The sequence below is a fragment of the Actinomadura rugatobispora genome, assembly GCF_042656285.1.
GTDB lineage: Bacteria > Actinomycetota > Actinomycetes > Streptosporangiales > Streptosporangiaceae > Spirillospora > Spirillospora rugatobispora.
In genome coordinates this window covers 1-55,261 of sequence record NZ_JBHSON010000059.1, presented here as the reverse complement: position 1 = coordinate 55,261, position 55,261 = coordinate 1, and the positions used below count along the sequence as shown (strand labels likewise).

The following is a 55,261-nucleotide window of genomic DNA, read 5'->3' as shown; positions in this document are numbered from 1 at the left end:
AGCAGCGACGCGGTGTCGGCGTCGGTGTAGTGGTCCCCCAGCACGGTCTCGGCCAGCAGGCCGGCGACGGGGACCACCCGTGCCGCCACGCCGGAGAGGCGGTCGCCGTAGCGGGCGGCGACCCTGCGCGCGCGGGGCCAGGGGTCGCCGATGCCGTCGCCGAGCTCGTCCACCCGGCTGAGGACGCCCAGCACGTTGAGCGCGGTGATGTGCTCGTCGGCCCTGCGGCGCAGGGCCTCCAGCGCTTCCAGGTCGTTCTCGCCGGGGTGCGGCGTCACGTAGAGGAGGGCGTCGGCGCGGGCGAGCGCGGCCATCGACAGGTCGTCCAAGCCGGTCAGCGAGTCCAGCCCGGGGGTGTCGACGACCGTGTAGCCGGAGGCGAGACGCTCGTTGGGGGCCTCCACGACGAGTTCGGCGATCTCCTCGTGCGGGATGCCCAGCGCCGCCGGGTCGTCGGGCACCCCGCCGCCGGGCCGGGCCGGCACGTGGCGGACGCCGCCGTCCCGGTGCCGCACCTGGACGCGGTTGACGTGCGCGTCGCGGAACCAGGCCACCAGGAGCGTGCACTCGGTGGCGGCGGTCGCCGCCAGCCGGTGCCCGAGAAGCGCGTTGACCAGGGTGGACTTGCCCGCCTTGAGACGTCCGCCGACGGCCAGCCGCAGGGTCGGCTCGGCGAGCCGCGCGGCGACGGCGGCCAGCCCCTCGGCGGCGGGTGCGGCGGGGTCGAGATGCGGCACGGCCCGCTCGCAGAGGACCCGCAGCCGGGCCGACAGCGGCCCCTCGACGGCCGTCATCGCCTCGTCCACGGCCGGGGCGCCCGGTGCGCGGCGGCGGCGCGCACGTCAGCGCACCCCCAGTTCCCGGCGCATGGCCTCCGCCCGTCCGCCGAGGCCGCGCAGCCGCTCCAGCCCGGCACGCGCCTGCCGGCGGTCCCGGGCCAGCGTCTCCTGCGCGGCGCGCAGATCGCTCTGGTGCGCGGCCAGTTCCGCCTCCAGCCGCGTCCGCTGGGCCGCGATGCGCTCGGAGACCGCGTCCCCCAGCCGGTCGCTCAGCTCCTCCACGGCCGCGGAGATCTTGGGCGGGATCTCGGTGTTGAGCTCCACCACCAGCCGGTTGACGTACTTGGTGGCGTCGCCGCGCGCCCGGCGCAGCTCCTCGCGCCGCTTGCGGCGGCCGCTCAGCAGCGCCATCAGCCCGAACCCGGCGGCCACGGGCAGCAGGATCGACCCGGTGACCGCGCCCAGCGCCGCGATGGTCAGCGCGCCCGCGCCCCAGCCCGGCATGACCCGTTCGATCATCGCCAGCGGGCCGCGGGAGTCGTCGGCGGTGGTCCCGGGCCGCGGCAGCTCCCGGAGCCGGTCCGGCAGCGTCAGCTCCCGGCTCACCTCGACGTCCACATCGGCGAACTCGCGGCCGATGTCGGCGGCCAGGGCCCGCATCCCGGTGCGGACGCCGTTCTGCAGCTCCAGCCAGACGCCCTCGATGCCGGCCTCCAGGTCGCCGGGCAGCTCGCTGAGCAGATCGGAACCGCCGCTCTTGGCGATCTTCTCCTCGGCCAGGGCGCGCAGGTCGTTGACCGAGCGCTGGAAGCCGAGCCGCAGCGTGCGCTCCAGCTCGCGGGTCCGCCGCGCCAGGGTCCGGCGCCACTGGGCGTCGGCGCCCTGCAGCTCGCGCAGCCGCTCGCGCCGCTCCACGACCTCCCGCTCCAGCTCCGGATCGCCCTCCAGCGACCGCACCCGCCGTTCCAGGGCGGCCGCGAGCGGCTCGATCTGCGCGGCCGCCAGATGCAGCGCGTTGTCCAGCCGGATCTGCCAGGCGCGGGACGCGACCCGCTCGGTGAGCGCCGCGCTCAGCTCGCCGATGCCGGACGACGCCGCCAGCCGTTCCGCCTTCGCCGCGTCCCCGGACTCGCGGGCGGCGACCGCCTCCAGCTCGGCGCGGCCGCTCACCGGGAACCACGGCGCGGACGCGTACCGGGGCGCGTGCTCGGCCAGCAGCGCGCGGTTGCGCTCCAGGACCTCCCGCCAGCCGCGGTACTTGTCGGTCTGCGCGAGCACGAACAGGACGGTCCCGATCCGCTCGGTGGCCCGGGTGAGGAAGGTCAGCTCGGACCGGGTGAGCTCGACCGACCCGTTCACCACGAACACCAGCGCGTCGGCCCCGGTCAGCGCCGCCAGCGTGATCCGGGCGTGCCCGGAGACCAGGCCGCCGACGCCCGGCGTGTCGATGAGCACCAGGCCTGCGCGCAGCAGCGGGGACGGCACGCCCACACGGACGTGCCGCACGTCGTCCCGGACCTCCGCGCCGCTCTCGGGGTCGAGGGCCGCGTAGGCGGGGATCTCGTGGAGTCCGATCGGGACCGGATCCGGCTTTCCGTTCAGCACGGCCTCGGCCTGCGGCTCGGGCGCGTACCCGACCGCCAGGTGGACGCTGGTGGCCACGTCCACCTCGACCGGCAGCAGCCCCGGCCGCCCGACCAGCGCGTTGATGAGCGAGCTCTTGCCGCGCTTCTTCTCCCCCACCACGATGGCCCCGGCGGCGCCGGTCTCGGCCCGGCCCGCCTCGGCCCGGATCGCCGCGGCGGTCGCGTCCCGGTCGGCCGGATCACCGAGGGCCATCACGGCGTCGGCGACCTCCTGGCAGAGCGCCCGCACCTGCGGCGCGAGCCGGCTCGCAAGCCGGCTCTCGTCCTCGTTCACCGGTCCCTCCCCCACGTGTCGCCGAAGAAGTCACCGGTGTGACCCGGCCGTTCGGGCAGTTCGACATCGGGCGGCGGCTCCGTCCGCCGGACCGGCCGGACGGAACCGCCGCCGTGCGGATCGGACGGCGCACCGGGACCCGCGCCACCGAGCAGTTCCTCGATGTGCGCGAGCTCCCCCTCGGCGGCCTCGGCCTCCTTCAGGGCGGCCTCGTAGCGCAGCTTCGCACGGTGCCACGCCGCGATGAGCTCCTGGCGTTTGCGCTCGGGGAGGCCCCGCGCCTGATCGGTGCGCTTGCGCGCTCTCGCCGCGTCGCCGCCGAACGAGTGGGGCGTGTGATGCTCCTCTTCGGGCCCCAGGAAGGCGCGTGCGATGTCCCGGGCGACCCCGCGCAGACCGCGGCCGCCCCGGTCCTCCTCAAGGACCTGCTCGTGCTGGAAGCGGTCCCAGTCGGACCGTTTCGGAGCTCCGGCGGACTTGGGACGCACGGGTTCCGTCCGCGGCTCGGGCTTCGGCCTGGGGATCGTCCTGGGCTCTCTGACTCCTTCGACGCACAGGTGGGTGAGGTGTTCGGCGCGACGGTCCGCCATCGTCCACCAGCCCGTGGCCAGGGCGAAGTCAGCCCCGGTCAGGACGGCTCTGTCCCAGTACTCGGCAGCCTGGTCCGCGGGAAGGACGTGCACCACGTCCGGCTGGACGGAGAGCCGCCGCCCACCCTCGCCCTCGGTTTCCTTGACGGAGGTCGACGCCCAGGGGGCCGGTTCGGGCAGGGTCCGCTCCAGGACGATCTGGTCCTCGTGCAACTCCCACACCGGCTTCATGAACCGCTCGTACACGCGTCCCGCCCACTCCTGGCAACGCGCGGCCAGGTCCGCCAGGGGCGGCAGGTCGGCGACGGAGCCGCCCGCGCCGAACCAGCCGACGAAGCAGTAGAGTTCGCGGCCGCCCTGCAGGTCGGTGTGCATGGCGTCGCTCAGCATCCGGGCCCGGCAGGCGACGCCGACCAGCACCCCGTCCGCGCCGCGCGCCAGCAGGAAGCGCGGGGCGTGGCTCTCCTCGCCGGCGTCCGGGCGGACCAGGTCCTCGCCCCCGTTGATCACGTCGAGCATCGCCTTCTCGGGCCGGCCGCCGAGGGGCACCCCGGCGGGCCAGGCCCGCCGCCACCGGTCGACCCACCGGGTGCGGCCGTACACGACCGGCGACCACTCGGTCATCGGACCACCCCGTCCTTGATGATCGGGAGCCCGTCGAGCTCGCCCATGAGCTGGGCGGCGCGCTGCTGCGCGGTGTCCAGCTCCTTCTGCAGGTCGGCCGCCCGCTGGGCGGCGAACTCGATCTCGCCGCTCTTCCGCCTGATCTCGCCGCCGCGGAAGAAGCCCGCGCCGAAACCGCTGCGCAGCTGCTCCAGCTCGGTGCGGGCGTCGGCGCGGCGGCTCTCGACCTCCTTCAGGTCGCGCCGGTCGAAGGCGGCCTGCTCGGTCAGGTAGTGCATCAGGGAGAAGATCAGCGGCTTGTGCACGAAGATCGGGTCGACCTGGCCCGGCTTCACCGTGCCGCCCGGCTCGACCCCGAACCGCCCCAGCTGCACCGGGCAGATCATCGCGGTGACGCCCGGGTAGTAGGCGAAGGGCACCAGCTTCTTCAAGTTCTTCACCATCACCCTCAGGGCGTCCTGGCGCGGCATCCCGCTCCGCTCCTCCAGCACGTCGCACTTGGTGACGATCACGACCAGGGACGGCCGGGCCCGCCCCTCCTCCTTGAACTGCTGGAAGAGCCGCATGATGGTCTGGGTGAAGATGCTCAGGCCCATCGCCCCGGTCACCTGCATGCCGGCGCACTCCTCCCTGATCCAGTCGCCGACGTGGTGGCCGTCCAGGACGAGGTAGATGCTGTTGGACTCGGCCAGCCGCTCGCGCAGCGTCGGGATGTCGGCGGCGGTGTCGGCGTCCCTGGTCGACGCGGTCCCGGCGCCCCCGCGGAAGTCCACGAAGTCCAGGTGCAGCATGGTCTCCAGACCGTGGTTGAAGATCATCTGGTAGGCCGTCGGGACCTCGTCGGTCGGCGGCGGCAGCTCGCCCCGCGTGTACAGCGTGTCCCACCGCCGGGTGAGGTCGATGTGGTCGTCGGGGTCCCGGGTGAACAGGTGGTAGCCGTGCACGCCGGTCGCGAGCATCGCGTACATGCCCAGCATCAGGGTCGTCTTCCCGGAGCCGGTGGCCCCGAGGATGGTCAGCTTGATCTCCGGAGTCCTCATCGCGCTTCCTCCCCGCGGCTCAGCCGGCCGCGTCGAGTACCTGATCGAGAAGTTCCTGCAACCGCTCGGCCGGTTCGACCAGCGGTTCCAGGCGGGACAGCTCCGCCAGCGCGGACCGGCGGCGCTCCTCGGCGAGCTGGGCGTACGACGACTCGCCCTTCCACCAGCTGGTGAAGCGGTCGACGACGGTGTCCTGGGCGGCCAGCCTGTCGGCGGACTCGGCGTGCTCCTGGACCAGGGCGGTCAGGGTGTTGATCCGGCTCAGCAGGCCGACCCACAGGCACGCCAGGACGGGCACCGCCACGTTGACGGGCTCGGGACCGCAGGCCACCGGGACCGCGAGGCCGATCGCCGACTCCGACCGGTCGATCGCCTCGATGAGCTGCCGGAAGGGGGCGGCGATCCGCTCCTGCGCCTCCTCGCCGAGGTGCGCCACCAGGTCCCACTTGGTGAAGACCACCAGCACCGGCAGCACCGCGCCGTCCCGGTCGGCCAGCGCCCGCATGACGTGGGTCACCAGGGTGGCGTTCTCCAGGGCCGCGCCGCGCCGGGTCGCCAGGCGCTGGGCATCGGCGAAGACCACGATGGCGTCGGACTCGCGCAGATCCTCGTACAGTTCCTTGGCCTGCTCGCTGTCGACGCTCCTCTCCGACAGCGCGCCGCCCCGGTAGTCGCGCCAGGTGAAGGGGAACACGTCCGATCCGTTGTGCTGCAGCACCAGGTTGAAGCTGCTGCGCTGGTTGCTGGGGTCGGGATACCTGCCCTTGCGGATCGCGCGGGCGGCCTTCTTCAGGACGCGGTGGTCGTACGCTTCGGCCGCGCGGAGCGAGAAGCCCTCCATTCCGACGCGCATCGTGTCGTACATGAGCGATACGTAGGTGGTCTTTCCGGCCGAAGAGTGACCGATCATGACGATCTTCATGAGATGTCCGGCATCCAGTCCTCGGGGTCGGGGTCGAGCGGGGGGCGGCGCCTTCGCGGCACAGGGTCCGCCGACGGTGCGGGGTCCGCCGACGGCGCGGCGGTCCCGGCCGTGGATGAGAGCAGGGCTCCGTGGACGACGGCCGATTTCGGATCGGGTGCCGTCAGCGGGAGGGCGCCGAAGTGCTCGGCGATGAGCTCCGCCACGCGGGGCACCTGGCTGGAGCCTCCCGCCAGCGCCACGGCGGCGAGGCCGGCCGGGTCCAGGCCGGCGCCGGCCACCGTGGCCGTGAGCGTGTCCAGGCTGCGCCGGAGGTCGCCGTCGACGATCCCGGTGAACTCGTCCCGGGTCACCCGGAACGTCGCCGGATAGCCGGGCACCGCCAGGTCCACGGTGTACAGCCGCGACAGCACGTGCTTGGCGTCGACGACCTCGCGGCGCAGCACCGCGCGGGCATGCTGCGCGGCGGGGCCCGCGGCCGGCTCCGCCCAGGCGGCCGGGTCGCGGTCGACGGCGCGCGCCTCCAGCATCTCGAGGAAGCGCTCGTCGAGGTCCTCGCCGCCCAGCGAGGCGTCCCCGCCGGGCTCGCCGACCAGGACGAACCCGGCGCCGTCGCGGCGCACTACGGCGGTGTCGAAGGTGCCTCCGCCCAGGTCGTACACCGCCAGGCACCCGCCGTCGGGCAGGTCGATCCGGGAGGCGTCCGCGCACCCGGTCGCCGTGCAGCCGACCGCGTAGTGGACGGCGGCCGCGATCGGCTCGGCGACCAGCCGCGGCGTGCCCAGCCCCGCCGTGGCGGCGGCCTTCCGCAGCGCCGCGAGCTCCTGGTCGCCCCAGGCCGCCGGATGGGTGAGGACGACCTCCCCGGGCTCGTCGCCGCCCTGGACGGAGCGCGCCTCGGCGGCGGCCCGCTCCAGCACCGCCGCGACGAGATCGGTGGTGGCGACCGTGCGCCCGTTCAGCCTGACCTTGGGCCCGGCGACCAGCGCCCGCTTGGGCAGCCGCACCGCGCTCGCCGGTTCATGGCGTCCGCGCTGCACCGCCTCCGGGCCGGTGAGCAGCGTCCCCTCGGCGTCCATGGCGACCGCCGAGGGCAGGTAGCGGCTGTTGGCGATCTCCAGCGGGACGATCCGGCCGTCCACCGACATGGCGACGGTGGTGAAGCTCGTCCCGAAGTCGATCGCCAGCGCCCACTGCCCCATCCGGGCCTCCCCGTCCGTTCGCCTGTCCTCTTGGACGGCACGGGCGGGCGGATTTCATGCAGCGAAAGCAGAGAAAGTAAAAGAATCTTCAAATGTCCTGGTCGAAGCCCGAGTCGTCGACCTGGTCATCGCCGTAGTCCTGGTCGGCGAGATCGGGCTCGGGGGCAGGCTCCAGCGCGCCGTAGGACGCCGGCAGGCCGTGCGGCACCTCGTGCCAGCCCCGCATCGGGTCGTACTCCCAGCCCCGCACCGGATCGTGCTGCCAGTCGGGCGTCGGGTCGACGGGATCGCGCGGGTCGACGTGGTCGGGGTGCGCCCGGTGCCCGCCCTGATCTGCGGGATCGTCCTCGTGGCCGAGCCACCACCAGACGCCGACACCGGCCGCGGCCAGGGGGATCATGGCGAGCCAGGGCGCGCCGGACCTGTCCTCGTAGGCCCCGGTGAAGTCCGGGACCAGGCCGGCGACGGGCCGCACGGCCGGGACGTGCAGCCAGGCGTCGGCCTGGTAGCCCTTGGCGCTCATGACCACCTGGACGGGCTGGAAGTCGCGGGCGGCGAGCCGGACGTCGTAGCCCTGCGAGAACACCTGGCGGTACAGGTCGTCGGACACGATCGCGGCCATGTCGGCGTCCCGGTGCCGCTTGAGGGCCTGGCGGGGCGGCGCCGAGTCGACCATGCGGCAGGCGGCGACCACTCCGGCGCCGACGTAGCCGATCGAGGCGAGCTGCACCGGCCCCTGCGCCATCCCCATCCGCAGCCGCAGCCGGCCCGCCTCGCCGGGCAGGGAGTTGACCCGGCTCATGGCGGCGTTCAGGGCGAGGATGACGGTCGGCAGGACGCGGGCCTCGTTGATGCCGGGCGGCAGCGTGATCAGCTGCCCGTCCCCCTGGTCCTGGCGCGCGCAGGAGTCGGGCGCGATCCCCGCGGCCTTCAGCGCGTGGACCATGCTCCACAGCAGCCGCCCCTGGGCGTCGACCTGCCCTGGCGCGCTGCGCTTGGAGTATCCCTCGAGATCGACCACGAGGCTGGTCCGGCGCACCGCCGGGAGGTTGTCGCTACCCATTCGACGGCCCCTCGGAGTGGTGGCGTCCTTGACTGGCGGGCTTCACGCGGAGCTTACCGATTCGGCACCCCGGGCATCCGGCCGGAATGGGACGGGCAGCGGGACGACGGTGCCGAGCGCCTCGTCCGCCCTCGCACCGGTGCCCGCCCGGATGAAACCCCGGTACCTGATCCCCTTCGCCGAGATCCTGATGGGCTGGAAGCCGGCCGGGTCGAGCCTGCAGAAGCCGGTGCTCACGACATCGGCGTAGAGCGAGTCGGACACGGCCAGGACCAGGTCGTGCTCGGGCCGCCGGTCGAGCAGGGCGCGCAGGGGCGCGGAGTCCAGGAGGCGGCTCACCACGATCGGCGCGGCGCCGGCGGGACCGAACGGGCCCGGGGCCAGCGTCCCGTGGTGGAAGGCGAGGCGGATCCGGAGCCGGTCCCCGGCGGCGCGGCGCTCGTTGATCTCGGCGAGCGCCGTGTCGAGCTCCGCCGACAGGGCGCCCACCGCGTGCGAGATGTCGACGTCCCCGGGGAGCACGGCCAGTTCCCCGTCCCCGGCGAACTGCCGGTACCAGAGCTCCCGGTCGAGCCCGGCCCCCGCCGCCGCGCGTTCGAGCGCGTGCCGCAGGTCGTCCTGCGCCATGAACTGGCGCAGCGCGTCCCGCGCGCTGTAGCGCTCGACGTCGACGGCCACCAGGAGCCGGTACTGCAGGCGGGACCGCGCGGCCATCGGCGGTCACTCCGCCCCGCCGGCCGGCCTCGCCTGGGCGCGCAGGGCGTCCAGGTCGAGGATGGCGGTCCGGCGGTATCCGGTCGCGATCAGTCCGCGCGACTTCAGCTTGCGGAGCTCCCGGCCCGCGGTGTCGGCGTCGGCCCCGGCCATGGCGCCCAGTTCGTCCTGGGTCAGCTCGACGTCGAAGACGATGCCCTCGTCCTGCGGATGGCCGTAGGTTCCGGCGAGGTCGACCAGGATGCGGGCGAGCCGGACGCGGGTCGGGTAGCCGTAGAAGTCGACCCGCCGGCGGTTGGCCCAGCGGAGCCGCCGGCTGATCACGCCCGACACCTTGATGCCGACCTCCGGGACGTCCTGCAGCAGGCCGAGGAACTCGTCCCGCGAGATGATCTTCACCAGCACCCGGCCGCACGCCATCACGCTCGCCGACCGCGGCGAGCCGTCGAGCGCGGCCATCTCGCCCACGGTGTCGCCGGCCATCCGGATGCCCAGCAGGGCCACGCGGCCGTCGCCGAGGTTGGAGGTGACCTTGGCGAAGCCCCCGAGCAGCAGGACCACGTGCGTCGAGCGCTCCTGCTCCCGCAGCAGCACCTCACCGTGCTCGTAGCGGCGGCGGGACCCCAGGTCCATCAGCCGCGCCCGGCTCGCGGCCGACAGCTCGGCCAGCAGCGTGCCGCGCGGCCACGGCCGTTCGGGCGCGGACCCGGCCGGCCGCGGAATCGCGGAGTGAGTCATGGCAGCCTCCCCGAGAGCGGCCTTCATCGGCCGCCGTACGGCAAGGATGACCGACATCGCCGGGAAGGAATACGTCCATTACCGGAATGGCACCGGTTCGCCATCCAAAGGAACGATACAAAGGCCGCCGCCCCTTCCGGCCGCGGCTCTCGTCACCGCGCGGGAGAAATGACGGTGGCGGGTGGTAGGTCTCGGGGCATGGACGAGTGGCCCGGAGCGGACGCCTTCGAATGGGTCGGCGGCACGTGGCGCAGCGAGGCGGCGTGCGTCACCTTCGTCGAGGACGATGACGTGGAGCGGGTCGCCGCTTCGTTCGGTGGGCGCGTGGACCACGCCGTTCGCGTGCGCGGCGAGCGGCCGCCGGAGGAGGCGCCGGCAGTCGTCGGCGATCAGGTCCCCGGGGCCCGCCGGTTCGGTGAGGGCCTGCCGGTGGCGCTGTTCGCCCGCCGGGGCGGCTGGGTGATGGCGTTCGAGGACAACGGCGGCGAGGGTGTGCGCGCCGAGGTACTGCAGCGGGTGGCGCGGGTCGTGGAGTCGGAGGCGATGCGCCGCCTGCGCGGGTATCCCGATGGCGTGTCCTACACGGCGCCCGGTCATGCCCTTGCCGTCCAGGCGCTCATGCGGGCGACGGAGCCGGGCCCGCCCGCGAACACGGCGTACCGGACGATCAGGTGCGCCGATGAGGTCAGGCAGGACCTCGAACAGGACGTGGCGGGCCTGCGCGAGGTCGTGATGCGAGCCTTCGCCGCTCCCTAGAGTGCGCTCACGGACGACTCGAAGGCGGCTTCGAGGCGGCCGTTCGCGGGTGCGAGACTGGGCCCCGTGTTCGTACAGTTCCTTGCGGCGGCCGGCGTACTGGCCGTACTGACGATGGTTCCCGGTCCGGACATGGCCGTGGTGACCAAACGGGCCCTCGCCTCCAGCACGCGGGACGGCCTGCGGACCGTCGGCGGCATCGCCGCGGGCCTGCTGGTGTGGGCGTGCTCACCGTGGCAGGGCTGGCGGCCGTCCTCGCCGCGTCCGCCACGGCCTACACCACCGTCAAGCTGTTCGGGGCGCTCTACCTGGTCTTTCTCGGCGTCCAGTCACTGCGGCACAGCCGTTCGGGGGCCGGCGCGGTGAGCGCACCGTCTCCGAACGGCAGCCCGTGGCGGACCGGGTTCGTCAGCAACATGGTGAACCCGAAGATCGCCGTCTTCTACACCGGCCTGCTGCCCTCGCTCGCCCCGTCCGGGCTCCCCCCGCAGGCCGGGATGGCGCTGCTGGTACTCCTGCACGCGGCCCTCACCCTCGGCTGGCTCGGAGGCTACGTGATGCTGCTGTCCAAGGCCCGCGCGCTCTTCGAGAAGCCCTCCGTGCGCCGGGCCATGGACCGCGCCACCGGCGTCGTCCTGATCGGGTTCGGCGTGCAGGTCGCCACCGCCCGCCCCTGATCGGGTCGGCGGGCATGGCCGGGCACCGGCGGTCCTTCGACCGGCCGGTGCCCGGGGGCGTTCTCAGGTCGTCGCGACGCCGTCCTCGTGCGCCATCCAGTGCACGAAACGGTGCAGCGGGTACATGGCGTCGTGCGGGTTGCCGATCGTGCTGGGTCCCGCCTCGCCCAGCCGGACGACGCGCTGCACGCCGCCGCTGGCGAGCCGGTCGCGGTAGTCCGGCATCCGCTCGAAGGGGTAGAAGCCGACCGTCTGCGTCGCCACGTTGACGTGCCGCACGGCCTGGTCGAGGGAGTCGACGCGGACCACGTTGGCGGTCTTGTTGATCGGGTGGAAGTCCACCGGCTCGTCGGACCGGATCACCAGGCCCTTGCCGTCGGTCCTGCCCCAGACGCCGAACTCGTCGTCGAGCATCATCAGCGTGTCGATCTGCTCGCGCAGGTCCCTGTCCAGCGGCCGGGCATCGCCCGAGGCGGCCGCCTTGGCGGCGATCCGGGCGTGCAGCCGCTCGCAGAAGCGGTCGGCGTCGGCCTGGTCGCCCTCCAGGTAGACGAAGCGGCTCGCGACGCACGCCTCCTGGTTGAGCACCATGACGTCGGACGCGGCCAGCTCGGCGGCGAGGTCGAGCGTCTCGTCCGAGGCGAACGCCTCCCTGCCGACCATCGAGATCGAGGTCTTGGGGTCGAACGACACCAGCTGGAAGCCGGGGCCGAGATACTTGATCACGTTGTTGATCGCGTCGCCGCCGCCCCACGCGACGATCTTGTCGAAGTACTGCGGCCGGTACAGGACGCGCTCCACCGCGTCGTCACCGCCGCGCCAGTAGACCGCCGTCATCGACCTCACGATGGGGTGGTCGGGATCGATGTCGGCCATGATCCGCAGGATCGCGACCGTCGTGAACGGGTCGCTGGACGACATCTTGAAGAGGTTGACGGCCTTGACCATCGCGCCCTGGGCGATGGACTTCACCGCGACGCCGGGAGAGTTGCCGGGCAGCACGTGGATCAGACGGGGAGCGAACGCCCGCACGAAGCTCTTTCGGCCGGTGAAGTCCTGCTTGGGGATCCACTCGTCCAGCGCCCTGGGATCGGGGAAGTTCTGCTCGACCACCGTCTCCAGCAGCCGCCGGTCGAGATAGGCGGCCGCCCCGGTGACCTGCGACTGCAGCACCGGGCGCGGGAGGACGTGGGTGGACGACATGCGCTCGACGCAGTCCTGCACGAACGGGTTGTGCGGGTCGCGGATCCGCTCGCCGGTCTCGACGAGGAAGTCGATGATCTCCTTGAGCGGGACGTTCAGCAGCGGCGGCACCTCGCCGCGCGGGTGCACCGCCCGGTCCATGGCGATCGCCGGCGTGGTGAAGCCGGCGCCCAGGTCGCGGGACCGGTGCGTGACGTCGTCGCCCTCGACCAGTTCGCCGCGCAGGAAGAACGGCGCGGAGACGGTGGTGGCCTCGTTGTGGACGGCGGTCATGACAGGCCCCTCACGTAGGCGTCCACGGTGCCGGCGCAGCCGATCTTGTCGTCACCGGCGGCCAGGTCGGCGTACCGGGCGATGTCGTTGCGCACCGACGGGCCCGTGCTGCCGCAGGCGCAGGGGTCGAGGTCGAGCGAGATCTTGTCGCCGGTGATGATGCCGCCCCAGCGCCCGTCGAGCGAGAGGTCGAAGAAGGCGGCGCGGCCCTCGATCTCGCCGCTCTCGTGCGGCAGCAGGTTGTCGCCCGTCTCGTCGAGGATGAACGGCACGATCCACGGCGGCACGTGGTAGCGGTCGCCCTTCTGGCACTTGGGCATGCCGGAGTTGAGCTCCTGCATGGAGTAGTTCTGGAAGTCCCGGTCGGGCGGGATGTTGAACGTCTGGTGGACGAACTCCTGGTAGTCCGGCGGCAGCTTGGCGCGCTTGAGCCCGCCGCCGACGTAGAGGCAGTTGTCGGGGTGGAAGTGCTCGGCCGCGTAGCCCATCTCGCGAACGATCTTGGCCACCTGGTAGAGCGAGTTCCACATCCCCGCGATGTAGAGCTTGTCGGCGCGGTACCGCACGAGCGCCTCGGCCGTCGCGGTCACCGAGGCCTTCATCACGGCCTCCCGCTCCCGGGAGGTCTTCTCGAAGTCGGCGAGCTCGTCGGGGCGGGCGGTGCCGTCGGCGATCTTCTTGCGGAGCACGACCATCTTGGTCAGCGAGCCGACGGTGATCGGGGGCACCGGCGGGCGGAAGCCCTCCTTGGCCGGGTCGCCGAAGGCGTTCTTCTGCGCCTCGGCGATGACCAGGTTCTTCGGGACGGCGGCGGTGGCGCCCGTGCCCATGATCCGCCGGTCCCCCTCCGGCTTGACCCCCGAGCCCCAGGAGAACACGTTGACGGTGTCCTTGCGCGACCAGTCCATGTCCCGGTCCGAGGCGAGCAGCATCGCCGACTTGCCGGTCGTCCCGCTGGAGCAGGACACGTAGTGCCCCCTGGCCTGGAGCCGGTCGATCCATTCGTCGATGTCGGAGATGTCGGACGTCTCGATCGGGCTGATCGGGTACGGCGAGACGGTGCCCAGCCACTTGCCGAGCCGGTCCCACCTCTCCTCGATGAGGAAGCTCTCCGGGTAGCTCTTGTAGGCGGTGTGCGGGAACAGCAGCGGCACCGCGTCCGCACGGTCGCGGATCCGGGTGATCCCGGCCTCCCGGGCCCGGTGGCCCAGCAGTTTGATGCGGTCCCTGCGTTCCTGGAACCGCTCGTCGAGCGCCGCCAGCTGCGTCTCGCGCAGCTCGGCGTGCGAGTGGTCGAAGCGGTCCGGGGCGTCGACCAGCCGCGTCAGTCTTTCGAGGGCAGAGCTCACCGGGCATCCTTCCCTGTGTCGTTGCCGGGCAGAAAATGGCAACTCATGCGTATCATTATGGGCGAGTGGAGTGAGGATGCAAGTGGCGGTACCGAGGAGGCCGGCATGACGAACGTCAGCCCGCCGGCCCGTCCCAGGGCCGGACGGCCCACCCGCGCGCAGGCCGAGGCGCGGCACGAGGAGCTGCTGGACACCGCGCTGGACCTGTTCCTGGAGCACGGCTACCAGCTGGCGACCATCGAGATGATCGCCTCCCGCGTCAGCATGACCAAGCGCACCGTCTACGCCCGCTACCCCGACAAGGCCGCGCTGTTCCTCGCCGCGGTCCGGCGCGCCATCGAGCGCCAGGTCGTCCCCCGGGAGGTGTTGGAGAACGTCGACGACGGCGACCTCGCCGAAACGCTGGAAGCGGTCGCCCGGCTGCGGATCGGCCAGGTGATGACGCCCAACGGCCTGCGCCTGCAGCGCGTCATCAACACCGAGAGCTACCGCTTCCCCGAGATCTTCGTGACCCACAACGAGCTGAGCACCGCGCCGGTGTTCGACTTCGTCTCCGGCCTCCTCGACCGCGCCGCGGCCGAGGGGACGATCGCCCCCATCGACTCCGGGCAGGCCGCCCGCGCCTTCATGAGCATGGTCGTCGGCGGCCAGGTGCGCGCCATCGTGGCCGGCCGGCCGCCGACGCCCGAGCAGATCGACGAGCGGGTCGGGTTCACCGTCCGCCTGCTGCTGGACGGGCTCCGTCCACGCTGAACCGATTGAGAGGCAGTACGTTGACGTTCGATGCGAACCGGCCCGTCGCGGTCGTGACCGGGGCCAGCTCGGGGATCGGCCGATCGACCGCCCGCAAGCTCGTGGAACACGGCTGGCAGGTGATCGGCGTCGGCCGCGATCCGCGACGCTGCGCCGAGGCCGAGGCGGAGATCTCGGCCTCGCCCGGCGGCGGCGCCTTCCGCGTGCTGCGCGGCGACTTCACCCTGATGGCCGAGGTCAAGCGGGTGGCCGACGCGATCGGGGGCTGGACGCCGCGGCTCGACGTCCTCGTCAACAACGCGGGCGGCGTACGGGACCGGCAGATCGTCACCGCGGAGGGCACCGAGGCGACCTTCGCCGCCAACCACCTCGCCCCGTTCCTGCTCACGCGGGAGCTGCTGCCGCTGCTGCGGACCGGCGCGGCGAGCCCGCCGCCCGGACCGGCACGGGTGATCGCCGTGTCGTCGAGCGCCCACCGGATCAGCAAGGGCCTGCGCTGGGACGACCTGCAGAGCCTCGGCCGTTTCCAGACCGCCGCCGCCTACGGCCAGGCCAAGCTCGCCAACATCCTGTTCACGCGCGAACTGGCCCGGCGGGCGGCCCCGGACGGGATCGTCGCGCAGGCCATGCACCCCGGAGTGGTCGCCACCAACTTCGCCTCGCACGGTGACCCGGTGATGCGGGCGCACATGGCCGCCGCCGACACCGTGTCGCCCGACGAACCGGCCGAGACGCTGGTCTGGCTGGCCACCGAGCCCGAAGGCGGTCGCGACGGCGGGCGCTACTTCCACCGGAAGGCGGAGGAGGCTCCCAGCGAGCTCGCCCGCGACGATGCCGCCGCCGCCCGCCTCTGGAGTGAAAGCGAGAAGCTACTGGCCGAACTCGGCTTCTAGCGCACGAGCCTCCGCGCTCCCACCCGTCGCCCGCGATCCTTGGCGGCATCGGTACCGTCCGGTCTGGTGAACGACCGGATTCGGGGTAGGCGTGGATCCATGGACAGCGTGACACGGGGGCTGGTCGCCGGGGCCGCGGGCACCAGCGCGCTCAATGCCGTCAGTTATCTCGACATGGCCGTACGGGGCAGGCCGGCCAGCAGCACTCCGGAAAAGAGCGTGGAGAAGCTCGCGGAGGCCGGCGGCATCGGGCTCGGGGACGACACCGACAAGGCCGAGAACCGCAAGGCGGGCCTGGGCCCCCTGCTCGGGTACGGGACGGGGCTGGGCGCGGCGATGGTCTACGGCCTGCTGGCGCGGCACCGCCGCGTCCCGCGCCCGGCCGCGGGCCTCGCGCTGACCGGGCTGGCGATGCTGGGGTCGAACGCTCCGCTGACCGCGCTCGGCCTGACCGACCCGCGCCAGTGGACGTTCAAGGATTGGGTGAGCGACATCCTGCCCCACCTGGCCTACGGAGTCGTCGCCGCCGGCGTGTACGAAGCCCTGCGGTAGCGCCGCCAGGTCGTCCGCCGGGGTGGGACGCCCCCGGCCGTCGAGGCCGGGGGCTTCTCGCTATTCGAACATGCCGGGCTCGTAGTCGCCGGCGGGCTGCTGGACGATGACGTTCATCCGGTTGAAGGTGTTGATGGCGGCGATGAGGGACACCAGGGCGGCGAGCTGGTCCTCGTCGTAGTGCTTGGCGGCGTTCGCCCAGACCTCGTCCGCGACACCGCCGGCGGCGTCGGCGATGCGGGTGCCCTCCTCGGTGAGCTCCAGGGCGGCCCGCTCGGCCTCGGTGAAGACCTTCGCCTCCCGCCAGGCCGCGACCATGTTGAGGCGCAGCGAGGTCTCCCCCGCGTGCGCGGCCTCCTTGGTGTGCATGTCGAGGCAGACGCCGCAGCCGTTGATCTGGCTGGCGCGGATCTTCACCAGCTCCTGCGTCGCGGCCGGCAGCGTCGAGTCCCGCACGGCCTGGTTCGCCGTGACGATGTACTTCAGGAACTTGGCCCCGACCGGGTTGCCGTAGTAGTTGAAACGGGCTTCCATCGCGAGCTCCTTTGCCCTTGCCGGTGCTTACACCCCGTTGACGGAACAGCCCGGCCGAATGCGACACGGGCGGATGTGACGTGCGCCTCCCGCCCGTCGCGGCCGCCGCCCGGCCCGATCTCCAAGCGACCGCCAACCAGCACCAAAACCCCAGGTCAGGCCGTTCCTCTGAGAACGCGCGGGGCACCTGGACCATGTGCCGCGCTACGACCGGTTCCGGGACGAGGTCGCCAGGGTGCAGGCGGCGCACCCCGACGTCGAGCTCTACGTGGTCTGGAGCGGGCCCGGCGAGCCGGTGATCCTGCACTTCATCCGCACCCGTCCGGCGATGCGCGGCCAGGGGCTGGCCGAGGCCGCGCTCCGCGACGTGCTCGCGCTGGCCGACGAGTGGCGGGTGCCGGTCCGCCTGACCGCCGAGCCGGTCACCGGCGACACCGACACCGACCTCGCGCGGCTCATCGCGTGGTACGAGCGCCACGGGTTCGCGCTCCGCGGCCCGGCCCGTCCGGGCGAAGACGCCGTGATCATGCAGCGCCCCGCCCCCGAGGACGACCCCCCTCCCGAACGACCCGAGCGGCACGGGCGACGCCTCCGGTAGCGCGCGCCGGAACCCTTCGACGCCATTCCCGCCAGAGTCAAGATCAACATATTCCGCCGCCGGCGGGAACGCTCCGCAACGGCGCCAGAGCCCGCGGGCGAACGGCCGGGCCGTGCCGTCGCGAGGGCGGCGGGACGCGTCAAGATCGAGAAAAGGAAGCGCACCGGGAATTTCGCAATACGTTTCGAATTCTGCGGGTCTGGCGCGGGGAGGCCCGCTGAGAGTAACGTTCTCCCAACCAGAAGGAACGCTCTTGCAAAATGGTAAGCCGATAAGTACAGCCGGTGACCGATCGCGAGTTCCCGTTCCGGCGGATACGCACCAGTGACGGCATTCCCTGCACCGCAAAGGAGACATCGTCGTGAAAGTCAGGGTCGATCCAACGCGCTGCCAGGGCCACACGCTCTGCGCGATGCAGGCTCCGGACGCCTTCGAACTGGACGACGTCGACGGCCACGCGTCGCCGGCCAGTGAGAACGTCCGGGCCGGCCAGGAGCCCCAAGTGATCAATGCCGTCAGGAGCTGCCCCGAGCAGGCGATCTCTGTGGAGGACGCGTGAGCACCGAAGATATCGTCAGCGACGAGGACCGCAAGAAAATCAAATATCTCTTCGACCGGCACGCCCCCGACTACCGCGAACGGTTCGAAGAGATAACCCGGGAGATGCATTCCAAGTGCCCCCTCGCGTGGTCGGAGTCCTACGGCGGCCATTGGGTCGCCGCCGGCAACCGCGAGGTCTTCGAACTCGCCCGCTCCGCCGAGTACGTCTCCAACGACCATGACGTCACCGGGGAGAAGCGCGGCTACCAGGGGATCTCCATCCCCGCCCCGCAGCGCGGCCGGGGCAATCGGGGCGGCTTCCTCGAAATGGACCCGCCCGAGCAGCGCCACTACCGGCAGGCGCTCAATCCCTACCTGTCCCCGGCCGCCGTCCAGCGCTGGACACCGTGGATCGACGAACTGGTGCGCGCCTGCCTGGACGAGAAGATCGAGGAAGGCCGGATCGACTTCGTCGAGGACCTCGCCAACATCGTGCCGGCCGCCTTCACGCTGGCGATGATGGGCATTCCCGTCAAGGACTGGCGGACCTACAGCGAACCGGCGCACGCGGTCATCTACACCCCGCTGACCTCACCCGACATCCAGCGGGTCGGGCGACTGCACCTGGCCATGCAGCAGGAGCTCGCCCGGCGGCTCGCCGAGATCCGCGCGCATCCCCGGCCCGGGCTGGTGAACGGGCTGATCACCGCCGAGATCAACGGCGAGAACCCGTCCGACCAGGAGCTGCAGGGCGTGCTCGGCCTGCTCATCGGCGGCGGCTTCGACACCACGACGGCGCTCACCGCGCACGCCATCGAATGGCTCTCGCAGAACCCGGGCGAGCGCGACCGCCTCGTCCGCGAGCGGGCCACGCTGCTGGACCCCGCCACCGAGGAGTTCCTGCGCTTCTACAGCCCGGTCGTGGGCAACGGACGGACGATCTCCGCCGACTGCGAGCTCGCCGGGACCCGGTTCAGGGAGGGCGACCGCGTCTGGGTGTCCTTCGCGATGGCCAACCGGGACCCCGCCGCCTTCCCCGACCCCGACAGCATCGACCTGGCGCGCGAGGGCAACCGGCACAACAGCTTCGGGCTCGGCATCCACCGCTGCATCGGCTCGAACGTCGCGCGCACGGTGTTCAAGCGCATGCTCGTCCAGGTCCTCGACCGGATGCCCGACTACGCCTGCGATCCCGAGGGCACCGTGCACTACGACACGATCTCCGTCATCAACGGCATGCGCTACCTCCCCGCGACCTTCACCCCCGGCCCCCGGCTCGGCGCCGGTCTGGAGGAGACCCTGGAGAACCTCCAGAAGGCCTGCGACGAGCAGCGGCTCGCCGAGCCCGTCACCGCCCGCAAGGCGAAGGCGAAGGTCACCGGCTCAGAGGGGGCGTAAGGGGGCACGCACACGGCGGCGGCCGCCTCGACCCACCGGCACGAGAACGAGAGCACGTCCTTCAGCCCGGCACGATCAGCGGGCGGGACGCGGCCGTGCGGCCTCCCGGCGATCAGCGGGGCCGGCGGCCTTCGACCGCCGGTCGAACTTTGTCCACCCTTGACATCCGCTGAGATCACCGGCCGCGTCCGGGGGCATCACCCGATTCGGGGGATGCCCCGCGCCGGGCCGGCGGGGTAGGTCGGGAGGGACGGCGAGAGGAGATGCCCTCATGGAAGCCAGCACGTTCCTCCTGCTGTTGGCGCTGGCACTGGGCCTCGCGACACAGCCGTGGTCCATCCTGGCGGCCGTTCTCCTCTCCGCCGCGAAGGGCGGCACGAGCAAGGCGACCGCCTTCGTGGCCGGCTGGATCGTGGCACTGGCGGTGGTCGCGACGGCGGGTGTCATCCTGCTGCCGTCGCGGGGCGCCTCGGCCTCGAAGGCGGCGTCGCCCGGCCACGCCGGCGCCGACGTGGCCCTGGGCGTGCTGCTCGGCGCGGTCCTGATCTGGCACTGGCGGACCCACCGCTCCGCGTCGACGAACACGGTTCCCGGCTGGGTCGGGCGGATCGACAAGATGTCCCCGGTGCTGGCCCTGGGGCTCGGCGCCTTCCTGCCCAGCTACATCCTCGTCGCCGCCGCCGTCAACCAGCTGCTCGAGGCGGGCTGGAAGGGCGGCGGCCTCGCGGGCGTCATGGTCGCCTTCGTCGTGCTGGCGTCCGCCGGCGTGGCACTGCCGCTGGCGATCACGCTGGCCAGGCCCGACCGGGCATCGGGCGTCCTCAAGCGATGGCGGGAGTGGCTGATCGTGAACCGCCGCCCGATAACGTACGCGACCTCCGGCCTCTTCGCCGTCCTTCTCGTGATCAAAGGGGTGGCGGGGCTGCTGCTCAGCTGACGCTCAGCCGCCGCCGTACGGCCGGCGGCGGCCGCGGGCCCAGCGGTGGTCGGAGGAGTATCCGGTGACGGCCTGGAGCCAGCCGGTCAGTTCGTGCTCCCAGGCCATGTAACGCGCCTGCCCGTGGGTGACCTGGAAGCGGCCGAAGGGTTCACCGCCCTCGGAGAGCAGGTCGCCCCGCCTGTCGGCCTCCACGGCCACGCCCAGCCCGTCCGGGCTCGCCAGGAAGGTCAGCTCCACGCCGCGGACGTGCCCGCCGTACTGCTGCGGAGGATGAAACTCGATCTTCTGGTGGAAGGGCAGTTCCTGGTGCAGGCCCGTGACGCGGCCGCGTTCGGCATGGGCGCTCTTGACCTGCGAGCCCAGCTCGGCGAAGGCGTCCAGGACCCGCTGCTGCGACGGCAGCGGGCCCACCGCGAGCATGACCGGATCTCCCCGGCCGGCCGCGTCCACGTCGGTGCGCAGGCCGACGGCCATGCCGCGCAGATGCCGCCCGCGCGCCTCGGTCAGCGGCGTCTCCCAGGGCAGCGGGAGCCGGAACGGGATGGTGTGCGGCCCTCCCGCCGCGAGGTCGAGACCGCCCGCGATCACCGTGCGATGGAACTCCAGCCCGGCCTCGCCCTCGCCGCGGAGCCGGGCGACCAGGCTCAGCGCGATCTCGCCGACGCGGACGTCCCGGTCGCCGCCCCGCAGGCGCACCTCGCCGGCCAGGTGATCGCCCGGCCGGCAGTGCGCGGAGGCCGGCACCGTCTCCACGGAAGCAACACCGGTGCCGGACGAGTCCGGCGACTGCCTGAAGCCCATCGCTCCCCCAACGGATATGCGGTTGTGATCGCGCCCGCGCCCGCCACCGGGACGAACCGGGCCGCCTCCCAGAGAACCATCTCCCGCGTCCAGGCCACGGGCGATATCCACTACGACACTTGTAGCAGATCAGTTAGGCTTCGGTCAGGCCGACCGACGACCGGAGGCGATCCGATGGCCCTGTGGAACCGGCTGCGCGAGTCCGCCCACGCCACCCGGTCCCGGTTCACGGCAGGGAGGAACGCGTTGCGGAGCGCCGTGTTCCGGGACGCCGCCATGGCGATGTGCGCGCTGGTGGCCGCCGCGGACGGCACCGCCGCGGCCGCCGGGCGGCAGCGCGCCGCCGCCCTCATCTCCACCAGCGAGCTGCTCGCGAACTTCGAGGCCGGCGACCTGCACTGGCGCTTCGACGACTACCTCGCCAAGCTCACCGCCGACTTCCCCTTCGGCAAGATCGGCGTGCTGCACGACATCGGACGGGTGAGGGGCAGGCCGGCCGAGGCGCGCGCCGTGATCCGGCTCGGCGTCGCCGTCGGCTGGGCGGACGGCCGCCTCGACGGCGGCGAGAAGGCCGTCATCCGTGAAGCCTGCCGGGCCGTCGGGCTGTCCCCCGCCGACTTCGACCTGTGAGCGGGTGCGGGTCAGGCGCTCCCCGACGAGCGGAGCACCGCCCCGCTGCGGAACACCTCGGCGGCCTCGCTCGTGCCGGAGGGCACGGCGGCGGCCGCCAGTGCCTGGGCCTTGAACGCCCGCGCGGCAAAGCTCAGCCTGTGCAGCACCGGTCCGGCCTCATCGCCGAGGTCCGCCGCGGCGTCCTCGCCCCAGAGCCTGACGTCGACCCTGCCCTCGTCGAGCGCTCTGAGCACGATCCGCCGGACCCGCGCGTCCGAGCCGTACAGATCCGCGCCCACCGCGATCGCCTGCGGCGGCCACGACTCCTGCACGGGCGAGGAGAGCGCGCACTCGAAATCGATGGGCCGGGCGCCGAGGATGCTCAGCGGTCGCGGATCCGCGTGGTCGGCGGTGAGCACCAGCGCGTCCCAGCCGGCCATCGCCCGGTCGAACAGCCAGCCGCCCGCGTGGCGCACCGCGTCGACCGGGTCGGGCGCGAGCACGATCACGCGGTGCCGCAGGGTCCTGGCGCGAGAGCGGGTCGACAGCCGGGGCATCCGATGCAGGCCGCGCGCGCACGGATCGGCGGGGTTGAAGGGTTGGACGGTCATCGGGTCTCCTTGCCCGTGAGAGGGATCGCAACGGTCCAGGAGACGGTCGGCGCCGAGCCCGGCGGCGGGCCGCTGCGCGGCGGCCCGCCGCCGTCGACCGCCTCCTTACTTGAAGTCGCTCATGCTCTTGCCCACATCGGCGAGCTTGACCGGCTTGGTGTAGCCGCCGGTGAACCTGTGGGCGGGGGCGTTGCAGCGGTAGGCGCCCTTGTCGGGCTTGAAGTCGGCCGGCTTCCAGCCCTGCGGGGTCGCCTTCTCGACGTTGAAGCAGGACAGCGGCGCGTCGTTCTTGGAGAGGTCGACCGGGGCCTGCAGGCCGCCGCCCGTCCACGCGGTCTCCTTGACGGCCGTCTCGAAGAGGCACTTGCGGGTGAGGTTCTCACCGCAACTGGAGGCGGCCTTGGCGAACAGCAGCCAGGTCGAGAACGCCCGCACCCCCGGCAGCGTCACCTGCGCCTTGGGGGCGTGCTTCTTGAACAGGTCGACGAGCTGCCGGGTCGCGGGGTTGGCGGCGGCGGTCTCCAGCGGATGGATTCCGCTGAGGTCGGCCAGGGTGTTCTGGGTGCCGAGCGAGGGGGCCGCGAGCTGGATGAAGGCGGGGTTGTAGGCGTTGCTGTTGGCGTCGATCCAGTCGGGCTTGTAGCCGATGCCGGTGAGGGCCTGCTGCAGCTTGGGCAGGTCCTTGAAGTCGCCGAGGTACATCAGGCCCTTGACGCCCTTGCTCTTGATGGCGTGGGCGTACGGCGTCCAGTCGGTGACGCCCTGCGGCGGGAACAGATCGGTGTAGGTGATCTTGGCGCCGACGGCGGCGAACGTCTCCTTGGCCTGTTCCAGCAGGGTCTTGGTGGCCGGGGAGTCCCCCGTGAGGATGCCGACCGAGCCGGCGCTGGCCGGGTAGGCCTCCTTGACCAGCCAGGTGATGTAGCCGGTGTAGCGGTTGTAGGACGGTCCGCCGGTCTGGCCGATCTGCAGGTCCGATCCGTTGTTCTCCAGCTGGACGACCTGGGCGGGGAAGGCCGGCAGCAGGCAGGACAGCCGGTCCTTGACGCCGAGGCCGTCCAGCCCGGAGCTGCCGCCGACCAGGGCGAAGTCCTCGCGGCACGACTCCAGCATCCGCTGGCGGACCTCCATGAACCTGGCGTCGCGGATGTTGGCGACGACCTTGCGGCCGTTGATGCCGCCCGCCGCGTTGCACCACTGCGTGAACACCTTGGCGGTGTCGAGGTACTCGGAGTTCTTGGTGAAGCCCACGTCACTGAAGACCCCGATGTCGATCTCTTTCGCGGTGACGCCCTGGGCCGACGAACCGGTCGCCTTACCGGGCTTGCAGATGCCCTTGAGGTCGCCGAAGTCGGCGGGGGCGGCGGCCTGAGCTGCCCCGGGCGTTTCCTCGGTACTGGTGCCGCCGCGGGCGCACCCGGCTGCGAGCAGGGTGAGCGCCACCAGGGCGGCGAGGGGGCGATGCGGTCTCACGGATCCTCCTCGTGCTGTCCCCGACTGAATCGAACGGTGAATCAGGTGTTCGGCCCGCCTGCCGCGAGCACGGCGGACGGGACCTAGGGAGCGAGCAGGACCTGTGGGTTCACGCGACGAATCCGCGGTGGGGTGGGATGCGGAGCTTCGCCCACAAGCCTTGAGCCGGGCCGACGAACGGGCGGCCTCTCGCGAGACCGCCTGGCCCGTGCGACACCCTCTCGTAATGAGTGAACACTAACTTCTCCTTGAAGGCGCCGCAAGCACCACCTCGAAGGCGACGACGACCCGCCGCGACCTGCCCTTCCACCACCGCACCGGCGTACCGTCGGCCCGCCCGTCACATAGAGTGAACACTTGCTTTTCATAGTGCGGAGAGATACAAAACTCGGGACCGTACGCCGGGTCCGCGCCCGTGGCGCGGGGAGACGAGGGCAGATGGCGAAGCCGGCCGACGAGGCGCGCATGATCGACGCGACCGACGAGGTGTTCCATCCGGCCGGCGAGGACCCGCACTGGAGCGAGAGCGCATGGTTCGGCTTCGCCGTCCCGGAGCTGGACCTGAACGGCTTCGTCTACTTCTTCCACGACGTCCGGACGGGCGTCTCCGGAGGCGGCCCGGCGCTCTGGGACCCCAGCGGCGAGGAGGTCTACGACTGCCGGTACTACGACTGGCGGTGGCACCAGCCCCCCACCGGCCCGCTGGAGTTCAAGGACTTCCGGCTGCCCAACGGCCTCCGGCACCAGGTGCTGGAGCCGATGCGGCGCTACCGGCTCACCTACTCCCAACCCGGGCTGGAGCTCGATCTGGAGTGGACGGCGCTGATGGCGCCGCACGAGATCCGCTACGACAACCTGTCAACGATGATCGGCGCCCGCCACTTCGACCAGCCGGGGCGGGCCGTCGGCACGGCGGTGCTGGACGGCGAACGCCTGGAGGTCGACTGCTTCTCCCTGCGGGACCGCACCTGGGGCCCGCACCGGCCGGGCGCGTCCCGGTCCGGCGACTACCTGTGGGCCATCGCCTCGCCGCGGTCGCACTGGCACGTCATCACCCATTCCACTGACGAACCCGGCGTGGACGCGGTCATGAACGGCTACCTCGTCCGGGACGGCGAGGCGGGCGACCTGGTCCGCGGCGAGCGGCGCGTGCTGGAGCGGCGGCGGGGCGCACCGGTGCGGGTCGTCCTCGACGCCGAGGACGACCGCGGACGCACCCTCCACGCCGAGGGCCGGGTGCGCACCGCCCTCCGCTGGCTGGGCTGGCCCGGCCGGCTGGCATTCTGGACCCTGACCGACTGGCGCTGGGACGGCCTCCAGGGCTGGGGCGAAGACCAGGAGTTCTTCCCACGCGACCAGGTCCGCTCGCTCATACACCCCTGAGCGAGAATCAAGCAAGTGCTCACTCATTACCCCTCCCGCCATCGGTCGCCCTTCACCCCCGGCGGTTGAAGGTGATGTCCAGGCGTTTTGGTTTGCGGGACATGCCTGAGGTGAAGGAGACGTCGGTGCCCGGGGCGAGTCTGATGTCGCTCACCCGGGCCAGGAGTTCCTCGAAGACCACGGTGATCTGCAGCCGGGCGAGGTTGGAGCCCACGCAGCGGTGGCGGCCGAGGCCGAAGGCGAGGTGACGGTTCGACTCCCGGTCGAAGGTGAGGCGGTCGGCGGGGGTGAACTGGTCCTCGTCGCGGTTGGCCGAGCCCAGGTGGGCCACCACCCAGTCGCCGGGGCACAGCTTCCGGCCGCCCACTTCGGTGTCCTTGGTGACGTAGCGGGCCGTGTACTGGACGGGGCTGTCCATCCGGAGGAACTCGTCGAGGCCCCTGCTGACCCACGCCGGGTCGCGCAGCCTGTCTTCCAGGCCGGGCGTGGTCGCGACGTGGTACACGATGTTGGCGATCGCGTTGGTGGTGGTGTCCAGGCCGCCCAGCAGCAGGATCATCAGCGTGCCGATGCGTTCCTGGTCGGTCAGCGGGCGGCCCTCGACGGTGCCGTTCAGCAGTGCGGCCAGCACGTCGTCCCGGGGTGGCGCGGTGCCGCGTTCGACGGCGGCGATCCGGGCGTCCAGGACGTTGCGCGCGACCCGCTGCAGCGCCACGAACCCCTCCCCCGCGTTCTCGCTGCCGATCAGCATCGTGGCCTTCTGCAGCTCGCGGATCTCGTCCTCGTCGTCGGCGGCGAGGATGATCCGGGCCAGGCCCAGCGCCGGGACCGGCATCGCGAGCTCGGTGAGCAGCTCGCAGCGGCCGCGGTCGGCGAACGCCTCGATGAGCTCGACGGTCGCCCGCCGCAGCGTGCCGACGTGCGGGGCGAGCGCCGACGGCGTCAGGAACGGGTTCAGCAGTTGCCGGTAGTCGCGGTGGATCGGCGCGTCCACGTGCAGCGGCGGCATGGGGGGTTCTTCGGGACGGTGCGGCACCGTGATGCCGTGCGCGCTGGAGAAGGTCTCGGCGTCCTTCAGCACGGACCTGACGCCGGCGTAGTCGGTGACGAGCCAGTAGCCGCCGTGGCTGGAGCTGTGGGTCACCGGGCATTGGGAACGGGCGTGCGCGAGAACCCCGTGCAGGTGCTCGGGCAGCGTCGGGTCGTACAGGTCGATGTCCCGCAGGATCGCGGACGGCTCCGTGGGGGTGGTTCCGGCGGTCATGGTGCCGAGGATGGAGGGCAGGCATTACAGGAGGCGTTAGACCGGGGGTAACGGTGGGGCTAACGGCGCGGTCCGAGCGTCGCGAAGGTGGAGAAGCTGTACATGAGCGGGCGCGCGGACATCGTCGGCGCCCATGAGAACCGATTCAGGTTCGCCGAGCTGATCGTCGACCACGGCCGGCGGGAGGCCGCGGCCGGCGGGCCCCTGCAGCAGATCGGGACCTGGATCCTGATCGGCATGACCGGCCGGTGGCAGCGCGTCATGGCGCTGTGGGAGTTCACCGACGGCTGGGACGGCTTCAGCGCGCTCGTCGAGAAGACCATGGTCCGCCCGGATCCGGCGCTCGCCGCCCTGTACGACGGCATCGAGGGGCTGCGCAGCGGTGGCGAGGACTTCCTCATGCTCCCCGGTGCGGGGTGCCCCGATCGCGACGGCCTGGCGGCACGGGGCGTCGCGGGCTCGCTGATGTCCTACGAGACCGTGCGGGTGGAGCCGGGGGCGGAAGAGGCGTACATGGAGGCCGTCCGGGACCGCTGGGCACCGGTCGCCGAGGGCTGCGGCCACCGCCTGATCGGCAACTACCGGGCCGCCAAGACCGACGGGCTCGTGTTCACCGCCTGGGCGCTGGAGCGCGGCGACCACGCCCGCCTGGCCCGTTCCGCCGAGGCGCGCGCGTGGCGGGAGTCGGCCCGGACCTGGGCCAGGTCGTGGCAGGAGGAGCTGTGGATCGCCGCGCCCGGTTCGCCGCTGGCGGGCCCGGAGACGGCCCGGCGGTTCTGAGTGATCCGCCGGGGTTAACGACGCGGGTAACGAGGCGGCGTGACCGTCGTCACCTGCCGATCCGTACCGCGGCACTCGCCGCCGACATCGCGTGGAGCGGGCATGGAGATCACCGCCGGAGTCACCACCGCCCCGGGCTCGGGGTTCGCGTTGCGCACGCTGGAGCTGGACGGTCCGGGCCGCGGTGAGGTGCTCGTCGGCGTGCGGGCGGCCGGTGTCTGCCACACCGATCTGCTGTGCGCCGACGGCGTCCATCCCGCGCCGTTGCCGGGGGTGTTCGGGCACGAGGGCGCCGGGGTCGTCGAGGAGGTCGGGGACGGCGTGGAGGGCTACGCCCCCGGTGACCGGGTCCTCATGTCGTTCGACTCGTGCGGGGCCTGCGCGCGGTGCGGGCGCGGGTTCCCCTTCTACTGCGAGGAGTTCCAGACGCTGAACTTCGGCGGCGGCCGGCGGGACGGCGGCACGGCGCTCAGCCTGGACGGGCGGCGCGTGCACTCGCACTTCTTCGGCCAGTCGTCGCTGGCCACGCACGCGGTCGCGCGGGCGCGGACGCTGGTGAGGATCCCGGACGACATCCCGTTCGAGGTCGCGGCGCCGCTGGGCTGCGGGGTGCAGACGGGGGCCGGCGCGATCCTGAACGTGCTGCGCACCCGGGCCGGCGGGACGGTCGCCGTGGCGGGCGCCGGCGGCGTGGGGCTCGGCGCGGTCATGGCGGCCCGGCTGTGCGGCGCGGGGCTGGTGGTGGCGATCGACCCGATCGCGTCGCGGCGGGCGCTCAGCCTGGAACTCGGCGCCGACGTCGCGCTCGATCCGCACGGCACCGACGTCGCGCGGCGGCTGGCGGAGCTCGGCGGCGTGGACTCGGCGGTGGACACCTCCGGGCGGCCCGCCGTGATCACCGCCTGCTTCGAGGCGCTGCGGCCCAAGGGCGGGCTGGCGCTCATCGGCGGCCCGGCCGAGCCCACCTTCGAGTTCGAGGCCTACAAGTTCTTCGACGGCCGTTACGTCTGCGGGCTGAGCATGGGCGAGTCGGTGCCGCGGGAGTTCGTGCCGGTGCTCGTCGACCACTGGCGGGGCGGCCGCTTCCCGGTGGACCGGCTCGTGACCGCCTTCCCGCTGGCCGATCTCGGCAGGGCGGTCGAGGCGATGCGGAGCCACGAGGTCATCAAGCCCGTCCTGATCCCCTGACAGCACGAAGGAACGAGGACGACCATGCCCAAGCCCGCCGAGGAACTGGCCCAGGAGTTCGACTACACCGATCCGGAGACCGTCGAGCGGCTCTACGAGGTGTACGCCGCGTTGCGCGCCCGCTCGGGCGCCGTCCACAGCCCCAGGTTCGACGGCCACTGGGCCGTCACCCGCTACGAGGACGTCGTCGAGATCTGCAAGGACACCACCGGGTACACCAGTACGCGGGGCGCCACGATCCCCGACGTCGGCAACGTCGTCCGGTCGATCCCGCTGGAGGTGGACCCGCCCGAGCACACCCGGTACCGCCGGTTCCTGGGGCCGCGGTTCCGCAAGGCCGAGACCGACCGGATGGAGCCGAGCGTCCGCCGGATCGTCCGCGGCCGTCTCGACCGGTTCCGCGGCGACGGCGAGGCCGACCTGGTGCCGGCGCTGACCGAGCAGGTCCCGGCGATCGTGATCGCCGACCTGCTCGGCCTGCCCGAGCAGGACTGGGACGCCTTCCGCGCCTGGACCACCACGATGCAGCGGACGGCCTACTCCGGCGACAAGGAGGCCAATTCGCGGGCGTCGCAGGCGCTGGCCGGCTATCTCGGGGACGCGATCGAGGCGCGCCGGGGCAGCGGCGAGGACGACGGCGGCGTGCTCTACCAGCTCGCCAACGGCCGGGTCGGCGACGAGCCGATCCCGCACGACCGCGCCCTGGGCATGGCGCTGCTCATCCTGATGGCGGGGCACGAGACCACCGCGAACGCCGCCGCGAGCGCGCTGTACTACCTGGCCGACAAGCCGTGCCTGCGCGACCGGCTGCGCGACGACCCCGCCCTGACCGCCCGGTTCGTCAACGAGCTGCTGCGCTACGAGGCGCCGGTGACCGGGATGGCGCGCACCGCGACCTGCCCGCACGTGATCGACGGCAACGAGATCTCCCCCGGCGACAAGATGCTGCTGCTGTTCACCTCCGCCAACCACGACGAGCGCGTGTACAGCGATCCCGACGCCTTCGACCTCGACCGCGAGGAGCGGTCGCATCTGGCGTTCGGGTACGGCGCGCACCGCTGCCTGGGCGAGCAGCTGGCGATCCTGGAGCTGAAGGTGATCGTGTCGGAGGTGCTGCGGGTGCTCCCCGACTACGCGCTGAGGCCGGGCACCGAGATCACGCACACCCCGTGGGTGGCGCGCGGCCCGGCGTCGCTGCCGGTCGTCTTCACCCCGAGCACGGCCGGCGAGGAGGTGCCCGCGTGACCGGCGGACCCGTCCAGACGATCAACGGCGCGTCCGCGCCGGGCGGCGGATCGTTCGCGGTGGTCGACCCGGCCACCGGCGAGCCGTTCACCCGGGTGCCCGAGTGCACGCCGGCGCAGGTCGAGGAGGTGATGGCGGCGGCCGAGGCGGCGTTCCGCACCGGCTGGCGCACCTCCCGGGAGCGGCGGCGCCGGGCGCTGCACGCCGCCGCGGACGTGCTCGCCGCGCACGAGGACGAGCTGGCCGCGCTGGTGGTCCGCGAGCAGGGCAAGCCCCTCGCGGACGCCCGCATGGAGGCGATGGCGGGCGCGCTGGTCTTCCGCTACTACGCCGACCTGGAGGTCCCGCCGGAGATCATCCAGGACGACGGGTCCGCCCGCGTCGCGGTGACGCACCGGCCGCTCGGGCCGGTGGTGGCGATCACCGCGTGGAACATTCCGCTGATCATGGCGTGCTGCAAGGTCGCGCCGGTCCTGGCCGCGGGGAACACGGTGGTGGTGAAGCCGTCGCCGTTCACCCCGGTGACCACGCTGCGGCTGGGCGAGCTGCTGCGCGAGGCGTTCCCGCCGGGGGTGCTGAACGTGGTGAGCGGCGGCGGGCCCGAGCTCGGCGCGCTGCTGACCCGCCATCCGCTCACCCGCAAGATCACCATGACCGGGTCGGTCGCCACCGGCAAGAAGGTCGCCGCCGCGGCGGCGCCCGACCTCAAGCGGGTGACGCTGGAGCTCGGCGGCAACGACGCGGCGATCGTGCTCGACGACGCCGATCCGGCCGCCATCGCCGAGCGGCTCTTCTGGGGCGCGTTCGGCAACTGCGGGCAGCTGTGCATCGCGGCCAAGCGAATCTACGTGCACGAGGACCTGCTGGACGGGGTCACCGAGGCGCTGGTCGCGCGGGCGGAGCGGACCGTCGTCGGCGACGGCGCGGCCGAGGGCACCGAGCTCGGGCCGCTGCAGAACGCGCCGCAGCTGGCCCGGGTCACCGGACTCGTCGAGGAGGCGCGGGCCAAGGGCGCCAGGGTGCTGACCGGCGGGCGCCGCCTCGACCGGCCCGGGTACTTCTACGCGCCGACCGTGCTGGGCGGCGCCGGGCACGGGATGCGGATCGTGGACGAGGAGCAGTTCGGCCCGGTCATGCCGATCCTGGCCTACCGCGACCTCGACGAGGCCGTCCGGCTGGCCAACGACACCGCCTTCGGCCTCGGCGGCTCGGTCTGGAGCGGCGACCCGGCGCGGGCGGCGGAGGTCGCGGCCCGGATCGACGCGGGCATGGTGTGGATCAACACGCACGGCGACAACGCCTTCCCCCGCCAGCCGTTCGGCGGCGTGAAGTGGAGCGGGCTCGGCTCGGAGCTCGGCCCGTGGGGGTTCCTGGCCGCCACCGACACCCAGGTCGTCTACGAGTCGCGGGCGACCGGCGAGCCGCCCTCGCTCATCCAGACCCAAGAGGCCTGAACGGCCCGAGCCGAGGAGGGGACCGCCGATGCGCGCGCCCGGTGAAGACGATCTGCGGCCGATCGCAGAGGGGCTCGGCCTCGGGCTGTCCGAGGCCGAGCTCCGGGCCGTGACCGGCCTGATCGGCGGCGATCGAGCATCTGTGGCCGATGGCGCGGACGGTCGCCGACGTGGCGCTGCTGCTGGAGGTGATGGCCGGGCCCGACGGCGTCGACCAGCGCCGGTGGCAGGAGCCTGAACGGCCGGGCGTACACGTCTCCATCCCCGAGCACCGCCTCGCCGCGGCCATCCTGCCCGCGTCGATGCTCATCGGGACGACGCACCAGCTGCTGTACGGCGACGGCGCCGGGCTGAACCACCGCGGCCCCGCCGACCTGCCGCTGATGCGGGCCGTGCTCGACGGCCGCCGCTCCCGGGCCGCGGCCCTCTCCCCCGGCATCACGATGGCGCTGCTCGGCGGCGGCTACCTGCTCGCCCAGGACGGCGGCATGGGCTACGCCATGGCGCGGCAGGCCGCGCCGTGGCTGCGGGCCGGCTACGACAGGGCGCTCGCGCGCCACGACCTCCTCGCCATGCCCCGGGCATCCGGCGATCTCGGTTCCGGCCGGGCTCGTCGACGGGCTGCCGAAGGGCCTGATGCTGGTCGGCGCGCACGGCGACGACGCGGCCGTGCTCCGCGCGGCGAACGCCTGGGAGGAGCTCACCGGCGGCTTCCCGCGGCCCGCCGGGGCGCCCCGCGGCAGGTAACGCGGCAGGTAATGGCGCCTCCGGAGGATCGCATCGACACCGATGCGAAGGAGAGGCCATGACCGGGCCACACGAAGGACGAATCGCGGTCGTCACCGGAGCCGGGCGCGGCATCGGCCGGGAGTACGCCGCCGCGCTCGCCGCCGACGGTGCCACCGTCGTGGTCGCCGACCTCGACGAGGGGCTGGCCGACGAGACGGTCAAGCTGATCACCGCCGACGGCGGCAGGGCGGTGGCCCGGCGGGTGGACGTCGGCGACCCGCGTTCGGCCGCCGATCTCGGCACGTGGCTGCGCGGCGAGTTCGGCGCGGCGCACATCCTGGTCAACAACGCCGCGATCTACCACTCGATGCGCAACGACACCCAGATGGACGTCGACATCGACTACTGGCGCAGGGTCTTCGCGGTGAACCTGGACGGCGCGCTGCTGGTCACCCAAGCCGTCGCGCCGCTGATGGCCGAGGCGGGCTGGGGCCGGATCGTCAACCAGGCGTCGACCGGCGCCTACTCCGGTCTCGGCGGCGCCTACTGCGTGTCCAAGCTCGCGATCATCGGCCTCACCCAGGGTTTCGCCAGGGAGCTGGGGCCGCACGGCATCACCGTCAACGCGATCGCGCCCGGCCTGATCTACACCGAGGCCACCATGGTCACCGTGCCGCCCGAGAGCAGGGCCGCGCTCACCGCCGCGCAGGCGGTGAAGAAGGAGGGCCAGCCGGCCGACCTCGTGGCCGCGCTGCGGTTCTTCTGTGGCGAGGACTCCGGCTGGGTGAGCGGGCAGGTCACCGTCGTCGACGGCTTCAAGACCCTGCGCATCTGACCCGCACGCTGAAGGGCCCCTGGCGGAATCCCGCCAGGGGCCTTGCGCTTGCCGGCGCCGCCGCTAACGGCCGCGGCGGCGGAACGTGACGGGCAGGGACGTCCAGCCGGAGCCGGTGCCGGCCTCCCGTTCGAGGACGGCGCCCTCCGCGAGCCTGATGTCCTCGATCCGGGCGAGCAGTTCGGCGGCGCCGATCTGGATCTGCATCCGGCCCAGGTTGGAGCCGATGCAGCGGTGGTAGCCGAGGCCGAAGCTCAGGTGCGGGTTCTTCTCCCGGTCCAGCCGCAGCTCGTCGGGGTCGTCGAACACGGTCTCGTCGCGGTTGGCCGCCGCGAAGTGCAGCAGCACGACGTCGCCCCGCTTCAGCTCCCGGCCGCCGAGGACGGTGTCCTTCATGACGGTCCGCGAGAGCGAGCTGACCGGGGGCTCGAAGCGCAGGAACTCGTCCAGTTCCTGCCGGGTCCAGTCCTCGGCGCGCAGGTGCTCCTCCAGGCCGGGCGTCTCGGCGGCGTGCCGGAAGACGCCCGTCAGGGCTGCGTTGGTGGTGCTGAGGCCGCCCATGACCAGGATCATCAGCGTGCCGACCCGCTCGTCGCGGGTGAGCGGGCGGCCGTCGACCTCGCCGTACAGCAGCGCGTCGATCGCGTCCTCGTGCCGCACCCCGGACCCGAGCCGCTGCTCCAGGATCTCCTCGACGATCTCCTCCAGGCGGGCGCGCTTGTCGCCCTCCTGCGCGGGGTCGTTGCGGGAGATCTGCGCGGCGACCTCGCGGGCCCGGCCGAACAGGTCGTCGTCGTCGACGTGCAGGATCACCCGGGCCAGCACCTCGGCGGTGAACGGCGCCGCGAAGTCGGCGTGCAGGTCGGCGGCGCCGCGGCCGGCGAACGACTCGACGGTCTCGATCGCGATCCGCCGGATGGCGTCCTCGTACCTGGTGATGCCCGCGCGGGAGAAGTGCCGGTTCAGCAGCCTGCGGAAGTCCTTCTGCAGCGGCGGATCGAGGTCGATCGGCGGCATCATCAGCGACTGGTGGTGCGGGAAGGCCACGCCGTGGCTGGAGGAGTAGGTCGCCGGGTCGCCGAGCGCCTCCCGCACCTCCGCGTAGCTGGTGACCAGCCAGTATCCGCCGTGGGCGGTGCTGCGCGAGACGGGGCAGCGGGATCGGGCGTGGTCGGTGACCTCGAACAGGTGCTGCGCCGTCTCGTGGTCGTAGGCGTCGAAACCGTCGACCAGGCGGTCGAGGTCGGGGCCCGCCGGGGCCGGTCGTGTCTCGGTCATGGGTCGCTCCGTTGGTGTTCAGCCCGCGTTGAAGGAGATGGTCTGGGCCAGGGTGAATTCGAGGGCGCCCTGCACGCCGTGCTCGACGCCGATGCCGGAGCGCTTCCACCCGCCCATCGGCGAGTGGACGCTCATCACCCCGTTGCCGCCGTTGATGCGGACCCGGCCGGTGTCCATCCGCTCGGCCATCCGGTAGGCCGCGCCGGTGTCGCGGGTGATGATGCCGCCGGCCAGGCCGTAGTCGGAGTCGTTGGCGATCGCGACCGCCTCGTCGTCGGTGTCGAAGTCGATGACCACGCCGACCGGACCGAAGATCTCCCTGCGCGCGACCTCCCAGCGGTTGTCGACGCCGGCCAGGATCGTCGGCTCGTAGAAGAAGCCGGGCGTGACGTCGGGACGCCGGCCGCCGGTGACCAGCGTCGCGCCGTCCCGCAGCCCGCCCGCCACGAAGCCCTCGACCCGCTCGCGCTGCGCGGCGGAGATCAGCGGGCCGAGGGTGGCGGACGGGTCGGCGCCGCCGCCGATCCGGACCTTGCCGGCCAGGTCGGTCACCGCGGCCAGGTAGTCGTCGCGGAGTGAGCGGTGCACCAGGTGCCGGGTGGTGAGCTCGCAGCCCTGGCCGCAGTGCGCCATGTTGAGGCCGAACACGGCGGCGGCCGCGGCCGCGGCGTCGGCGTCCGCCCGGACGATCGCGGCGGACTTGCCGCCCAGCTCCAGCACCAGCCGTTTCAGGGTGGGCGCGGCGGCGGCCATGATCGCGGCGCCGACGGCGTCCGAGCCGGTGAAGCTGATCAGGTCGACGCCGCGGTGCTCGACCATCGCCATGCCGCCGTCGGCGCCCGCGTTGACGATGTTGAGCACGCCGGGCGGCAGGCCGATCTCGTCGGCCAGGTCGCCGAACAGCAGCGCCTCCAGCGGGGTGAGCGGCGACGGCTTGAGCACCGCGGTGTTGCCCATGGCCAGCGCCGGCGCGATCTTGCAGAGGTTCAGATAGAACGGGAAGTTGTAGGGGGTGATGGCGCCGACCACGCCGACCGGGCGCCGCTTCACCACCTCGGTGCCGAGCATCGGCGCCCGTCCCGGACGGGGCGCGAGCGACAGCGGCATGGTCTCGTCGAGGTCGCGGGCGGCCAGGTCGGCGCAGAACTCCAGGTGGCCCATGCCGCCCACCCAGTGCACGGCCTCGGCGTTGGCGGGCAGCGCGCCCGACTCGGCGACGATCTGCGCGATGATCGCGTCCTTGCGGGCGGTCAGCGCGTCGGCGAGGCGGACCAGGTACCGGGCCCGCTCCTTGCGCGCCATGCGCGGCCAGGGGCCCTCGTCGAAGGCCGTCCGGGCCGCGGCGACGGCGGCCCGCATGTCGTCGGCGGTGCCCGCGGGCACCGCGCCGATCTCCCGCTCGGTGGCGGGATCGATCACCGGGAGCGTCTCGTCCGAGGTCGACGGCCGCCACCGCCCGCCGATGTACTGCGCGTCGAAGCCGTACCGGATCTCACCCACGTTCCCCCTCGCCATGCGCCATCCCTGCCCTTCTCGGTGAACGGTCGAGGTGGCAGCGTCCCGCGGGGCCCGTTACCTGACCCGTCACCGGGCGGCCGGGACGCGCGCACGGTAACGACGCGGGTAACTGGGGCCGGTTTTCCTGTTCACCGTGCGCTCTGAGAACGAAGGCATGGCCGTGCGGGTCCTGGAGGGGGTCAGGGTCGTCGAGATCGGCGGCATGGGGCCCGGGCCGTTCGCCGGGATGGTGCTGGCCGACCACGGCGCCGAGGTGGTCACGCTGGTCCGGCCCGGCCGCGTCCGGCGGATGTACGAGGGCCGGACGATCTTCGAGCGGGGCAAGCGGTCCGAGGTGGCCGACCTCAAGTCCGGCCCGGGACGCGCGCGGGCGCTGGAGCTGATCGCGGACGCCGACGTCGCCGTGGAGGGCTTCCGGCCCGGGACGGCCGAACGCCTCGGCCTGGGCCCGGACGACTGCCGCGCCGCCAACCCCCGCCTGGTGTACGCGCGGATGACGGGCTGGGGCCAGGACGGGCCGCTCGCCCGGCACGGCGGCCACGACATCAACTACATCGGGCTCGCCGGGTACCTGCACCAGGTGGGGCGGAAGGGCGGTCCGCCCGTGCCGCCGCTCAACATCGTGGGCGACTTCGGCGGCGGCGGGCTGCTGCTGGCGTTCGGGATCGTCGCCGCGCTGCTGGACGCGCGCCGCACCGGCCGGGGCCGGGTGGTCGACACCGCCATGGTCGACGGCGTCGCGCTGATGATGGGCCACTACTACATGCCGGGGGCGCGCCTCGGCCCCCGCGGCACCAACCAGTTCGACTCGGGCGTGCCGTTCTACGACGTCTACCGCACCGCCGACGGCGGCTACATGGCGGTCGGGGCGACCGGCGCGGACCTGTACGCGCGGATGACCGAGACCCTCGGCGTCGACGTCTCCGACCTGCCAGGACAGCACGATCCGGCGGGCTGGCCGGAGCTGCGCGAGCGCCTCACCGCGGCGTTCGCCACCAGGACCCGGGCCGAGTGGACGGAGGTCTTCGCCGCCGTCGACGCGGCCGTGACGCCCGTCCTGGACCCGTACGAGGCCCTGGACCATCCGCACCACCGCGCCCGCGGCACGTTCGTCGACGCGGGCGGGCACCGCGAGCCCGGCCCCGCGCCGCGCTTCCGCGAACTCGGCCCCGGCAGGGAGCACGCATGACCGGACCGCTGGAGGGCGTCGCCGTCCTCGACTTCACCACCTCGCTGTCCGGGCCGCTGGCCGCCGGGATCCTCGCCGACCTCGGCGCCCGCGTGATCAAGGTGGAGCACCCGGCGAGGCCCGACCGGGCCCGGTTCGTCGGGACGCGGCGCGGCGGCATCTCCGCGATGTACCAGATGGCCAACCGGGGCAAGCTGTCGATCGCGCTCGACCTGCGCGAACCGGACGGCGCCGCCACCGCGCTGGCCCTCGCACGCGAGGCCGACGTCGTCGTGGAGAACTTCCGCCCCGGAGTGACCGAGCGCCTCGGCATCGGCTACGCCCGCCTGAGGGACCTCAACGACCGGCTCGTCTACGTGTCGATCAACGGGTTCGGCTCGTCCGGGCCGTACGCGCGGCGGCCGGCGTTCGACAGCCTGCTGCAGGCGTACGGCGGCCTGGCGGCGCTCCAGGGCGGGGCCGGCGGCGAGCCGGGGCCGATCGGGCACGCGGTGGTCGACAAGCTGGCCGGGATGATCGGCGCCCAGGCCGCCCTCGCTGCGCTGCTGGCGCGCGGGCGCGGCGCCGGCGGGCAGCACGTCGAGGTGTCGATGCTGGAGGTCGCGGCCTGGTTCGTCCACCTCGACGCCGCCGGGCCGAGCACGCTGCCCGACGCGCCGAAGGACCAGGGGGACGACGCCACCACGGGACAGCGGACGGCGCTGCGGTTCGCCGACGGCTGGGGCATGGTGTCGCTGGGCCACGACGGCGGCCTCCGCGCCCTCTGCGAGGTCCTCGGCGTCGCCCTGCCGCCGGAACTGGCGACCATGGCGGGTCGCCAGGCGCGCCCGGAGGCGTTCCGCGCGGTGCTCGACGCGATCAGGGGCAGGGCCGCGGGCCTGCCGCGCGCGGCGACCGGGGCCCGTCTGGTGGCGGCGGGCGCGCTGTACGCCGACGTCCTCGAACCGGCGGAGATCCCGGCCAACGAGCAGGCCGTCGCCCGGCGGCTGTTCGTCGAGTCGACGCACCCGGTGGCGGGCCGCGTCGTCGAACCGCGCCTGCCCGCGGTGTTCTCCGCGACACCGCCCGCCGACCCGGGCCCCAGCCCGGCGCTGGACGAGCACGGCGACCTGATCCGCGCGGAACTGGAGGGACGGACCCATGCCTGACGTCGACATCGTGATCGTCGGGGCCGGCGGCGCCGGTCTGGCCGCGGCGGTCAGCGCCGCGGACGAGGGCGCCTCGGTGCTGGTGGTGGAGGCCGCCGACCGGGTGGGCGGCGCCACCGCGCTGGCCGGGGGCAGCTTCATGGCGGCGGGCACCGCGCAGCAGGCCGCGGCGGGCCATCCCGGCGACTCCGCGGACGAGTTCTACGACTACTACATGACGTTCAACCGCTGGGACGCCGACCCGGCCGTGGTGCGCCGCTTCTGCGACCGCGCCGAGCCGACGCTGCGCTGGCTGGAGGGCCTCGGTGTCGAGTTCGCCCCGGAGAACCTCTACCGGGCCGGGCTGGAGCGGTCGCCGCGCAGCCACCGCCCGACCGGCGCCGGGCGGGCGATCGTGCGGGCGCTGGGCGCGGCCTGCGCCGAACGCGGCATCGAGATCGCGCTCGGCAACCGGGTCGACGGCCTGACCGCCGAGGACGGCCGCGTGACCGGCGTGCGGGCCCGCGGCGAGGACCTGACGGCCGCCGCGGTCGTGCTCACCACCGGCGGCTTCGGCGCGAACCCCGACATGGTCGCCGCGCACTACCCCGACGCGGCCCGGGGCGGCGGCGAGGTCTGGTCGCCCGCCCCCGCCACCTGCGCCGGCGACGGGATCGCGCTGGCGGAGGGCGCCGGGGCGGGCACCACCGGGCGCAACCACGGCGAGCTGCTGCTCACCCCGGGCTTCGGCCGCGACCTCGAACCGTTCGTCCCCGGCTGGCTGGTCTACGTGACCGAGGACGGCCGCCGGTTCGTCAACGAGCTGGCGCCGCACACGGTGATCACGCCGCTGGCGCTGACCCACGGCGACGCGTGCTGGGCGGTGTTCGACGACGCGGCGTGCCGGTCGGCGGCGGCCGCCCCCGACGCCCCGTTCGGCGCGGGCAGCTGGGTCGCCGGGACGCTGCTGGCCGAGGCGGAACGCGGCCGCGTGCGTACCGCCCCCACGATCGCCGGGCTGGCCGCGCGCACCGGCATGGACCCGGTCACGCTGGCCGCGACGGTCGCCCGGTACAACGCCGACTGCGCGGCGGGCGCCGACTCCCGGTTCTTCAAGGACCCGGCCGTGATGAAGCCGATCGCCGCACCGCCGTTCTACGCCGTGCGGATGGTCCCGTCCGTCGTCGCCGTCACCGGCTACGGGCTGCGCACCGACCCGGACGCGCGCGTCCTGCGCGCCGCCGACGGCGAGCCCGTCCCCGGCCTGTACGCGGCGGGCGAGGTCAGCGGCAGCGTGCTCGGGGCCCAGTACGTCGGCGGCGGCAACGCGGTCGGCAGCGCCCTGATCTTCGGCCGGATCGCCGGGCGCGCCGCCGCCGCCGGCCCCCGCTGACGTCAGTCCGCCAGGAAGGCGGGCAGCACCTTCTCCACCAGCAGGTCGAACTGCTCGCGCGGCCGCCATGACGCCAGCCGCAGGGAGATGTGGGAGGCGCCCTCGTCCCGGACGGCCCGCAGCTGCTCCGCGCACTCCTCCGGCGACCCGACCGCCGTCATGGCCAGGGCGCCGTCCCGGTCGAACACGCCCTCGCCGTAGTAGTTGTCGAAGAAGCGCCGCGCCTCGGCCAGGCACTCCTCCCGGTCGGGGCCGATGTTGACGCTGTGGTAGACCCCGATCGGGAACGGGCCGGGGTCCCTGCCCGCGGCGCGGAGCTCGGCGTCCAGCCCGGCCCTGAGGGCGGCGACGTACCCGGGCGCGCCCCGGCTGGTGAGCAGGCCGTCGGCCCTGGTCGCGACGCGGCGCAGCACCCGCGCGGCGTGCGGTCCGGCGGGCGGGTTGGCGCTGATCCAGATCGGGCAGGGGTCCTGGACGGGCGCGGGCAGGATCCGGATGCCGTCGTAGCGGGCGAACCGCCCCTCGAAGTCGACCGGGTCGCCGGTCCAGAGCCGCCGCACGAGGCCGATGTACTCCTCCAGCCGGGCGACGCGCTCCCTGTCCGGCACGCCGCCGAAGTGGCGGCCCTCCTCCTCCGACGCCCCGCCCTTCTTCTGCAGGCCGTTGCACACGGCCAGCAGCGTCCGCCCTTCGGAGACGACGTCCAGGCTCGCCCACTGGTAGGCGAACAGCGCCGGATCGCGCACCGCGAAGCTGGCCATGCAGCCGGCCCCGAGCCGCAGCGCCGAGGTGGTGCCGGCGAGCACGCCCAGGCAGGCGAGCGCGTCCGGGCGGGCCTTGGACGTCAGGCTGTCGCCCACCCACGCCGTGTCGAACAGGCCGGTCTCCTCCGCCAGCGGCGCCAGCCCGAGCAGCTCCCGGACGGTCCCGACGCCGAACAGCGACGCGCGCTGCGGAATGGTGATGCCGATCGACGTCACGATGACGACGCTCCCTCAACAAGGTCGAAGTCCACCGTCACGGCCTCCCACGACAGCTCCGGCGCGGACGGCGTGCGGACCAGCCGGGCGCCCGGCGCCGGCCGGACGTCCCGCACCCGCGCCAGCAGCGCGTCGACGGCCGAGACGATCTCCATGCGGGCCAGGTTGCTGCCGATGCAGCGGTGCGCGCCGAGCCCGAAGCTCAGGTGCGGGTTCCGGCGCCGGTCGACGTCCAGCTCGGCGGCGTCCGGGAAGACGGACTCGTCCCGGTTCGCCGAGCCGAGCATCACCGCGACCATCTCGCCGGCGCGCACCCGCCGGCCTCCGACCAGCACGTCCCGGGTCGCCGACCGGGCGATCATCTTGACCGGCGGCTCCAGCCGCAGGAACTCGTCCAGCGGCCCGCGCGACCAGCCCGGTTCGCGCAGCCGCTCCTCGATCCCGTCGCGCGCGGCGAGGTGCGCGACGATGTGGCCGATGGCGGCGACCGTGGTCTTCAGCCCGCCGAGCAGCAGCTGCATGACCGTGCCGACCCGCTCGTCGCGGGTCAGCGGACGGCCGCCGTCCACGGTGCCGCGCAGCACCGCGTCGAGGACGTCGTCGCGCTCCTCCCGGCCGGCCAGGTCGTCCAGCATCTCCTCGACGACCGCCTGCAGCCGCCGGAAGGCCCGCGCGTTCTGCTCCGCGCTGCCGTAGCCGACGCCCTCGACGATCCCGCGGACCTCGGCGAACCGCACCGGGTCGCGCAGGTCGAGGATGACGGTGCTGAGCACCGCCGCGGTGAGCGGCTTGGCGAAGTCGCCGATGACGTCGCAGCCCGGCCCGCCGCGGGCCCGGTCGCCGAGCGGCAGCACCGCCTCGACGTGCTCCTCGGCCAGCCGGTGGACGCGGTCGGCGTGCCGGGCCAGGCCGTGCCGGGAGAAGTACCGGTTGAGCAGCCGCCGGAAGTCGGTCTGCAGCGGCGGGTCGAGGTCCTGCGGCGGCTTGCGCAGCCGGTCCTCCACCGGGATCATGATCCCCCGCGCGTTCGAGAACGTCTCCGGGTCCGACAGGACCCGCCTGATGTCCTCGTGCGCGCTGACGATCCAGTAGCCGCCGTGGGCGTCGCTGCGCGCGACCGGGCACCGGCCGCGCGCCGCCCCGACGATGTCGAAGTACCGCTGCGCGGTGCCGTGGTCGTAGCCGTCGTAGTGCTCGATCGCCGTGCCCGTCTCGTTCCGGGTCCCGCCGCCTGTCGTGGCCACCTGCCATCACCTCACGCGTGGTCCGGCCGCCGCCGCGGCCCTGGCGAGCCCGAGCCTGGCCCCCGCTCGTTACCGGCCGCGTTAACCGCTCACCCCCCGCACACCCGCTCCGACCACGGGTAACGAGGCCGGTAACACGGCCGGGCCAGCATCGGGCCAACGTTCACGAGGCGGAGGAGGCTACGGGATGGGGAAGCGGCGGACCGTGCGCGTCGGCTGCGGAAGCGCCTACGACGGTGATCGCCTCGACTGGTCCGTGGACCTGGCGAGGAGCGGTCTGGTGTCGTACCTGGGCTTCGACTGCCTGGCGGAGGCGACGATGACCTTCGCGCAGCTGCGCCGGGTGCTCGACCCGTCGGCCGGGTACGCGCACAACCTGGAGCCGGTGGTCCGGGACTTCGGCGGCTTCGTCGCCGACGGCCTGAAGATCGTCGGGAACTTCGGGGGCAGCAACACCCGCGCCGCGGTCGACACCGCCGTGCGGCTGTTCCGCGAGCAGGGCCGGAGGGGCGTCCGGGTCGGCGGCGTCCACGGCGACGACATCCGCGACCGCGCGTTCGGTCTGGACCTGGAGCTGCCCGACCTGGGCTGCCGGATCTCCCAGGTCAAGGAGCCGGTCGTCTCGGTCAACGTCTACTCCGGCGCGGCCGAGGTCATGGAGCTGCTGGACCGCGGCGCCGACTTCGTCATCGGCGGCCGCACCGCCGACCCGTCGCTGTACGTGGCGCCGATCTGCCACGAGCTCGGCTGGGACCTGACCGACCTGCAGCGGGTGGCCGAGGCGACCACGGTCGGGCACCTGCTGGAGTGCGGGATCCTGGTCAGCGGCGGCCGGCTGGCCAACGCGCCGCACCAGCTGCCCGCCGACGCGGTCCGGATCGGCATGCCCTACGCCGAGGTGGGCGACGACCGGATCGTGATCTCCAAGACGCCGGAGTCGGGCGGCGTGGTGGACGAGCGGACCGTCAAGCTCCAGCTCGGCTACGAGATCCAGGACCCGGCCAACTACCTCACCCCCGACGTGACCCTCGACGTCAGCCGGACCGCCGTCGCGGTCGTCGGCGAGAACCGGGTCGAGGTGACCGGGATGACCGGCAAGGCGCGTCCCGAGACGCTGAAGGTGCTGGTCGGGCTGGACCTGGGCTGGAAGGTCGGCGCCGAGATGTCCTTCGGCGGGCCCGGCTGCCTGGAGCGCGCCGAGTACGCCAAGGAGCTGCTCGCGGCCCGCTGCGCGGAGTTCAGCGCCGGGATCGTCGACTCGCGGGCTGACCTGATCGGCGTGGACTCCCTGTTCGGCGACCGGGTCGCCGCCGGGTACCCGGCCGAGGTCCGGCTCCGCTTCGCCGCCCGCTGCCCGGACGAGGACGTGGCCCGCGCCTACATGTTCGAGGCCAAGCACCTGTCCTTTTCCCTGGCCGGTGCGACCGCGAGCACGCCCTCGATCGAGCGGTTCATCGGGGTGACCCGCGCCTACGTGCCGCGATCCGCGGTCTCCCTGGAAACGGAGCTGGTGACCGTATGAAGCTGCACGACATCGCCTACAGCCGGGCCGGGGACAAGGGCGACGTCTCCAACGTCTGCGTGTTCGTCGAGGACGACGCGCACTGGCCGCTGCTGCTGGAGAAGGTGACCGCCGGCAGGGTCCGCGAGAAGTTCGGCTCGCTGGTCAAGGGCGAGGTCACCCGCTACGTCTACCCGAACCTGCACGGGCTCAACTTCGTGCTCGAAGGCGCGCTGGACGGCGGCTGCAATTTCGGGCTCCGCCTGGACGTCTACGGCAAGTCGTACTCGTCCCTGATCCTCGACATCGACCTGTGAAGGAGGGTTCCGGTCACCATGGACCGCACGAACCTCGACTGGATGATCTCGGTTGACGACCACGTGCTGGAACCGCCGGACGTGTGGCAGGGGCGCGTCGCCGCCAGGTACCGCGACCGCGCGCCCAGGCTGGTCTCCGACGGCGACGGCGAGCGCTGGGTGTACGACGGCCGCGACGTCCCGACCTCGGGACTGTCGGCGGTCGTCGGCAGGGACAGCACCGAGTTCAGCCCGGAGGCGATGAGCTACCGCGACATGCGCCCCGGCTGCTACGACCCGGTCGCCCGCGCCGAGGACATGAACCTGGACGGCGTCATCGCCTCGCTGTGCTTCCCCTCGTTCCCGCGCTTCTGCGGGCAGATCTTCTACGAGGCCGAGGACAAGGAGCTCGCGCTGGAGTGCGTGCGGGCCTACAACGACTGGATGATCGAGGACTGGTGCGGCGCGGTGCCGGGCCGGTTCATCCCGATGGCGATCATGCCGCTGTGGGACCCGGCGCTGGCGGTCGGGGAGATCGAGCGCACCGCCGCCAAGGGCGCCCGCGCGGTCGCGTTCTCGGAGAACCCGGCGCCGCTGGGGCTGCCCACGATCCACGACCCGTCCCGCTACTGGGACCCGGTGCTGAAGGCCGCCGCCGACAACGAGCTGGTGGTGTGCATGCACGTCGGCTCGTCCTCGCAGCTGCCCCGGATCTCGCCGGACGCGCCGGTGCTGGCGAACATGTCGTGGGGCTCGGTGCGGACCGCCGGGGCGATGCTGGAGTGGCTGTTCAGCGGCAAGTTCCAGGAGATCCCGCGGCTGAAGATCGCGCTGTCGGAGGGCAGCATCGGCTGGATCCCCTACTTCCTGCAGCGCGCCGAGCAGGTGCTCACCACCCAGAAGTACTGGGCGGGACGCGGCGTCCGGTTCGACCCCGCCGGGGGGACGGCCGGCATGGGCTCCAACCCGGCGGTCGACCTCGACGCGATCGACATCTGGCGGGACTACCGCGAGCACATCTTCGGCTGCTTCATCGACGACGCCGCGGGCATCGGGCTGCTCGACATGGTGGGCGAGGACAACATCATGATCGAGACCGACTACCCGCACTCCGACTCCACCTGGCCGGGCAGCCTGAAGCTGGCCGGGCAGCGGCTCGGCCACCTGCCCGCCGAGACCCAGTACAAGATCATGCGGGGCAACGCCGAGAGGCTCTTCCGCTTCACCCCGGCCGAGCCGCCCGCGACCGCCTGACCCGCGTCGGCCACCACGGGCCCACGGCTGCGCGCCGTGGGCCCGTCTCCCTTTTCTCGCTGTCAAAGGGCCGGTGAGCTGGTGCGTTACCGCGTGGATGTAACGCATGTCATAACGACCCGCGCCTTGGCTGGAGGCCCACAGGCATCCGCCTGACCCACCTCAGCCACAGGGGACAGCCGTGCGAAACAAGGACAGGCGCCGCAGCAAGCACGCCATCGCGCTGGCAGCAGCGTCCACGCTGATCTGCCTGCTGGCCGCGGCGTGTTCCAGCGCCGATGGCGACAGCACCGCCGGGGAGGGCGCTCTGGGGACGATTCCCCCGGACTCGCCGTCCCCGGCCAAATCCACCCTGACCTTCGGCAGCATCTCCGCCGACACCGGCCCGGTCATCCTGTCGTCGATCGCCGACGGGACCGAGGCGTGGGCCCGCTACGTCAACACCCACGGCGGCATCGGCGGCCACCCGGTCAAGATCGTCCGCTGTGACGACGGGCTGGACGCCACCAAGAACCAGGACTGCGCCCGCCGGCTGATCCAGGACACGTCGGTCCTCGCCGTGATCGGCGGCGAGACCGTGGTGACGCCGCTGGTGGCCGCGCCGCTGCTGAACCAGGCCGGGCTCAGCTACCTGTCGACCGAGACGACCGGCGAGGGCGAGATGAAGGGCCCGGCGATGTTCGCCATCACCGGCGGCGCCATCACCCAGTTCGCCGCGCTCGCCAAGCACTTCCCGGCCAACGGGGCCAAGAAGGTCGCGCTGGTGAACGCCGCGTCCACCTCCTCCAGCAAGGCGGCGGCGCGGACGACCGAGGAGGTGAAGGCCGCGGGCGGCAGCGTGGTCGCCACCGTGTTCGCCAAGCCGGGCACGCCCGACTACTCCCCCGTCGCCACCCAGCTGCTGTCGGCGAACCCCGACGTGATCTTCACCGGGGTCACCCCGACCGACCTGCCGGCGCTGGTCCGCGCGATCCGCCAGCAGAACCCCACCGTCAAGATCGCCACGCTGGCCAGCCAGTGGCCCGCCACCACGGTCAAGACGCTCGGCGACACCAAGGACGGCCTCTACATGGCCACCGACTGGGCCGCCTTCCCCGACGACTCGGCCGACCCCGACATCACCGCGATGCGGGTGATGCTGCACCGGATGGGCAGGCAGGCCAGCTTCGGGCAGGGCTCGATGTCGGGCTGGCTCGGCGGGCGCGCAATGGAGGCCGCGATCGCCGGCATGAAGGACGACAAGATCACCCGCGCGGGCCTGACCGCCCACCTGCGCGCGGCGACGCTCACGGTGAAGGGCGTCCCGGTGCCGCTCACCCTGCCCAAGGGCTCGGCGCCCGGCGGCTACGACGGCCTGGCCAACCCGTCCGCGTACATCAACCAGTGGAAGGGCGACGACCTGAAGCAGGTCGCCCTGGTGCGGGACGTCTTCGCCCCGGCCGGGGGCTGAGGCCCCATGCACGCCAACATCCAGCTGCTCATCCTGGGCGCCGCGGCGGGAACGCTCTACGCCCTGCTGGCCTCGGGCCTGCTCATCGTGTTCCGGAGCTCGCGCGTCCTGAACTTCGCGCACGGCGCCATCGCCACCGTCGGCGCCTACAGCTATCTCTTCTTGATCCACGAGCTGGGCTGGCCGAAGATCCCGGCCGTGGTGGGCGGGGTGCTCGCCTCGACGGCCGTCGGCGTCGCGTTCGACCTGCTGTTCATGCGCAGGCTGCGGCACGCCGACCCGCTCGCCCGGCTGGTCTGCACGCTGGGCCTGATGGTGCTGATCCACGCGCTGATCCACCCGGTCTTCGGCAAGGAGGACCCGGTCCCGGTGCAGCTGTTCCCGACCGACACGCTGCGGCTGCCGTTCGGCGAACCCGCCTTCATCATCGGCCTGGACCGGGTCATCCTGATCGTGATCACCGTGGTGATCTGCGCGCTGCTGTGGGCGCTGTACGCCTTCACCCCGTTCGGCCGCGCCACCCGCGCGGCGGCCGACAACGAGCGCGCGGCGCAGCTGCTCGGCGTCCCGCCGCAGCGGCTGGAGATGCTGAACTGGGCGCTGGGTTCCGCGCTGGCGGGGCTGGCCGGGATCTTCCTGTCCACGCTGCAGCAGCCCAGCCTGAACGCCTACACCCAGGTGCTGGTCACCGCGATCGCGATCTCGCTGGTCGCCGGGTTCCGCTCGTTCGGGCTGCTGGTGGTGGTCGGCACGGTGCTCGGCAGCTGCTCGGCGCTGCTGCTGCGCTACAGCCAGCGGCTGGCCGAGGCCACCGGCGTGCCCGGCTGGGACCAGGCGCTGCCGCTGCTGGTGATCATCGGCGCGGTGGTGATCGGCGGCCGGAGCGTGGTGCCCAAGGGCGCCGAGACCAGCCGCAGCCTGCCGCCGGCGCGGCTGCCCGAACGGCCCTGGCGGTGGGCGGCGGTCGCCGCCGCCGCGGGCGTGCCGTGGTTCCTGCTGGCGCCGATCGGCCTGGTCGACCCGACCACGGTCAGCCTGATCATCGCGGTGGCGCTGATGTCGCTGGTGGTGCTGACCGGCTACTGCGGCCAGATCTCGCTCGGCCAGATGACGGTGGCGGCGGTCGGCGCGCTCGGCGCCGGCCGGGTGCTGGAGCACGTCGGGCTGACACCGCCGCTGGCGCTGCTGGCCGGCGGCCTGCTCGCGGTGCCCGTCGGGTTCCTGGTCGGGCTGCCCGCGGTGCGGGTGCGCGGCGTCAACCTGGCCGTCGTCGGTCTCAGCGTCGCGATCGTGATGGACGCGACGGTGTTCTCCTCGGAGCGGCTGACCGGGGCCGGGCTGGGCCTGAAGTACCCGACCGCGTCGGTGTTCGGCATCGACATGAACGGCATCACCCAGCAGCGCGCGTTCGGAATTTTCACGCTGGTGATCACCGTGCTGGCGGGGGCGTTCGTGCTGTACGTGCGGCGCAGCCCGCTCGGCGCCCGGTTCCTGGCGGTGCGCGCCAACGAGCGGGGCGCGGCGGCGCAGGGCCTGTCGGTGGGGGCCACCAAGCTGCAGGCGTTCGCGATCGCCGCGTTCATCGCGGGCGTCGCGGGCGCGCTGCTCGGCTACCGCAGCCAGCAGATCGCCTGGGCGTCGTTCGAGTTCTTCACCTCGATCACGCTGGTCTCGGTGCTGTACCTGGGCGGGATCACCTCGGTCGGCGGCTGCGTCCTGGGCGGGCTGCTGCTGGCCAACGGCGGGCTGATGGCGCACGTGTTCAGTTTCAGCGGGCACGCGCACACGATCGTCAACGTGCTGTCCGGGCTCGGCGTGATGAGCATCGTCATCATGCATCCCGAGGGCCTGGCGGGCGTGCCCCGGCAGATCGCCGAGGCGCTGCGCGGGCGCCGGAGACCCGGCCCGGACACCGGCGGCGGCGGTCCCGGCGGCGCGCACCGGCCCGCGGTGAAGGCGGCGGCCGGGCCCGCCCTGGCAGAGGAGCGGGCGCGATGACACGGCTACTCCGGATCCGGGACGTGGACGTCGAGTTCGGCGGCGTCAAGGCCCTCGACGGCGTCTCGGTCGACGTCACCGCCGGCCACGTGCACGGCCTGATCGGGCCCAACGGCAGCGGCAAGTCCACGCTGATGGACGTGGCCGGGGGCTTCCTGCGGCCCGCGCGCGGCACGGTGGAGCTGGCCGGGAGGCGCGTCGAGCGCCGCCCGGCGCACCGCCGGGCGCGGGACGGGATCGGCCGCACCTTCCAGGGGCTGGAGCTGTTCGACGACCTGTCGGTGGCCGAGAACCTCTCGGTCGGCCTGGTCGGCGGCGCCCGGCCCGCCCGCGCGGACGTGGAGTGGGCCGCCGGCCTGCTCGGCGTCGCGGACGAGCTCGACCGGCTGGTGGTGGAGCTGCCGCACGGCCGCCGCCGGCTGGTGAGCGTGGCGCGGGCGATCGCCGGGCGGCCCAGGGTGCTGCTGCTGGACGAGCCCGCCGCGGGCCTGGAGACCGGCGAGACGGCCGAGCTGGGCCGCGCGCTGCGCGAGATCGTCGCGCCGGAGACCGCGATCCTGCTGGTCGAGCACGACATGCAGCTGGTGATGGGGGTCTGCGACCGGGTCACGGTGCTGCAGCTCGGCGGCGTGATCGCCGAGGGGAGCCCGGCGGAGATCCGCACCGATCCGCGCGTCCGCGCCGCCTACCTCGGGGAGGGCTGACCATGCTGCTGGAGATCTCGAAGGTCACCACCGGCTACGGGCGGATGCCCGTCGTGTGGGACCTCGACCTCACCGTGGCCGAGGGCGAGATCGTCGCCCTGCTGGGCCCGAACGGCGCCGGGAAGACCACGGCGCTGCTGACCGCCGGCGGGTTCCTGCGGCCGATGTCGGGCACGATCACGCTGGACGGCGCGTCCATCACCGCCGTGCCGCCCTACCGGCTCAGCCGGCACGGCCTGGCGGCGGTCACCGACGACCGGGCCCTGCTGCCGTCCCTGACCGTGCAGGAGAACCTCGCGCTCGTCCGGAACCGGAGGTCGGACCCGCTGGCGCTGTTCCCCGAGCTGGAGCGGCTGATGGGACGGCGCGCGGGGCTGCTGTCGGGCGGCGAGCAGCAGATGCTGGCACTGGCCCGCGCGCTGTGCTCGCGCCCCAAGGCGATCCTTCTGGACGAGCTGTCGCAGGGGCTGGCGCCGCTGGTCGTGGAGCGCTGCCTGAAGGCGCTCACGGACGCCGCCGCGGAGTGGGGCCTGGGCGTGCTGCTGGTGGAGCAGAACGTCAGCGAGGCGCTGAAGGTCGCCGACCGCGCGTGCGTCCTGTCGCACGGCCGGGTGGCGCTGGAGTCGGACGCGGCGTCGCTGCGGGAGGACACCGGGCTGATCGAGTCGAGCTACCTCGGCGAGGCCGGGGCCGGGCCGGGAACCGATCCCGGGCCCGGCTCGGGCACCACGGCTAGAGGCGGTTCCGCAGGATCGGGGTGAGCGCCTCCAGGACGGACGCGTCCTCGATCGTCGGCGGCACGGGCTCGTCCCGGCCGCCGGCGATCCCCCGCATCGTCCGGCGCAGGATCTTCCCCGACCGGGTCTTCGGCAGCGCCGGCACGATGGACGCCTCCCGGAAGGCGGCGACCGCGCCGACGTCGCGCCGGACCGCCTCCACCAGCTCGGCGCGCAGCTTCGCGGCGTCGTCGCCGGCGGCCTCGGCGCCCGCCTTGAGCACGATCAGGCCGTAGGGCACCTGCCCCTTGAGCGGGTCCGGGACGCCGATCACGGCGCATTCGGCGACCGCGGGATGGGTCGCCAGGGCCGCCTCGATCGCGCCGGTCGACAGGCGGTGCCCGGCGACGTTGATGACGTCGTCGATCCGGCCCATGACGAACAGGTGGCCGTCGGCGTCGAGGTGGCCGGAGTCGCCGGTGTGGTAGTGGCCCTCGTGCCGGCTGAGGTAGGACTCCACGAACCGGTCGTCGTCGCCCCACAGCGTGGCCAGCGCGCCCGGCGGCAGCGGCAGCCTGATCGCGATCTCGCCCTCCCGCCCGGCCGGGACCGGCGCGCCGGACTCGTCGAGCACCCGCACGTCCCAGCCGGGGACGGGCACCGTGGCCGAGCCCGGCTTGACCGGCAGCGCCTCAAGGCCGCGCGGGTTGGCGGCGATCGGCCAGCCGGTCTCGGTCTGCCACCAGTGGTCGGTGACGGGCACGCCCAGCACGCGGGAGGCCCAGTGGTAGGTCTCCGGGTCGAGGCGCTCCCCGGCCAGGTAGAGCGCGGCGAGCGTGGTGGTGTCGTACTTGCCCAGCTCGGCGGCCTCCGGGTCGGCCTTCTTGATCGCCCGGATCGCGGTCGGCGCGGTGAAGATCGTCTTGACCCGGTGCTCCTGGACGATCCGCCAGAACGCGCCGGCGTCGGGCGTGCCGACGGGCTTGCCCTCGTACACCACGGTCGTCGCCCCGACCAGCAGCGGCCCGTACACGATGTAGCTGTGGCCGACGACCCAGCCGACGTCGGAGACCGTCCAGAAGACGTCCCCGGCATGGACGTCGTAGACGGCGCCCATCGACCAGGCGAGCGCGACGGCGTGGCCGCCCGCGGTGCGCAGCACGCCCTTGGGCTTCCCGGTCGTGCCGGAGGTGTAGAGGATGTAGAGCGGGTCGTCGGAGGCCACCGGCACCGGATCAGCGGGCTCGGCGGCCGGGACGACCTCGTCCCAGTCCAGGTAGCCGGGCAGGGTCAGGTCGGCCGGGCAGGCGTCGCGCTGGAGCATCAGCGTGTGCTCCGGGCGGTGCGCGCTCAGCTCCAGCGCCCGCTCCAGGATCGGCTGGTACTCCACGACGCGCGCCGGTTCGAGCCCGCACGAGGCGGCGACCACGAGCGTGGGCCGGGCGTCCTCGATGCGGGCGGCCAGCTCCTTGGCGGCGAACCCGCCGAAGACCACCGAGTGGACGGCGCCGATGCGGGCGCAGGCCAGCATGGTCATCACCGCCTCCGGCACCATCGGCATGTAGACGACCACCCGGTCCCCCTTGCCGACGCCGAGCGCGGCCAGCGCGCCGGCGACGCGCGCCACCTCGTCCCGCAGCTCCCGGTAGGTGAACGACCGCCGGGCGGGCGTCCGGGACGGGTCCACCATCGCCGAGTCCCAGATCAGGGCCGTGCGCTCCCCCGCCCCGCCCGCCACGTGCCGGTCCAGCGCGTTGGCGCAGGTGTTCAGCTCCCCGCCGGGGAACCACCGGTAGAACGGCGCCGCGCCGGCGTCGAGCGCCCGGGACGGCTCGGCCGTCCAGTCGATGATCTCGGCGGCCTCGCGCCAGAACCCCTCCGGGTCGGCCAGGCTCCGCCGGTACGCCTCCGCATACGCTCCCACGTTCGCATCCCTCCGGCTCGTCGGAGACGCCGTGCCGGCGTCCACCGGCACGGTATTGACGCGCCGGTCCCCTGACCAGGTGCGGGTAACGCGAGCGATAACGGAGCCCGCGCAGACTGCCGCCATGGCAGCGACTCCGAGAGCAGACGTCATCGTCGTGGGTTCCGGCGCGGCCGGGCTGGCGGCGGCGCTCACCACCGCGCGGGCCGGGCTGGGCACCATCGTGCTGGAGCGGACCGGCCTGCTCGGCGGGACGTCGGCGATGTCGGGCGGCCTGGTCTACGCGCCCGGCTCCCGCCCGGCCCGGGAGGCCGGGCACGTCCCCGACCCCGGCGCCGTCACCGGCTACCTGGAGGCGGTGGCGCGGCGTCCGATCGACAAGGCCCGGCTTGAGGCGTTCCTGGAGGCCGCCCCGGCGATGGTGGACGAGCTGGCCGGCGCGGGCGTCGCGTTCCGGCTCACCGGGCTGGTCGACTACTACCGGGACGCACCGGGCGCCGGTCCCGGCCACGTCCTCGGCACCCACCCGTTCGACCCGTCCGGGCTCGGCGGGCTCGCGGCGCGGGTCAGGCGGTCGCCCTACCGCGGCCCCGAGGAACTCTGGACGGCCGGCACGGGCCTGGTCGGCCATCTCGTCGCCGCCTGCGCGCGCGCCGGGGTGCGGTTCCGGACGTCCTGCCGGGCCAGGAAGCTGCTGGTCGAGGACGGCCGGGTCGCCGGGGTGCTCACCGGAGGGTGCGCCGAGAGCGTCGCCGTCCGCGCGCCGGACGTGGTGCTGGCGAGCGGCGGCTTCGAGTTCGACGACGGGCTCCTGCGCGAGTGGGTGGGGGCGCCGCTCGAAGGCTCCTGGAGCTGCCCCGGCAACGAGGGCGACGGCCTCGCCATGGCGCGGACGGCGGGCGCCGGGCTCAGCGGCATGGGCGAGGTCCAGTGGTACGCGCTGCTCCGGCTGTCGGACGAGGAGCGGGAGGGCGCGCCGCTGATGCACGACGCGAGCCCGGCCCGCAACCTGCCCGGCTCGATCATCGTCGACCGGAACGGCCGCCGCTTCGCCAACGAGGGCACCCTCTACCAGGACTTCGGCCGCGCGGTCGCCGACCCGGACGCCGCCCGCCTGCCCGCCTGGCTGGTCGTGGACGCCGGCTTCCTGGACCGGTACCGGGAGCGCTGCTTCGGGGACCGGCCGCTCACGCCCCCGCACTGGCTGTCCGCCGGGACGATCTCGGAGCTGGCCGGGCTCATCGGCGCCGACGCGGCCGTGCTGACCGAGACGGTCGAGCGCTTCAACGCCGGCGCGGCCCGCGGCCTGGACCCCGACTTCGGGCGCGGCGAGGCCGCCGTCGACCGCGAGTGGGGCGACGGCGACCGGGAGGGCGCCCGCGCCTGCCTGGCCCCGCTGGAGCGGGGCCCGTTCCACGCCACCCGCGTCTACGCCGGGTCCTCGGGCACCACCGGCGGCCCCAGCGTGGACCCCGACGCGCGCGTCCTGGACGGCGCCGGCGCGCCGATCCCCGGCCTGTACGCGGCCGGGAACATCACCGCGGGCGTGTTCGGGGACTCCTCACCCGCCAGCGGGGCCACCCTCGGCCCCGGCATGACGTTCGGCCACCTCGCCGGCCGCGCCATCGCGGCCGGCCGCCGGGACGCACACACCGATCACAAGGAGGCATGACCGTGGACGTGTTCGTGGACAAGGACCTGTGCCAGGGCCACGCGCGCTGCAACCTGATCTGCCCGGAGGTCTTCGACCTCGACGAGCACGGGTTCGCGGTGGTCCTCGCCCAGGAGGTGCCGCCCGGGCACGAGGGCGCGGTCGAGGACGCGGTGCAGAACTGCCCGGAACAGGCCATCACGATCAAGTAGAGGGGCCTCCGATGACCGACGACGACCGGATCGGGGCCCTCGAACGGCGGCTGCGCGAGGTCGAGGACCGGCTGGCGATCTACCAGCTGCTGATGACCTACGGACCGGCGGCCGACAGCGGCAGCGACGACGTGGTGCGCGCGCTGCACACCGAGGACGCCGAGTACGACAGCGGCCTGGAGACCTTCCACGGCGCGGCCGGCATCGCCGAGATGATCGCGTCGCTGCCGCTGCACCGCAAGATCATGGCCGGCGGCTCCGGGCACATGGCGACGCTGCCGGCCGTCCGGATCGACGGGGACCGGGCCGTGGCGCTGTGCCACGGCATGCTGCAGCGCTTCGACCGGAAGGCCGACGCCTTCCGGGTCTGGCGGACGACGGCCGTCCGGCTGGAGTTCCGCCGGACCGCCGCGGGCTGGCGGATCCACCGGCGCCGCAACCATCTGATGGACGGCAGCGACTCCGCGCACCGGCACTTCCGGGACGGGCTGCGCGAGGTCGGCGCCGTCCCCGGCGAATGAGGCTGGGAGCCGGGCTGCCGACCGCCCTCGGCCAGCGGGACGGCCGCGCCGTCGCCGGGTGGGCCCGTGCCGCCGAGCAGCACGGGTTCGCCTCGGTGGCCGTGGTCGACCGGCTGGTGGCGCCGACCTACGACCCGCTCACGGCCCTGGCCGGGGCGGCGGCCGTCACCGAGTCGGTCGACCTGTACACCTCCGTGCTGCTGGCGCCGCTGCGCCCGGCGGCGGTGCTGGCCGCGCAGGCCGCGACCGTGGACCGGATGTCGGGCGGGCGGCTGCGGCTCGGCGTCGCCGTCGGCAGCAGGCGGCCGGACTACGAGGCCGCCGGGGTCGCGTTCACGCGCCGGGGCGCGATCCTCGACGAGCAACTCGCCGCCTTGAAGGCGACCTGGGCGGACGGTGCCGATTTCGTCTCCCCCGGCCCGGCCCCGTGCCGGGCGGGCGGCCCGCCCGTGCTGATCGGCGGCGCGTCCCGGGCCGCCGCCCGGCGGGTCGCCGCACTCGGCGACGGCTGGATCTGCGGCCTGGGCGGGGCCGAGGGCTTCGCGAGCGGCGCCGCCACCGTGCTGGCGGAATGGAGGCGCGCCAGACGGGACGGCCGTCCGCACCTGCTGTCGGTGGTGCACTACGCCCTCGGGAGGGACGCCGTGGCGCACCGCGAGGCGTTCCTGCGCCGCTACTACGGCGCGGCCCCGTTCGTCGAGCGGATGATCGCCGACACCCCGGTCAGCGAGGCCGACCTGGCGGAGGTCCTGGCCGCGCACCGGGAGGCGGGCTGCGACGAGGTGCTGCTGTTCCCCTGCTCCGCGGAGCCGGGCCCGCTCGACGCGCTGGCCCGGCTCCTCTGATCGCCGCCCTGATCAACGGTCCCGGCAGAGGTTCCTGATCTCGGCCACGACGTCGCCGGCCCCGGGCAGCCACGCCTGTTCCAGCGGCGGGCTGTAGGGCACCGGGGTCGGCGCGCCGCCCAGCCGCCGGACCGGGGCGTCCAGCGTCCAGAACCCCTCGTCCACCGCCCGCGCGGCCAGTTCGGCGCCCACCCCGAAGTCGCCGGCGCCCTCGCTGACGATCAGCAGCCGGTTGGTGCGGCGCAGCGAGCCGAGGACGGTTTCGGTGTCCAGCGGCGCGATCGTCCGCAGATCGATCACCTCGCAGGAGATGCCGTCCTCGGCCTCGACGATCGCGGCCGCCTCCAGCGCGGTGTGCAGCGCCCGCGAGAGCGTCACCACGGTGATGTCGTCGCCGGGCCGGGCGACCGCGGCCCTGCCGATCGGGGTGCGGTGGCCGGGCGCGGGCGCCGGGCCGGAGCCCGCGTACAGCAGCCGGTTCTCGATCACGACCACCGGGGCGGGCAGGTCGATCGCCGAGCGCAGCAGGCCGTACATGTCCTCCACCGTCGCCGGCATCAGCACGACGAGGCCGGGGATGTGCGCGAGCAGCGCCTCCAGGCTCTGCGAGTGCTGGCTGCCGGACGAGCGGCCCACGCCGAACTGGGTGCGCACCACCATGCCGACCTCGGTGGCGCCGCCGGTCATGAACCCGAGCTTGGCCGCCTGGTTCATCAGCTGGTCGAGGCACACGCCGACGAAGTCCAGGTACATCAGCTCGACCACCGGGCGCAGCCCCGCCATCGCGGCGCCGACCCCGAGGCCCATGATCGCCGTCTCGGCGATCGGGGTGTCCAGGAGCCGCCCCGGATACTTCGCGTGCAGGCCCTTGGTGATGCCGAACACGCCGCCGCCCGCGGGGACGTCGATCCCGGTGAGGAAGACGCGCTCGTCGTCGGCCAGCGCGTGGTCCAGCGCGGCGCGGACGGCCTGGCTGCCGCGCAGCGCGGCGTCCGGGTCGTGCGGCGGCGGCCGGGGCGGCGCGGCA

General features: G+C 73.3%; 53 protein-coding genes (1 of these 53 cut by a window edge). 31 read left to right on the top strand and 22 right to left on the bottom strand.

All coding sequences use genetic code 11. The features are described 5' to 3' along the window. The 9 genes from ACFPZN_RS34995 to ACFPZN_RS34955 all read right to left on the bottom strand — a co-directional run. Nucleotides 1-794, bottom strand: partial view of a dynamin family protein gene (locus ACFPZN_RS34995; protein WP_378286654.1) — the 5' portion only. 685 nt of this gene lie to the left of the window's left edge; only the first 794 of its 1,479 coding nucleotides appear in the window; its start codon is at nt 792-794; the stop codon falls past the left edge of the window. Nucleotides 795-842: 48 nt separating this feature from the next. Next, nucleotides 843-2,699 (bottom strand): dynamin family protein, encoded by a 1,857-nt coding sequence (locus ACFPZN_RS34990; RefSeq protein ID WP_378286653.1) that lies wholly within the window; start codon nt 2,697-2,699, stop codon nt 843-845. Continuing rightward, the gene (locus ACFPZN_RS34985; protein ID WP_378286651.1) at nt 2,696-3,913 is read right to left on the bottom strand and encodes a hypothetical protein; all 1,218 of its coding nucleotides are present in this window, start codon (nt 3,911-3,913) and stop codon (nt 2,696-2,698) included. Before ACFPZN_RS34985 ends, ACFPZN_RS34990 begins: the two co-directional genes overlap by 4 nt. After that, nucleotides 3,910-4,953, bottom strand: coding sequence for a TRAFAC clade GTPase domain-containing protein (locus ACFPZN_RS34980; protein ID WP_378286650.1), 1,044 nt, complete (start codon nt 4,951-4,953; stop codon nt 3,910-3,912). The genes ACFPZN_RS34985 and ACFPZN_RS34980 overlap by 4 nt, the downstream gene beginning before the upstream one ends. Before the next feature lie 19 nt (nt 4,954-4,972). After that, nucleotides 4,973-5,863 carry a TRAFAC clade GTPase domain-containing protein gene (locus tag ACFPZN_RS34975; protein ID WP_378286648.1) on the bottom strand — a complete coding sequence of 297 codons (891 nt, stop codon included), beginning with the start codon at nt 5,861-5,863 and terminating at the stop codon, nt 4,973-4,975. Between the two features lie 8 nt (nt 5,864-5,871). After that, a complete protein-coding gene (locus tag ACFPZN_RS34970) occupies nt 5,872-7,077 on the bottom strand; it encodes an Hsp70 family protein (RefSeq protein ID WP_378286646.1) in 1,206 nt (401 codons plus the stop codon). An 88-nt stretch (nt 7,078-7,165) separates the two neighbouring features. Then, on the bottom strand, nt 7,166-8,140 hold the full coding sequence (locus ACFPZN_RS34965; protein ID WP_378286644.1) for a nucleotidyl cyclase domain-containing protein: 975 nt from the start codon (nt 8,138-8,140) through the stop codon (nt 7,166-7,168). 42 nt (nt 8,141-8,182) lie between these two features. Then, a complete protein-coding gene (locus ACFPZN_RS34960; RefSeq protein WP_378286642.1) occupies nt 8,183-8,854 on the bottom strand; it encodes a nucleotidyl cyclase domain-containing protein in 672 nt (223 codons plus the stop codon). 6 nt (nt 8,855-8,860) lie between these two features. Then, entirely contained in the window at nt 8,861-9,592 is a 732-nt protein-coding gene (locus ACFPZN_RS34955) for a Crp/Fnr family transcriptional regulator (protein WP_378286640.1), read from the bottom strand. 198 nt (nt 9,593-9,790) lie between these two features. Between ACFPZN_RS34955 and ACFPZN_RS34950 the strand changes: the two genes are divergently transcribed. Further along, on the top strand, nt 9,791-10,348 hold the full coding sequence (locus ACFPZN_RS34950; protein WP_378286638.1) for a hypothetical protein: 558 nt from the start codon (nt 9,791-9,793) through the stop codon (nt 10,346-10,348). A 224-nt stretch (nt 10,349-10,572) separates the two neighbouring features. After that, a complete protein-coding gene (locus tag ACFPZN_RS34945) occupies nt 10,573-11,025 on the top strand; it encodes a LysE family translocator (protein WP_378286636.1) in 453 nt (150 codons plus the stop codon). A 63-nt stretch (nt 11,026-11,088) separates the two neighbouring features. On the opposite strand, the gene ACFPZN_RS34940 is transcribed toward ACFPZN_RS34945, so the two are convergent. Together ACFPZN_RS34940 and ACFPZN_RS34935 are read right to left on the bottom strand one after the other, a co-directional pair. After that, the gene (locus ACFPZN_RS34940; protein ID WP_378286634.1) at nt 11,089-12,501 is read right to left on the bottom strand and encodes an acyl-CoA reductase; all 1,413 of its coding nucleotides are present in this window, start codon (nt 12,499-12,501) and stop codon (nt 11,089-11,091) included. Then, nucleotides 12,498-13,850, bottom strand: a complete 1,353-nt coding sequence (locus tag ACFPZN_RS34935) for a hypothetical protein (RefSeq protein ID WP_378286632.1) — start codon at nt 13,848-13,850, stop codon at nt 12,498-12,500. The genes ACFPZN_RS34940 and ACFPZN_RS34935 overlap by 4 nt, the downstream gene beginning before the upstream one ends. A gap of 105 nt (nt 13,851-13,955) precedes the next feature. On the opposite strand from ACFPZN_RS34935, the gene ACFPZN_RS34930 reads away from it, so the two are divergent. The 3 genes from ACFPZN_RS34930 (at nt 13,956) to ACFPZN_RS34920 (ending at nt 16,048) form a co-directional block, all read left to right on the top strand. Next, on the top strand, nt 13,956-14,603 hold the full coding sequence (locus ACFPZN_RS34930) for a TetR/AcrR family transcriptional regulator (RefSeq protein WP_378286630.1): 648 nt from the start codon (nt 13,956-13,958) through the stop codon (nt 14,601-14,603). Between the two features lie 20 nt (nt 14,604-14,623). Next, nucleotides 14,624-15,496 carry an SDR family NAD(P)-dependent oxidoreductase gene (locus ACFPZN_RS34925; protein ID WP_378286628.1) on the top strand — a complete coding sequence of 291 codons (873 nt, stop codon included), beginning with the start codon at nt 14,624-14,626 and terminating at the stop codon, nt 15,494-15,496. Nucleotides 15,497-15,595: 99 nt separating this feature from the next. After that, complete coding sequence (locus ACFPZN_RS34920) at nt 15,596-16,048, top strand: hypothetical protein (RefSeq protein ID WP_378286626.1); 453 nt, start codon at nt 15,596-15,598, stop codon at nt 16,046-16,048. A gap of 60 nt (nt 16,049-16,108) precedes the next feature. On the opposite strand, the gene ACFPZN_RS34915 is transcribed toward ACFPZN_RS34920, so the two are convergent. Further along, nucleotides 16,109-16,582: a carboxymuconolactone decarboxylase family protein gene (locus ACFPZN_RS34915; protein ID WP_378286624.1), complete on the bottom strand. Its 474-nt coding sequence runs from the start codon at nt 16,580-16,582 to the stop codon at nt 16,109-16,111. A 196-nt stretch (nt 16,583-16,778) separates the two neighbouring features. Between ACFPZN_RS34915 and ACFPZN_RS34910 the strand changes: the two genes are divergently transcribed. The 4 genes from ACFPZN_RS34910 (at nt 16,779) to ACFPZN_RS34895 (ending at nt 20,055) form a co-directional block, all read left to right on the top strand. Beyond that, the gene (locus ACFPZN_RS34910; protein ID WP_378286623.1) at nt 16,779-17,180 is read left to right on the top strand and encodes a GNAT family N-acetyltransferase; all 402 of its coding nucleotides are present in this window, start codon (nt 16,779-16,781) and stop codon (nt 17,178-17,180) included. A 361-nt stretch (nt 17,181-17,541) separates the two neighbouring features. Continuing rightward, nucleotides 17,542-17,739: a ferredoxin gene (locus ACFPZN_RS34905; protein ID WP_378286621.1), complete on the top strand. Its 198-nt coding sequence runs from the start codon at nt 17,542-17,544 to the stop codon at nt 17,737-17,739. Beyond that, a complete protein-coding gene (locus ACFPZN_RS34900) occupies nt 17,736-19,118 on the top strand; it encodes a cytochrome P450 (RefSeq protein WP_378286619.1) in 1,383 nt (460 codons plus the stop codon). The genes ACFPZN_RS34905 and ACFPZN_RS34900 overlap by 4 nt, the downstream gene beginning before the upstream one ends. 271 nt (nt 19,119-19,389) lie before the next feature. After that, complete coding sequence (locus ACFPZN_RS34895) at nt 19,390-20,055, top strand: GAP family protein (protein WP_378286617.1); 666 nt, start codon at nt 19,390-19,392, stop codon at nt 20,053-20,055. 3 nt (nt 20,056-20,058) lie between these two features. On the opposite strand, the gene ACFPZN_RS34890 is transcribed toward ACFPZN_RS34895, so the two are convergent. Beyond that, the gene (locus tag ACFPZN_RS34890; protein WP_378286615.1) at nt 20,059-20,859 is read right to left on the bottom strand and encodes a sporulation protein; all 801 of its coding nucleotides are present in this window, start codon (nt 20,857-20,859) and stop codon (nt 20,059-20,061) included. A 174-nt stretch (nt 20,860-21,033) separates the two neighbouring features. Between ACFPZN_RS34890 and ACFPZN_RS34885 the strand changes: the two genes are divergently transcribed. Continuing rightward, a complete protein-coding gene (locus ACFPZN_RS34885; RefSeq protein ID WP_378286613.1) occupies nt 21,034-21,489 on the top strand; it encodes a tellurite resistance TerB family protein in 456 nt (151 codons plus the stop codon). A gap of 11 nt (nt 21,490-21,500) precedes the next feature. Here the strand turns inward: ACFPZN_RS34885 and ACFPZN_RS34880 are convergent, their stop codons facing one another. Next, nucleotides 21,501-22,082: a hypothetical protein gene (locus ACFPZN_RS34880; RefSeq protein WP_378286611.1), complete on the bottom strand. Its 582-nt coding sequence runs from the start codon at nt 22,080-22,082 to the stop codon at nt 21,501-21,503. Between the two features lie 105 nt (nt 22,083-22,187). Further along, nucleotides 22,188-23,555 carry an ABC transporter substrate-binding protein gene (locus ACFPZN_RS34875; RefSeq protein WP_378286609.1) on the bottom strand — a complete coding sequence of 456 codons (1,368 nt, stop codon included), beginning with the start codon at nt 23,553-23,555 and terminating at the stop codon, nt 22,188-22,190. Between the two features lie 438 nt (nt 23,556-23,993). On the opposite strand from ACFPZN_RS34875, the gene ACFPZN_RS34870 reads away from it, so the two are divergent. After that, the gene (locus ACFPZN_RS34870; RefSeq protein ID WP_378286607.1) at nt 23,994-24,938 is read left to right on the top strand and encodes a DUF7065 domain-containing protein; all 945 of its coding nucleotides are present in this window, start codon (nt 23,994-23,996) and stop codon (nt 24,936-24,938) included. A gap of 52 nt (nt 24,939-24,990) precedes the next feature. On the opposite strand, the gene ACFPZN_RS34865 is transcribed toward ACFPZN_RS34870, so the two are convergent. After that, nucleotides 24,991-26,202: a cytochrome P450 gene (locus tag ACFPZN_RS34865; RefSeq protein ID WP_378286605.1), complete on the bottom strand. Its 1,212-nt coding sequence runs from the start codon at nt 26,200-26,202 to the stop codon at nt 24,991-24,993. Between the two features lie 102 nt (nt 26,203-26,304). Between ACFPZN_RS34865 and ACFPZN_RS34860 the strand changes: the two genes are divergently transcribed. From ACFPZN_RS34860 to ACFPZN_RS34835, 6 genes are all read left to right on the top strand, one after another. Further along, nucleotides 26,305-26,982 carry a hypothetical protein gene (locus ACFPZN_RS34860; RefSeq protein ID WP_378286603.1) on the top strand — a complete coding sequence of 226 codons (678 nt, stop codon included), beginning with the start codon at nt 26,305-26,307 and terminating at the stop codon, nt 26,980-26,982. Nucleotides 26,983-27,084: 102 nt separating this feature from the next. Beyond that, nucleotides 27,085-28,170: an NAD(P)-dependent alcohol dehydrogenase gene (locus ACFPZN_RS34855; protein WP_378286601.1), complete on the top strand. Its 1,086-nt coding sequence runs from the start codon at nt 27,085-27,087 to the stop codon at nt 28,168-28,170. A gap of 24 nt (nt 28,171-28,194) precedes the next feature. Continuing rightward, entirely contained in the window at nt 28,195-29,415 is a 1,221-nt protein-coding gene (locus ACFPZN_RS34850) for a cytochrome P450 (protein ID WP_378286599.1), read from the top strand. Then, the gene (locus tag ACFPZN_RS34845) at nt 29,412-30,869 is read left to right on the top strand and encodes an aldehyde dehydrogenase family protein (protein ID WP_378286597.1); all 1,458 of its coding nucleotides are present in this window, start codon (nt 29,412-29,414) and stop codon (nt 30,867-30,869) included. The genes ACFPZN_RS34850 and ACFPZN_RS34845 overlap by 4 nt, the downstream gene beginning before the upstream one ends. A 149-nt stretch (nt 30,870-31,018) precedes the next feature. Further along, the gene (locus tag ACFPZN_RS34840; protein WP_378286595.1) at nt 31,019-31,678 is read left to right on the top strand and encodes a hypothetical protein; all 660 of its coding nucleotides are present in this window, start codon (nt 31,019-31,021) and stop codon (nt 31,676-31,678) included. Beyond that, on the top strand, nt 31,675-32,433 hold the full coding sequence (locus ACFPZN_RS34835) for an SDR family oxidoreductase (protein WP_378286593.1): 759 nt from the start codon (nt 31,675-31,677) through the stop codon (nt 32,431-32,433). Before ACFPZN_RS34840 ends, ACFPZN_RS34835 begins: the two co-directional genes overlap by 4 nt. Nucleotides 32,434-32,496: 63 nt before the next feature. On the opposite strand, the gene ACFPZN_RS34830 is transcribed toward ACFPZN_RS34835, so the two are convergent. Beyond that, nucleotides 32,497-33,711 carry a cytochrome P450 gene (locus ACFPZN_RS34830; protein ID WP_378286591.1) on the bottom strand — a complete coding sequence of 405 codons (1,215 nt, stop codon included), beginning with the start codon at nt 33,709-33,711 and terminating at the stop codon, nt 32,497-32,499. Between the two features lie 18 nt (nt 33,712-33,729). Continuing rightward, entirely contained in the window at nt 33,730-35,226 is a 1,497-nt protein-coding gene (locus tag ACFPZN_RS34825) for an aldehyde dehydrogenase family protein (protein WP_378286589.1), read from the bottom strand. A gap of 136 nt (nt 35,227-35,362) precedes the next feature. Between ACFPZN_RS34825 and ACFPZN_RS34820 the strand changes: the two genes are divergently transcribed. Genes ACFPZN_RS34820 through ACFPZN_RS34810 form a run of 3 tightly spaced genes read left to right on the top strand, consistent with a single transcriptional unit; the run spans nt 35,363 to nt 38,938 of the window. After that, a complete protein-coding gene (locus tag ACFPZN_RS34820; protein WP_378286587.1) occupies nt 35,363-36,418 on the top strand; it encodes a CaiB/BaiF CoA transferase family protein in 1,056 nt (351 codons plus the stop codon). Continuing rightward, the gene (locus ACFPZN_RS34815; protein WP_378286585.1) at nt 36,415-37,566 is read left to right on the top strand and encodes a CaiB/BaiF CoA transferase family protein; all 1,152 of its coding nucleotides are present in this window, start codon (nt 36,415-36,417) and stop codon (nt 37,564-37,566) included. Before ACFPZN_RS34820 ends, ACFPZN_RS34815 begins: the two co-directional genes overlap by 4 nt. Further along, complete coding sequence (locus ACFPZN_RS34810) at nt 37,559-38,938, top strand: FAD-dependent oxidoreductase (protein WP_378286583.1); 1,380 nt, start codon at nt 37,559-37,561, stop codon at nt 38,936-38,938. The genes ACFPZN_RS34815 and ACFPZN_RS34810 overlap by 8 nt, the downstream gene beginning before the upstream one ends. A gap of 2 nt (nt 38,939-38,940) precedes the next feature. Here the strand turns inward: ACFPZN_RS34810 and ACFPZN_RS34805 are convergent, their stop codons facing one another. Further along, nucleotides 38,941-39,918, bottom strand: coding sequence for an LLM class flavin-dependent oxidoreductase (locus ACFPZN_RS34805; RefSeq protein ID WP_378286581.1), 978 nt, complete (start codon nt 39,916-39,918; stop codon nt 38,941-38,943). Then, the gene (locus ACFPZN_RS34800) at nt 39,915-41,162 is read right to left on the bottom strand and encodes a cytochrome P450 (protein WP_378286579.1); all 1,248 of its coding nucleotides are present in this window, start codon (nt 41,160-41,162) and stop codon (nt 39,915-39,917) included. Before ACFPZN_RS34800 ends, ACFPZN_RS34805 begins: the two co-directional genes overlap by 4 nt. A 187-nt stretch (nt 41,163-41,349) precedes the next feature. Between ACFPZN_RS34800 and ACFPZN_RS34795 the strand changes: the two genes are divergently transcribed. The 7 genes from ACFPZN_RS34795 (at nt 41,350) to ACFPZN_RS34765 (ending at nt 49,126) form a co-directional block, all read left to right on the top strand. Beyond that, nucleotides 41,350-42,684, top strand: coding sequence for an acyclic terpene utilization AtuA family protein (locus ACFPZN_RS34795; RefSeq protein WP_378286578.1), 1,335 nt, complete (start codon nt 41,350-41,352; stop codon nt 42,682-42,684). Next, a complete protein-coding gene (locus ACFPZN_RS34790) occupies nt 42,681-42,980 on the top strand; it encodes an AtuA-related protein (RefSeq protein WP_378286577.1) in 300 nt (99 codons plus the stop codon). Before ACFPZN_RS34795 ends, ACFPZN_RS34790 begins: the two co-directional genes overlap by 4 nt. A gap of 18 nt (nt 42,981-42,998) precedes the next feature. Further along, nucleotides 42,999-44,213, top strand: a complete 1,215-nt coding sequence (locus ACFPZN_RS34785; RefSeq protein ID WP_378286576.1) for an amidohydrolase family protein — start codon at nt 42,999-43,001, stop codon at nt 44,211-44,213. Nucleotides 44,214-44,394: 181 nt separating this feature from the next. Continuing rightward, nucleotides 44,395-45,663 carry an ABC transporter substrate-binding protein gene (locus ACFPZN_RS34780; RefSeq protein ID WP_378286575.1) on the top strand — a complete coding sequence of 423 codons (1,269 nt, stop codon included), beginning with the start codon at nt 44,395-44,397 and terminating at the stop codon, nt 45,661-45,663. Between the two features lie 6 nt (nt 45,664-45,669). After that, nucleotides 45,670-47,661, top strand: a complete 1,992-nt coding sequence (locus ACFPZN_RS34775; protein ID WP_378286574.1) for a branched-chain amino acid ABC transporter permease — start codon at nt 45,670-45,672, stop codon at nt 47,659-47,661. Continuing rightward, nucleotides 47,658-48,365: an ABC transporter ATP-binding protein gene (locus tag ACFPZN_RS34770; protein WP_378286573.1), complete on the top strand. Its 708-nt coding sequence runs from the start codon at nt 47,658-47,660 to the stop codon at nt 48,363-48,365. The genes ACFPZN_RS34775 and ACFPZN_RS34770 overlap by 4 nt, the downstream gene beginning before the upstream one ends. Before the next feature lie 2 nt (nt 48,366-48,367). After that, entirely contained in the window at nt 48,368-49,126 is a 759-nt protein-coding gene (locus tag ACFPZN_RS34765) for an ABC transporter ATP-binding protein (protein ID WP_378286572.1), read from the top strand. Here the strand turns inward: ACFPZN_RS34765 and ACFPZN_RS34760 are convergent. Beyond that, complete coding sequence (locus ACFPZN_RS34760; RefSeq protein WP_378286571.1) at nt 49,098-51,005, bottom strand: acetate--CoA ligase; 1,908 nt, start codon at nt 51,003-51,005, stop codon at nt 49,098-49,100. The two genes, ACFPZN_RS34765 and ACFPZN_RS34760, sit on opposite strands and share 29 nt — an antisense overlap. On the opposite strand from ACFPZN_RS34760, the gene ACFPZN_RS34755 reads away from it, so the two are divergent. Genes ACFPZN_RS34755 through ACFPZN_RS34740 form a run of 4 tightly spaced genes read left to right on the top strand, consistent with a single transcriptional unit; the run spans nt 50,929 to nt 54,234 of the window. Further along, on the top strand, nt 50,929-52,677 hold the full coding sequence (locus tag ACFPZN_RS34755) for an FAD-dependent oxidoreductase (protein ID WP_378286570.1): 1,749 nt from the start codon (nt 50,929-50,931) through the stop codon (nt 52,675-52,677). The two genes, ACFPZN_RS34760 and ACFPZN_RS34755, sit on opposite strands and share 77 nt — an antisense overlap. Further along, nucleotides 52,674-52,868, top strand: coding sequence for a ferredoxin (locus ACFPZN_RS34750; protein WP_378286569.1), 195 nt, complete (start codon nt 52,674-52,676; stop codon nt 52,866-52,868). The genes ACFPZN_RS34755 and ACFPZN_RS34750 overlap by 4 nt, the downstream gene beginning before the upstream one ends. Before the next feature lie 11 nt (nt 52,869-52,879). Beyond that, on the top strand, nt 52,880-53,389 hold the full coding sequence (locus ACFPZN_RS34745) for a nuclear transport factor 2 family protein (protein WP_378286568.1): 510 nt from the start codon (nt 52,880-52,882) through the stop codon (nt 53,387-53,389). Then, nucleotides 53,386-54,234, top strand: coding sequence for an LLM class flavin-dependent oxidoreductase (locus ACFPZN_RS34740; protein ID WP_378286567.1), 849 nt, complete (start codon nt 53,386-53,388; stop codon nt 54,232-54,234). The genes ACFPZN_RS34745 and ACFPZN_RS34740 overlap by 4 nt, the downstream gene beginning before the upstream one ends. Before the next feature lie 12 nt (nt 54,235-54,246). Here the strand turns inward: ACFPZN_RS34740 and ACFPZN_RS34735 are convergent. Further along, the coding region (locus ACFPZN_RS34735; RefSeq protein WP_378286565.1) for an alpha-ketoacid dehydrogenase subunit beta at nt 54,247-55,261 on the bottom strand (1,015 nt) is incomplete at its 5' end.

Excerpts from the sequence above, each read along its gene's own strand:
- ACFPZN_RS34795 (WP_378286578.1), top strand. The coding sequence starts at position 41,350 with ATGGGGAAGCGGCGGACCGTGCGCGTCGGCTGCGGAAGCGCCTACGAC.
- ACFPZN_RS34745 (WP_378286568.1), top strand. The coding sequence starts at position 52,880 with ATGACCGACGACGACCGGATCGGGGCCCTCGAACGGCGGCTGCGCGAG.
- ACFPZN_RS34940 (WP_378286634.1), bottom strand. The coding sequence starts at position 12,501 with ATGACCGCCGTCCACAACGAGGCCACCACCGTCTCCGCGCCGTTCTTC.
- ACFPZN_RS34790 (WP_378286577.1), top strand. The coding sequence starts at position 42,681 with ATGAAGCTGCACGACATCGCCTACAGCCGGGCCGGGGACAAGGGCGAC.
- ACFPZN_RS34855 (WP_378286601.1), top strand. The coding sequence starts at position 27,085 with ATGGAGATCACCGCCGGAGTCACCACCGCCCCGGGCTCGGGGTTCGCG.
- ACFPZN_RS34755 (WP_378286570.1), top strand. The coding sequence starts at position 50,929 with ATGATCTCGGCGGCCTCGCGCCAGAACCCCTCCGGGTCGGCCAGGCTC.
- ACFPZN_RS34970 (WP_378286646.1), bottom strand. The coding sequence starts at position 7,077 with ATGGGGCAGTGGGCGCTGGCGATCGACTTCGGGACGAGCTTCACCACC.
- ACFPZN_RS34770 (WP_378286573.1), top strand. The coding sequence starts at position 47,658 with ATGACACGGCTACTCCGGATCCGGGACGTGGACGTCGAGTTCGGCGGC.
- ACFPZN_RS34890 (WP_378286615.1), bottom strand. The coding sequence starts at position 20,859 with ATGGGCTTCAGGCAGTCGCCGGACTCGTCCGGCACCGGTGTTGCTTCC.
- ACFPZN_RS34825 (WP_378286589.1), bottom strand. The coding sequence starts at position 35,226 with ATGGCGAGGGGGAACGTGGGTGAGATCCGGTACGGCTTCGACGCGCAG.
- ACFPZN_RS34850 (WP_378286599.1), top strand. The coding sequence starts at position 28,195 with ATGCCCAAGCCCGCCGAGGAACTGGCCCAGGAGTTCGACTACACCGAT.
- ACFPZN_RS34930 (WP_378286630.1), top strand. The coding sequence starts at position 13,956 with ATGACGAACGTCAGCCCGCCGGCCCGTCCCAGGGCCGGACGGCCCACC.
- ACFPZN_RS34785 (WP_378286576.1), top strand. The coding sequence starts at position 42,999 with ATGGACCGCACGAACCTCGACTGGATGATCTCGGTTGACGACCACGTG.
- ACFPZN_RS34810 (WP_378286583.1), top strand. The coding sequence starts at position 37,559 with ATGCCTGACGTCGACATCGTGATCGTCGGGGCCGGCGGCGCCGGTCTG.
- ACFPZN_RS34965 (WP_378286644.1), bottom strand. The coding sequence starts at position 8,140 with ATGGGTAGCGACAACCTCCCGGCGGTGCGCCGGACCAGCCTCGTGGTC.
- ACFPZN_RS34885 (WP_378286613.1), top strand. The coding sequence starts at position 21,034 with ATGGCCCTGTGGAACCGGCTGCGCGAGTCCGCCCACGCCACCCGGTCC.
- ACFPZN_RS34975 (WP_378286648.1), bottom strand. The coding sequence starts at position 5,863 with ATGATCGGTCACTCTTCGGCCGGAAAGACCACCTACGTATCGCTCATG.
- ACFPZN_RS34765 (WP_378286572.1), top strand. The coding sequence starts at position 48,368 with ATGCTGCTGGAGATCTCGAAGGTCACCACCGGCTACGGGCGGATGCCC.
- ACFPZN_RS34960 (WP_378286642.1), bottom strand. The coding sequence starts at position 8,854 with ATGGCCGCGCGGTCCCGCCTGCAGTACCGGCTCCTGGTGGCCGTCGAC.
- ACFPZN_RS34740 (WP_378286567.1), top strand. The coding sequence starts at position 53,386 with ATGAGGCTGGGAGCCGGGCTGCCGACCGCCCTCGGCCAGCGGGACGGC.
- ACFPZN_RS34895 (WP_378286617.1), top strand. The coding sequence starts at position 19,390 with ATGGAAGCCAGCACGTTCCTCCTGCTGTTGGCGCTGGCACTGGGCCTC.
- ACFPZN_RS34950 (WP_378286638.1), top strand. The coding sequence starts at position 9,791 with ATGGACGAGTGGCCCGGAGCGGACGCCTTCGAATGGGTCGGCGGCACG.
- ACFPZN_RS34815 (WP_378286585.1), top strand. The coding sequence starts at position 36,415 with ATGACCGGACCGCTGGAGGGCGTCGCCGTCCTCGACTTCACCACCTCG.
- ACFPZN_RS34865 (WP_378286605.1), bottom strand. The coding sequence starts at position 26,202 with ATGACCGCCGGAACCACCCCCACGGAGCCGTCCGCGATCCTGCGGGAC.
- ACFPZN_RS34920 (WP_378286626.1), top strand. The coding sequence starts at position 15,596 with ATGGACAGCGTGACACGGGGGCTGGTCGCCGGGGCCGCGGGCACCAGC.
- ACFPZN_RS34830 (WP_378286591.1), bottom strand. The coding sequence starts at position 33,711 with ATGACCGAGACACGACCGGCCCCGGCGGGCCCCGACCTCGACCGCCTG.
- ACFPZN_RS34915 (WP_378286624.1), bottom strand. The coding sequence starts at position 16,582 with ATGGAAGCCCGTTTCAACTACTACGGCAACCCGGTCGGGGCCAAGTTC.
- ACFPZN_RS34775 (WP_378286574.1), top strand. The coding sequence starts at position 45,670 with ATGCACGCCAACATCCAGCTGCTCATCCTGGGCGCCGCGGCGGGAACG.
- ACFPZN_RS34985 (WP_378286651.1), bottom strand. The coding sequence starts at position 3,913 with ATGACCGAGTGGTCGCCGGTCGTGTACGGCCGCACCCGGTGGGTCGAC.
- ACFPZN_RS34870 (WP_378286607.1), top strand. The coding sequence starts at position 23,994 with ATGGCGAAGCCGGCCGACGAGGCGCGCATGATCGACGCGACCGACGAG.
- ACFPZN_RS34840 (WP_378286595.1), top strand. The coding sequence starts at position 31,019 with ATGGCGCGGACGGTCGCCGACGTGGCGCTGCTGCTGGAGGTGATGGCC.
- ACFPZN_RS34860 (WP_378286603.1), top strand. The coding sequence starts at position 26,305 with ATGAGCGGGCGCGCGGACATCGTCGGCGCCCATGAGAACCGATTCAGG.
- ACFPZN_RS34880 (WP_378286611.1), bottom strand. The coding sequence starts at position 22,082 with ATGACCGTCCAACCCTTCAACCCCGCCGATCCGTGCGCGCGCGGCCTG.
- ACFPZN_RS34835 (WP_378286593.1), top strand. The coding sequence starts at position 31,675 with ATGACCGGGCCACACGAAGGACGAATCGCGGTCGTCACCGGAGCCGGG.
- ACFPZN_RS34750 (WP_378286569.1), top strand. The coding sequence starts at position 52,674 with ATGACCGTGGACGTGTTCGTGGACAAGGACCTGTGCCAGGGCCACGCG.
- ACFPZN_RS34955 (WP_378286640.1), bottom strand. The coding sequence starts at position 9,592 with ATGACTCACTCCGCGATTCCGCGGCCGGCCGGGTCCGCGCCCGAACGG.
- ACFPZN_RS34980 (WP_378286650.1), bottom strand. The coding sequence starts at position 4,953 with ATGAGGACTCCGGAGATCAAGCTGACCATCCTCGGGGCCACCGGCTCC.